Source organism: Celerinatantimonas marina (assembly GCF_046054165.1).
Taxonomy (GTDB): Bacteria; Pseudomonadota; Gammaproteobacteria; order Enterobacterales; family Celerinatantimonadaceae; genus Celerinatantimonas.
On the sequence record NZ_JBFNXK010000009.1, the window covers coordinates 1 to 57,671 of the forward strand.

Consider the following 57,671-nt stretch of genomic DNA (forward strand, 5'->3'; position numbering starts at 1 on the left):
TGCACATCTCCGGGTTGAATCGGATACTCGGCTGCCACTGACTTTAAAAATGCCTGAAAGTCATCCCGCTCAAACAGGTCGTGGGGAACGGTATAACGCTGCTTCATAATACTATTAAACTTGATGACTAATGGCCGACTGCCATTACCAATACTCCAATTAAGGCCCGCTCCCATCCAAATATCTTCGCCTTTTATCAAATTATCGAACCCCATATCTTTAGCCCCCCCCTGCTCGGGAGGCAAACCGAAGCGTGGCCGGGTTTTTAACAACCAATCAGCCGCCTCTAGAGGAAGCGATAATTCAGGTAAACAGACCCCGTCAGGCTCCCATACAAACCAAGTCATATGAGTCGCATTGCGAAACACTTTTAACGCTAACGGCATCGGCTTTCCTCTGGGGGTAAAATAAGTATATTCCGCATCAAAAATTTCATGCTGATCGTCAGGGATCACTCCATTACAATCAAAGTTGATCACTTGCTCCGGCGTTATCCGATATTTTTTAACCATTATATTTAGCCATGAAAGCCCTGAGTCTATCCCGCTGCTTCGGCCGCTTTATCCCGAGCTATCCGCGCTTCGTTCTCCGCACTGATGATCACCATAACCTTCTCCCAGACCTGATACGGAACCCCGACGGCTTGGGGTTTCTGACCATCGCTATAACGATGCCGCGAGTGATTCTCTAACCACACCATCGGATTATTGGGGTCATATGAGGGAACCAGACGGTAGTTCATCCTTTCATAATCCGCTTTAAATCGTCGGTTAAATTCAGCCTGCTTCGGAACTTCCGGCAACACGTCATCCCAAAAGTTGGCCACGCCATAAAGCGCTCCCTCCTGAAATTCCAGCTGCTGGCGCTCCTGGGTCATTAAATCCAGGGTCTGGATAAAAAACTCATAATCCGCACGGCGATAGAGCGCCACATACCGCCATGGCTCTTCGGCTGAAAACGACCAAAGTCCCAAACGCACTACGTCCTCCGGCAGCGCATAAGGGTCCAGCAATCCCGCCTGCCACAGCGGCGGATTGACATAGTTATAATCAGCATCACCAGGGAAGCTCTGTACATCCCCCGGTTGGATGGGGTACTCAGCCGCAATCGATTTTAAAAATACCTGAAAGTCATCCCGCTCAAACAGATCATGGGGAACGGTATACCCCTGCTTCATAATACTATTAAACTTGATGACTAATGGCCGACTGCCATTATCAATACTCCAGTTCAGACCTGCCCCCATTAAGACCCTTTCTCCTTTAACTAAATTGGCGAACCCCATTTTTTCCGTTCCCCCCTGCTGGAGTGGCAAACCGAAGCGTGGCCGGGTTTTTAACAACCAATCAGCCGCCTCTAGAGGAAGCGATAATTCAGGTAAACAGACCCCGTCAGGCTCCCATACAAACCAAGTCATATGAGTCGCATTGCGAAACACTTTTAACGCTAACGGCATCGGCTTCCCTCTGGGGGTAAAATAAGTATATTCCGCATCAAAAATTTCATGCTGATCGTCAGGGATCACTCCATTACAATCAAAGTCGATCACTTGCTCCGGCGTTATCCGATATTTTTTAGCCATTATATTTAGCCATGAAAGCCCTGAGTCTATCCCGCTGCCTCGGCCGCTTTATCCCGGGCTATCCGCGCTTCGTTCTCCGCACTGATGATCACCATCACCTTCACCCAGACCTGATATGGAACCCCGACGGCTTGGGGTTTCTGGCCATCGCTATAACGATGCCGCGAATGATTCTCTAACCACACCATCGGATTATTGGGGTCATATCCCGGGACAACCCGATAACGCATCGATTCATAATCGGCACAAAACTCTCTGTCTTGGGTCGGGCTCGATTCGAGTCGCTCAACGGTTCCACACCAAAAGTTGGTCACGCCATAGAGCGCTCCCTCCTGAAATTCCAGCTGCTGGCGCTCCTGGGTCATCAAATCCAGGGTCTGGATAAAAAACTCATAATCCGCACGGCGATAGAGTGCCACATACCGCCATGGCTCTTCCGCTGAAAACGACCAAAGCCCCAAACGCACTATGTCCTCCGGCAGCGCATAAGGGTCCAGCAATCCCGCCTGCCACAGCGGCGGATTGACATAGTCATAATCCACTTCATCGGCAGGAATTTGCACATCTCCGGGTTGAATCGGATACTCGGCTGCTACTGACTTTAAAAACGCCTGAAAGTCATCCCGCTCAAACAGATCATGGGGGATGTGAAAACCTTGTTTAACTTTACTATCAAATTTATGAACCAGAGGTCGGCTACCATTACCAATACTCCAATTAAGGCCCGCCCCCATCCAAATATCTTCTCCTTTTACAAAATTGGAAAATCCCATTCCTATCGCCCCCCCTTGCTCTGGTGGCAGGCCAAAGCGAGGTCGGGTTTTGAGCAACCAATCAGCTGTTTCTAAGGGCAAGGTTAATTCAGGAAAAGATGGTTCATCGGATTCAAGATCAAACCAGGTCATATGGGTCGCGTTGCGGTACACTTTTAACGTTGACGGGATCGGCTCCCCTCTTGGGGTATAAATAATGTAATTAGCATAAAAAATTTCATGTTGATCGGCAGGGATCACTCCATTACAATCAAAGTTGATCACTTGCTCCGGCGTGATTAAATATTTTTTAGCCATGAAAGCCCTGAGTCTATCCCGCTGCTTCGGCCGCTTTATCCCGAGCTATCCGCGCTTCGTTCTCCGCACTGATGATCACCATCACCTTCTCCCAGACCTGATACGGAACCCCGACGGCTTGAGGTTTCTGGCCATCGCTATAACGATGCCGCGAGTGATTCTCTAACCACACCATCGGATTATTGGGGTCATATCCCGGGACAACCCGATAACGCATCGATTCATAATCCGCACAAAACTCTCTGTCTTGGGTCGGGCTCGATTCGAGTCGCTCAACGGTTCCACACCAAAAGTTGGTCACGCCATAGAGCGCTCCCTCCTGAAATTCCAGTTGCTGACGCTCCTGGGTCATCAAATCCAGGGTCTGGATAAAAAACTCATAATCCGCACGGCGATAGAGTGCCACATACCGCCATGGCTCTTCCGCTGAAAACGACCAAAGCCCCAAACGCACTACGTTCTCCGGCAGAGCATAAGGATCCAGCAATCCCGCCTGCCACAGCGGCGGATTGACATAGTTATAATCAGCATCACCAGGGAAGCTCTGTACATCCCCCGGTTGGATCGGATACTCGGCTGCCACTGACTTTAAAAATGCCTGAAAGTCATCCCGCTCAAACAGATCATGGGGAAGAGTGTAGCTTTGTGGGAAAAAATCATCGAAATCTTTATCGATAGGTCGACTACCATTACAAATACTCCAATTAAGACCCGCCCCTATCGAAATTCTTTCCCCTTTAACCAAACTCGCTACTCCCATTCCTTTGGGTCCACCCTGCTCGGGTGGCAGACCAAAGCGCGGGCGCGTTTTTAATAACCAATCAGCTGTTTCTAAAGGCAAGGTTAGATCAGGAAAAGATGGTTCATCAAATTCAAGATCAAACCAGGTCATATGAGTCACATTACGATACACTTTCAAAGTTGCAGGTAGCGGTTTACCTCTTGGGGTATAGACGATATATTCCGCATAAAAGATTTCATGCTGGTCGGTTGGAATCTCGCCATGACAATCAAAATAAATATCCTGCTCCGGCGTAATCCGATATTTTTTACTCACTTAATGTACCTTTTTCTTAATTAAATTATCTGCACCATCCACCATCTTCTCGATCGTTTTCGGGTTTTTATCCACCATAAAGATCTCTGGGGCTCCATATTGACGATGGATCACACTATCGGTTGCTGATATTTCACTCTTATAACCGATATATCGGGTGAGCCCATTACCTTCCCATACATCGAACACCCCATATTCTTTTTCAACAAGGAAACGAGCAATAAAAGTTGATTGATCAAATATCGAATCAGGATACAGATTTTTAGCATATACCTTTAAAAACTTAGCCTTATCCCAAGCAATCTCTGGTAAATTTGCCCGTCCTTGACGATATTCTTTTATATATTCCTTAGAAAAAGCCTTTCTGATCATCGCCTCAGAAATCTCATAATCCTGAAATTTATCAAGAGGGTTATCTAATATAAACTTGGTCATATTTTCATTCGTAGGGCTGAAGAGAAAGCGGGTTTTGGGAAGCTTGGGCTGCCTGAAAATAAACAGATAATGGTTTCCATCCGGATGAAAGTACCCATCAGAAATACCTAAACTACGACGAAGCAAATCGGCTCTGGAATCATCATTTTTCACGTACTCAAATTTAGTGGTCCAGCAGGTCATCGGTTTTTCTGGCAGAATCCGCCCCAAACCATTTTCAGCAGCAAATGCATCGGCAGTGCTCGGTTTATAGAAATCAGTCACCAGCCGCACCATCCACTCACCTTCTTTGGCCGACAGGCCCTGATTAACCAACGCCGTTAACTGCTCATCATCCAGTAACACCGCTGAGCTACCGTAATTTTTGATGTTTTCAGCGGCATCAGCAAGCACTTGCTCAATATCCGACTCTCCCATTGCTGTCGTGATCTTGGGCAATACTTTAAATGGTGGTGCCAGTTCCACCACTGGTTTAGGCTTTTTACTTAACAACTTGGCTGTTCCGCCTTCCACCACCTTCACTTCGGAGGCTTCGCGGGAGAATTCCGCATCCAGATACGCTATTTTTTTGGCAGCCATTGACACTTGATCTACCAACGGCGCTAGTTCATCCCCCAACACTTCAGGTTGTTCGGTCAATATTGCCAAAATGATCCCAGGGAGCATCCCCCCAATAAAGTAGGCCCCCTGATGGTCGCTATAGAGCGGATAATGATCAAAAATATCTTTCACCTGAGCCGCAAAATCAGTCAAAACCGGCCAAGCCTGCTTGTCATGCCAGAGCCATTTTAGAACCTCGATCCCTTGCGAAAGGCCATTTTCCACTGACCGCGCAATCTCCAGATTTTCATCAATGGGATGCAATAGCAATCTGCGTGGATAATCACCCAATGTGGCGACTTGTTTTGTTAAATCCCAGACACTGGCCACAAATCCCCCCAAGCCTTTGAGCATTCCATCGGCTCTAATTTCGGCTCCAACCAACGGCTTTTTAAACCACGGAGCATCATCATATTGACCCTGAAGCGCCGCAGCATCTTTGCGCATTGTAGTAAGCAGCGCTTGAGTGGCTGTTTTTAAAATATCCAGATTATGCTGATATTGTTGTGACAGGTCTTCCGAATGATGGGCATAAGCTTTCATTCCTGACGAGATCTGAGACTGTGCTTGATAGAGTGTCCCTCTGCTGTAATCAAAAGGGCCACATTCCTCAGCACTTTGCGCTGAGGTTCCCAGATAGCATTGAATACTTTGTTCGGCCGGACGATTTAAAAAGTCCCGATATTCGACCCACGTTAATAAGGGCGTTTCTTGTGGAGGCGTTCGAGGCTTTTTCTCAGAAGGCTTCTCTGGCATCGCGGGGCTGGGAGGCAGTGAATCGCTGGACCGGGCGGTTCCTCGAAATGCCCCGAATTGCGGGGGTCTATCCGATGATGCGGATAAAAAATGCGTTGCCGGGTTCATTGGATTACTCGTAACGACAGCGATAGAGTAATTATCGATTTTTTCTTCCAGCCATCGGATTAACTCCTGTTTTGCCGTGGTTCCCGATCGCTCGACGAGCAATTCACGCAGTCCGGAAACACTCTCTATGCGCTCAGTTTGTAACGCTTCACGGATCACGGCTTTGGCAAAAAACGGGGATTCAACATGCTCAAGTTCATCCTGGCTGGTTACACCATCTAGACGAACTATTTTTTTGGCATCGAAAATAGACACAGTTAATAATGCTTTTATCAAAATGAAGGCGTATCCTACCATCCACTTGGATGGAGCGCATCATTTTTAAGCCATAAGAACTAATTCTTAAGTACGATAGTCAGACCATCCACTTTATAAACCCAGTCATCACAAAATTCTTTCCTTTTCCAGAGAAGTTCAAATAAATCAGGAGTGACAACAGCTTTACTGATAGGATAAATCAAAATTCAGAGAGAGATTTCGGCCCCTCGGACCCTTCTGAATTTCATAAGAACCACATGAATACTGCCTTTATAAGGTGGGGTAGCAGCCTGTTTATTTACCGTAGCCATTAAAGCCGGGACGATCAATCTGCTGGGCTTCTGGCTCGGTCAGACGATTCCTACGTTCTGGGTACCATTGGCATTTGGCGTCGTTGCCGCTTGTATGTCTTTGTTGGCCAGTATGTTAGGCGTGGTCACTCCGGTACTATTCCCTCTGGTTCCAGCGATTGCCCAACATCTGATGATAAATCTCATGGTGTTGTTTATCTGCATTGTGACCGGGACTCAGGCGACTTCCATTTCACCGTTTTTTTCAGGAGGGAGCCTGTTATTGGGCGCTTGTCCGGATGAACAGAAACGGCATTGTTTATTTTCGCAGTTGTTGCTGCGAGCTGCACCGCCCGATTTTATCGCTGCACTGGTATTTAATTTACTCTTTGCACTGATTTACTAATCATGCCTCACAACAGACCGCTGTTTATTTAAAATGCCGCAGTCTATTCATCGTGTTGAAATGTCATCTGAACGAGTAATACTTCACCTTTTCCAACAGGATCTGAGCCTGATTTATCCATTCCTAGACGATATTTATCACATTCAAAATATATCCTGCCCAAAATCTATACTGGATATTTCTGTTTTTCACTGTCGATATATCACCTTTATAATAAAGGAATGAGAGCAAAATTAGCTGATCAATAACCAGACCTGTTGATAACCTTTAGCTGTTCACTTAACAATCGACCATCTTTAAAAAGCTCAGGGATGCCAAATTATCAATCTGGATGATATCCATACACTGGCACGACAATCGATTGATTTTATGGCTCAATAATTCATTTAGCCCCATGAAATCGAGCTATAGCTCCTCTGTCCGATCTTTATTCCGGTGTTGTCTTTTGAGGCTTAACAAGCCTATTTTGCGCAAGTTCCAGATGATAAAACGAAGGGTCATAAGGCAGTTTCCCCTGTGTTAACAATGCCAGCCGCAGTGCCTGTTTTTCAGGGATCACCTCACCCCACTGCGATACAGACGCCGGATGGATCCCCAATACTTTCGCGACCTGAGAAGGCGTTTTGAAAAATTCAATGACCTGTGTTTTTTTCACTGACACACTCCTTTGTCATTTAGCTTTTCTTAAACTCATTATTTAGAGAAACTTTAGAAAAGTCAATTTAAGATAGCTTAAATGAAAACCTTATATGATCGACTCAAGCATTGCCGCAGCAATGCCAAACTTACACAACAGCAGCTCGCCAAAGCTGTTGGTGTCAGTCATGTAACGATTTCCCAATGGGAACGGGGCGATACCACGCCTAAAGGCAGTAACCTCTACAAACTAGCCAAGGTACTGGATTGTTCTGCCGAGTGGCTACTTTATGGACAAGAAGCACCGGTTAATCTCCTTCCGGCAACAGAAGTATCCACGCCTTTCCCATCGTTTGAGTGCCCACTGGTAAGTTGGCAACAAATTGGCAATATCCATCAAGTTCAAGAAGAACTCCCTTCCCGACCGAAGTTTAGTTGTCCGGTTCCTTGCAGTACATCAACCTTTGTCCTTCAAGTTCAGGGCGTTAGTATGGAACCAGAATTTCAGAGTGATGATCTTATTTTTATTGATCCCAAAATCACGCCACAGCATGGTTCTTTTGTGATTGTTCGATTGGCCGGACAACACGATGTGATTTTCAGGCAGTTAGTCGTTGAAAATGATCGCCACTATCTAAAACCCCAAAATCCAAGCTGGCCGGATCCCATTCGTCCCCTATCGAGTGCCGATACAGTGCTCGGAACGCTGATTTTTGCCGGGCGTCCTTATCCGCCGATTAATTTCACTAAAAAGTCTTTTATCAGTTGATTTTTTATTTAGCTTCTCTTAAATTAAACATTGTAAGAAAACAAAAACAGCGATCAGCCATTTCAACTTGGCGTACGCCGTGAAATAGAGTGATTGGATGGAGATAGCCTAGAACGGGTATCGCATTGGCGACAACGATTGATGCAGATTTAATAACTAAACGCGCCTTCAGATCATTGACCTGATGAAAAGAGTGTCAATCCGTAAAGAGAAACGCAAACGAAGTTCGATAACAAGATAGGTAGATCGATCATAAACAAGGTAGATTGATAACAAAGTAAATCGATAGCGAACCCGGGAAAGCCCCCTTTCAGATCGCTACCGAGATCATCACCGTTGTCGCCACTCATATCCATCCACTCGGCTCACGTACCACCAAGCGATCACGGTCTGATAATAAAAGAATTTTTATAAAATAATAACTAAACTAAAGCGAACAGCTAGACTAGATTCAGAGCCAAAGAGCATAACCCAAGTCTATTCGAGCGCCCTCTTAAACAATAGAAGAGATAAAAAAGAGAGAGGGGTAGCAAAGGGTTAAGGTCAAAAAAGAGGGTCAACATGGGGGCACTTCCCCCAGACAAAGCAAGTACAAGCCATGCTCTATGTATGCCACAGACCGACTCGTATCGATAGGTCAGTCTGGATACTCAGGTATTCAGTCATTCATAATAAATCATTCGTGCACCCGCTATTGCGAGGATCAGCGAAGGAGTTTCGTATATGGAAAACCGGTTAAAACATCGAACAAGGTTACTTCCGCCAGCCCGCAAAAAAGGACTGCTACAATCTGCCTATCAGATTGCCCAACAAGAAGGATTAACCGCAGTCAATCATCATTCAATCGCCAAAAAAGCCAATATTTGTACAGCGACCGTCTTTCGTTATTTCAAGACCAGACCCGAACTCAATAAGGCCGTTCTGGAATATATTATGGTCCATCAAAAGCCGTCTTTACTGCGCTTAGAGGCCGAACTGGCTTGGCTTCGTCAGACTCAGCCTCCGGAAACGCTCCATCAGCTAGAGCGACAAATTCCCTGGGATATCTATTCGCTGCGCCGCTATATCCAGCCCAATCAGCACGTTGGAACCGTGCAGACAGAAATTGCCTGAATTCCATGCAGTTCATTCAGCCCATCGGTAAGAAAGGAATAAAATTTCAGCCTAATTGATACGGTCAAGTCTAAATCGAGTTACAACAAAGTATTAAAGTCTCATACCGGTTGTAACTCACTTTTGGACAGAAATGAGCTAAGAATTGAATAGTAACTAGCTCATTTCAGATGAAAATATATATGGGAAACATCTAAAACGGTGGTCTATTTTACTCAACCACTCCAAATCTAACTAAAAGGTGTCTAGGAAATCAGTGGCGATTCCAAAAAACGGAAGCTGTTCCCAACAGATGAATCGGCAAGAAAGGTCATCTTCTTAGCGATCCAGGAAGCGTCCAAGAGGTGGATAATGCCCATCAGAAACTGGCGACAGGCCCTGAACCGCTTTATGATTATGTTCGAAGACAGACTGAGTGATTATATGTAACCCCGACAATTACACAGAATTATTTATAGTCTCGACTTTGGATACGGCAGTGTAGTGATTATGACCATTGTAGTGCACATATACCGGCTTTGGATCATTGGATTCCGAGTCTATTTTTGCGCTGGTTTCTAGTAAAAATTGACCCTGAACTATGATGCGGATCGGACGGTCTATAACCAACGGCATAATGTAATCAACTATAAAATCCATTTCCGGATAGTCCCATTTTTTATCTTCCAAGACTTTGGCGCTTAAGGTTTCGACGTCTTGTATATTCAAAGCCTGGTAGGCTCTGTAGTCAACGGCCGACTTAACAGAAATATTGTTGTCAGGTGCCAACTCGTCTTTTAGTTTCTTTGAGCAAGCACAGCGCAAAGCCTGAATCGTTTCTTGGTTCGATTTAGCATCGATGTTTATTTCGTTAAAGCCGATCCCCGCTACGCTCAATTCAAGATCATCAGACTGGTGTTTAATCGAACGCAGAATACTGTCGAAAAAGCAATTGCCCGAGCTATCGCTGTTGTTGTCTAGTTCGTAAGTTACATTGAGTTCGGTCGTGTCATCGTAAAGAAGTGGCAGCAGTTCATAGACTTCGCTCTCTTTAAACTGATAGCCAAACTGTTTGGTCAAAGCCTCACAAGCACTGACTGCTTTGGTGATGCGCTCTATTGGATTCGTCGTAGTCTGGCGGATGTTCTCGTATTCTTCACGCAGTTTTTGCATCGGTGAGTTGCCGCCTTTGCCGATGAGGTCGAGGATCGACAATTGCGTCATCATTTTAAGTGCCGTAGCCACGTCTCCCTTGTTTTCAAGGTAATGCCAGACCAGCAACTGAGCTGCAACCAGCTGGCTTTTTTCGCGGCCGATATGCAACTGTTTTTTGCAGTTGTCGGCTAGCGTACCGTGAGCAACTTTAATATCCAGAGTTTCACCTAGGTAGGCTAGGTGATCGAGCGGTTTAAGCAGAGAGCTGATTGTATTGTTATCCAATTTCAAATTGTGTAACAAACCACAGCTGGTCAACATGGTCTTGGGGTCTAATGCGGTATCGCTGTCGATGAACTTTTCTTCTTTTGCATTGGCGTCCGGTAGAGTTAATGTGTCCCAGTCCGGGATCTTGAGCATCCAATTTTTCATTCCGAGCAAACTTTTGAGCAGCCAATCTCTTCTTTTACTCATTGCTTGGACAAGCCTGTCGGTTAAGCTGAATTTGCTCAGATTTGCCGGAGCCCACCAACGGGTACCATCATGTTCATTGAACTTTACTTTGAATAAATCGAAGTGTAGATTGATGGTTTGTTCGAAATTATTCTGTTGTTTAAGTAGCGATACGTAACCTATCAGCAGCGGATCCTCAAAAAGTTTCCAATCGTTAAATTGGTCTACTGACGAAAGAATGTGATCGCCATTACACTTCACCTTTGAGGGAATGGAGGCCAGTGTATAATCCCAACCGATATTATGATAATAGAAATAAGCTGAACTGAGCAAACTGTCAATTATACCGATAAGAACCTCGTCATACTTGGGTTTAGTTGGTTTAATTAAAGACAAATCGCTCATTTTCAGCTTCTGTTTTTCTACTCCCACCGAGCTGGATTGACTTTGATGTTTTGGGGTAAGCGGAGACTGTCCCTTTAACTTGCCGGCCGCTATCGTACTCTTCTCGCAAGGTTGTTTCATAGAGTTAGGATCCTGGAATTGCTGCGCATTGGGCTTTTGCTGCAAAGGGTTTATCTGTAGTGCGACGTGCGTGTTTAAATCAGAATGTGTAATGCTTCCTTTGATTGGTAGTGCATTAACATCTCCTTCGCTAGCGATTGCATCACTTGTCTCCGAGAGGGGGGCGGTCGGTTTGGGGTTCGGCGAGCGGTATAGCAAAGGAGTATTGTAGGTACCGAAACGGATCTCCAGCATGGAGATGTACATCGCCAACGGAAACAGCAATCTGGCGGCAAAATCTTTGCTTTGACTACGCCAGCTGTATACTACTTTCAATGCCTGTAATGTCGATATGGCGTATCTTCCTGTAGCATTGCCGGCTGCTCCCCAGCTTTCTGTTTTGTCCGATAGTTGCAGGTTGTCGAGAATGCCTCCTTGTATTAGGGAGCCAAGTTGGCCGCCGATTTCCTTACCATATGCGTAACAATACGCTTTGTACGTGAGCAGTTGGTTGACCGTGTCACAATAACTTGAATCAACCACAGTTTCGTAGTTTTGTAAGTTCATTAGGTTTTTTAAGATTAAAGGGATTATGGTCATCGACTTGATGTCGATTTCTACCTGTTGTAATTCCGGTTGTTCAAGTATTTTATTAATAGCATCGACATGAGGTTTATAGATAGGCGAATCAAAATACTTCAAGACATTGGGTAATAAATTACCCAGTAAGTTCCTGAGGCGATTCCTATCCGCTTTTTGTAAAGATTGTGTTCCCCCAACATTTTTCATCAAATACTTACACTCTTTATTAAAAGATTCCATGGCTATGCAAGCTTCGTCTTTTCGTCTTTTCTCGTCTGGGATCATTAATTCAAGGTAGAGCTGTCTGGCGTTTGGTTTTAGGGTGTTAAGCATTTTGTGGTAGGCGGTATCGCTCAATTTACCTGGCAACAGATTATTATAGCTGTTTTTAGATATCTTTTTCGCAAGCTCGAAGTTGTAAGGTTGTGGAGCTAGTTTGCCGTCCTTGCAGAAGATCAAATCACGATACACGCCGAGCTTGTACTGCAAGTGTCCTTCATATTCGCTTTTCCATTGTGTATTTTGGATTGTTTTTCCCAAAGCCGATAAATAAAAATTGTGTGTGCCCGCTTTATATAACCGTTCCAGGATCTTCAAATTCTCATCCGTCGATTTGACAGCCTGTATTTGTACCATTTTGGCTTGGATGAAGGGTTTGATAGTAACCCCGGCAGTAGTGCTCACGTCAGTATCTATTTCCCTGTAAACTTTGTATACGTTTCTTATTACTAACTCCAGGGCGTCGACAAAGGATTCTTCGTCGAAAGAACTGTCCTTCGCTTTTCCGTCATCACCTAAAGGCGTGACCATTATCTGCAGCGAATCGCTGGCAACATACTCATAGCTAGTCGTTTGGTCTCCCAATTTGTTTAGTCGAGTCACTGAGGTGATTAGTTGTTTCTCGTTGTCAGAGCATTCACTTTCCGACTTTGCTTTGGCGGCTATGTATTGATTTTTGAACTCCGACGGATTGGAGATGTTGCCAACGTCCAGAGAGTCAATAAAACGGCCGATTACTTGATTTTGGATAGACATTGTGCTTGTTTCGTATATTGAAGACTCCAATTGGCTATCCAGGGCATAATTGCTGCTGTCGGTACCATTGCTGAATGTCTGAGTGGTGTTATTAGAAAGAACTTTATCGCCGTTTTTGAGCTCCGTGAGACCGAAACTGAAGTCACCCGAGTCGGTTACACCCAGAGTATATTTAGCCGTCAAAGGCAGTTTTGAATTAATGCTGAGCGTGGCCTGTTGAGGTTTTTGATAGTCGGGCGCGAAATTGCCGTCTACCCGATAGGTCAGACCGTCGGTTCCCATAACGGTCGCGGGTGCGTTAAGGCTGTTTTGAAAAAAATGATAGGCCAGTTTTTCGACAATATTGTCACTTTTTCCCCATTTATTCACTCTATTTTCTACAGTTGAAGACCAATTGACCAACTGCGAAGGACCGAAACTGCGCAGAAAATTAAATGCTTCATCCGGGTTATCTACCATAAAACCGTTGATAAAGCTTCTGAAGAAAGGACCGCTGGCATAAGGCGCGGGCAGCAACATGGCCATAGCTGAAACCATACGAAACGCGCCTTTGATGCGCTTGTCTTTTACTACTGCCTCTCGGGATGCATAGTCGACATGAGATGAAGCCCATTGTAATCTACAATCCAGTTTTTCTAAGCTGCGTGCAATTTTTTGAATCGGAGCCATTATTGATTTGCCTCTTGCCTTATCAAGGATAGTGGCAATCATAGCAACTATGGCAATTTGAAACTTGGTTAAAACTACTGAGGTATGAGGGTAAAGACTTGCTTCCTGCTATCCATTACTTTTTGTATCTCAAAACTAGCAAATCCCCCGAAATACAATTCGACCTGTAGCTAATTATGGGGCAGAAACGTGCTAGTAGTATCAGTTCAAACTAGAACGACAATGGACATTTTCGATTTAAAAATGGCAGCGTACCAATGGAACACTGTCATTCCAGTATGAGACTTTATACATCTCCCACACCACCGAACAGGTTAAAACTAAGGCTGAAGTGAACGTTGCTGTCAATTCTGTCGGGCCCCTGAGTCGATAGACGGCAAACTACGCTTCATTCCGATTCAATGCACTGGGCTATTTGCTATTTGCCATCGGGCTCCCTGTAAATGATCGAGATTGGCTGACTTCACTGGCATAACGGCCATCACCAAGGGACTCATATCACGTCAAGTCGATTGGATTTCAGCGGTTCACATTTATTTATAAAAGTGTAAATAATTGCTGTTCGCTGCCATTTAAGTCTTTTCAAGACAGATAATCGCTAATGACCGAGAGTGACAGCTCTCACAGATCTTCACCAAGAGGGCCCATTCTAGGAAAAATTCCTAGTTGAACTAGGTCATGCTCTCAAGCCAAATTCCAGCTCGCTCCATACACTCTCCCGGTAACAAGCACATGCTGATGCGCTGTTTTGATATCGACGAAACGATGAGGGCCATTATGATAAAATTACTGCAACAAGTCCGTAGACCCACGCTGGATCTGCCTCCCGCCACCCGTAGAAAAATGTGGGTTATGCCATTTATACGTTCCTACCTGGTGGTTTTTGTTTCCTACCTGGTGATGTATCTGATCCGCAAAAACTTCAATATTGCACAAAACGATCTGATTCATGACTATGGCATGAGCCTGACGCAACTGGGGACCATTGGCCTGTGTTTTTCCATTACCTATGGCATTGGTAAAACGGCAATTAACTATTGGTGTGATGGCAAGAATTCAAAAAACATTTTACCGATGAGCCTACTCCTTTCCGGTTTGTGTATTCTGGGATTTGGGCTGGTAATGGGCCCCAGTGTCGGTGCCTTTTACATGATGGCGGGGCTGTATGCGCTCAGCGGACTTTTCCAGTCCACCGGGGGATCGAATTCCTATTCAACCATTACTAAATGGACCAGTAAGAAAAACCGTGGGACATTTTTAGGTTTATGGAATATCTCACACAACGTGGGTGGTGCAGGCGCGGCCGGTGTAGCCCTCTTTGGAGCTAACTATTTATTTGATGGCAATGTCATCGGCATGTTTATTTTCCCGGCTTCGATTGCCATTATCGTTGCGCTTATCGGCTTTTTTATGGGAAATGACAGCCCTGAGTCCTATGGACTCGGAACCGCTGAAGAGATTTTCGAAGAGGCGATCTCGGAGGAAGACCAAGCCGTCAGTGACGCCAAACTCTCGAAAATGGATATTTTCAAGAAATACGTTTTATTCAATAAAATTATTTGGTTATTGTGTTTTGCCAACGTATTTTTGTACGTCGTCCGGATCGGAATTGACCAATGGTCGACCGTATATGGCTATGAAGTTCTCGGCTTCGATAAAGAAACCGCAATCTCGGGTTTTACCATGTTTGAAACCGGCGCACTGATTGGCACCTGTTTGTGGGGATTTTTATCTGATTTAGCCAATGGTCGACGGGGAATGGTCGCTTGTATTGCGCTGATCGGGATTGTGATGACTCTCGGTTTTTACCAACATGCCCATAGTATTTTTGCCTATAAAGCCTCATTATTCGCGTTAGGTTTCTTAGTGTTTGGCCCACAGTTGCTGATTGGCGTTGCGGCGGTTGGTTTTGTTCCTAAACAGGGAATTGCCGTAGCGGATGGGATCAAAGGGACATTTGCCTATTTAATCGGGGATAGCTTTGCCAAGTTAGGCTTAGGGATGATTGCCGATGGCACGCCGATTTTTGGCCAAACCGGGTGGTCCGGGACGTTTACAGCGCTCAATACAGCAGCGATTGTTTGTTGCGCCATTATGGCTTGTGTCGCCATTGCCGAAGAGACTAAAATCCGCCGTCTCAAACGGACCGCTAAACTCGCAGATTTAGCATCATCATAAGTGGTATGAGGTTATAAGCCATCTGCAATTAAGGCCATTTCTCACAATGGCCTTGTCGGTAGATTTATATAATAAAGGGGCATGACATGAGCCGCCATAAAACCAACCGAAGATATGACCACAGATAGGACGCATATGATTAAAGTATCGTTGATCGATGATCACATTATTGTTCGTTCGGGATTCGCTCAGTTGATCAATCTGGAGCCGGACATCGAAGTGATCGAGGAATATTCTTCTGCGGCTGAAGCCCGCCGAGGACTCCCCGGCTCACAGACCCAAGTGTGTATCATTGATATTTCCATGCCTGATGAAAGTGGCTTATCGCTCTTAAAAAATATCCCGGCCGGCATTCTTTGTATCATGCTCAGTGTTCACGACTCTCCGGCGATGGTCGAAAAAGCATTGGAATATGGGGCTCGAGGTTATTTGAGCAAGCGTTGCAGCCCCGATGAGCTGATTCAGGCGATTCGAACCTGTATGCAGGGTGGATGCTATTTAACCCCTGATGTGGCCCAAAAACTCAGCTCGCCTACAGCCTCCGACAACCCGATCCAACAATTAACCAAACGTGAAAAACAGGTCGCTGAGCTACTTGCTCAAGGGCTTAGTGTCAAAGTCATTGCAGCCGAGTTAGGGCTCAGCCATAAAACGGTGCATGTCCATCGTGCCAATGCGATGAGCAAATTGAACGTGAGCAATACGGTCGAGTTAGCCAAATATTTTAATGAAGACTCGTTTGTGTGATCGATTCTATCCATATGCGTCATTACTGGATGATCACCCTCTGCTCGATATTTATTTTTGCCTGTAGTTGGTTCTGCTTGTGGGCTATCGCCTATTATTTTCTCCATGATCCGGTGATGGCAATGTTGCTCTTTCCGTTCGCTCTGCGACTGGGGATCATCATCCATAGCCCTAAAGCCTATTGGCTGCCCCTGTATTTGATTGAATGGAGCATCATCGCTTATCTCGGCCTGATACTTCCTATCGCTCACTGGCCGCTGATCCTGTTACTCAGTTTGCTCAGCCTCCCGATAAGCTACCTTTTTCTGCCATTTTATCATGGCAAGCAGTGGCAAAAATTAGGCGGAAGTGGCTTGTTAATTCTCGCCATTGCCACACTCAATATGATTCTGCTTGCGGGTGAAGCCCTCCCCTTGGGCCAGTACTGGCTGGCCAGCGCGACCGGAGGCATGATGCTCGTTCCGAGTTGTTATTTAATCTGGAGCTATATTTTTGAGCGGGCCTGGGTCGCGATCAGTATTGCCTTGATCCATCATAAAATTTCTTTTCGTTCCCGCCATATCATGTGGTACGGCCTATTGTTCATTCTGAATATTCTCATTCAAGTCGGATTGCCGGCCGAGTTCCGCCGCTTTGCCCCATTTTGTCTGGCGATCCCCATTATTTTGCTGGCATTTCGTTATGGTTGGCAGGGCGCTCTGTTGGGGACGCTGTTAAATAGTATCGCGTTGATTGCCATCAGTAGCGGCTATGCCCAACAAAGCAGCGAGATCAATCTGGAAACGACGGACCTTCTTCTCTCGCTGATGGCCCAAACATTAACCGGTATTTGTCTGGGCTTGGGGGTGCAACGCCAACGAGAGCTCAATCAGGATCTCCGTGCAGAATTAACGCGTAACCACAATTTAGCGCGTCAATTGATTAAAACTGAAGAATCCGTTCGTCGCAGCATTGCCCGCGAGTTACATGATGAAATCGGCCAGAATATTACTGCGATTCGCACCCAGTCGAACATTATTCAACGTGTGCAAAAATCGGGGCCAGCTTATACCTGTGCCAACATGATCGAATCACTCTCACTGAATGTTTACGACACCACGAAATATCTTCTGGCGCAACTTCGCCCTAAAACGTTGGATGATTTAGGATTAAAAGAAGCTATTCTGCAACTGATTCGAGATATGGAATTTGCCCGGCTGGGAATTCAGGTCAATGTTTACTGGCATTGTGCTCCCCAAACTCGACCATTTTCACAGTTGAATGATGTCACCCAAGTCACACTCTATCGCATTACTCAAGAAGCCCTGAACAATGCCTTAAAGTATGCCAAGGCACATCAGATCATCATCCATATTCATCTCGACCCGCACCAGATCCAGATTTCCATTCAAGATGATGGCAAAGGCTTTGTTCCATGTTCCAATCAAAACGAGGGCTTTGGTCTACAAGGTATGCGGGAAAGAGTGCAGGCGCTGGGAGGGCAACTCACGCTACGAAGTGATCCCATCGAGCAACATCCCAACCACCACGGCACTCAGTTATGTGTGCAATTGCCCATCATTTAACCCGAGGTTGTCATGTTTGGTTTTCTCCGATCAGGACCTGAATATAATGCTCACTCCCCGCAACACGAAATTGCGCAGCGTTATCGGTATTGGCGATTTCATATCATGGTCAATATGTACATTGGCTATGTGGCTTTTTACCTGACCCGTAAAAGCTTTAACTATGCCGCTCCGGATATGATCGCCGATCTCGGGTTAGATAAAAGTGATATTGGGTTGATGAGCACCGCCTATTACATCACTTATGGGCTCTCCAAGTTTTTTTCCGGGATTTTATCCGATCAATCAAACCCTCGTTATTTCATGGGGATCGGTTTAATCATGACTGGCATCATCAATATTTTCTTCGGATTAGCGCAATCGTTGCCAATTTTTATCGCGCTTTGGGTGGGAAATGCGTTCTTTCAGGGATGGGGATGGCCGGCCTGTTCCAAGTTATTAACGACCTGGTATGCGCGATCGGAACGAGGGCTTTTTTGGGCGATCTGGAATACCACCCATAATGTTGGTGCGGTCGTTATCTATTTAATGGTTATCATCGTGGCCACTCACGATCACTGGCGCAACGGGTTTATTGTGCCGGGAATCATAGCCATTGTGGTGGGGCTTATTCTCACCTATCGATTACGAGATAAACCCACCACACTAGGATTACCAACCATTGGTCAATGGCGACAGGACCCTATTCAACTTGAACAAGAGAACTATAAACCCAATCTCTCTTTTCGAGACATTCTGCTGCATTATGTCTTGGAGAACAAATACCTCTGGCTACTTGGCTCCAGTTACATTCTGGTTTATATCGTCATGGTCGCCATCAATGACTGGGGAAATCTTTATCTAATCGAGCAAAAAGGCTACGACCTCACCACCGCTAATGCCACATTGACCCTATTTGAATTAGGCGGGTTTATCGGCTGTCTGGTCGCCGGTTGGGGATCTGATGTGGTTTTTAAAGGAAACCGAGGACCCATGAATCTCATCTATTCCATCGGGATTTTTATGTCGGTCACGGCGTTATGGGTAATGCCCCTAAATGATGTGATTTTCCAGGCAACGTTGTTTTTCTGTCTCGGCTTTTTTGTCTGCGGACCTCAAATGTTAATCGGCATGGCAGCCGTCGAATGCTCCCACAAAAATGCAGCCGGAGCCGCGACTGGGTTCGTCGGATTATTCGCCTATATCGGTGCCTCGATTGCAGGCTACCCGTTAGCGCTGGTGTTGGATAAATTCCACTGGAATGCTTTTTTTGCGATTATCTCATTATGCGCTGCTGGCATCGGTTTACTGCTTTTGCCATTTCTGCAGGCTCAATTTCCAGCCCATGATGAGTCATAGCATCCCCCCTGTTAGGGGCCCAAGAACGGGCCCGAACCAGCAAACGCAGCTGGCTTAGATTCGTGTTGAGCCACCACGGCAAGCTCTTCGTTAAACCCACGATGGAGTGCTTGTGTTAGATCACTTTAAACACTTTAAAGCTATCCATGAGTTTCTGACTGTTCGCCATCAGCTCTGCACTTGTTTCTGAAATCCGTTGGGCCTGGACCACACGTTGCTCACTGTTATCGGCAATACTATGCAGATGCTGGTTAATTTCACTGGTCGCCTCGGTCTGCTGACTGCTGGCATGGGAAATATGCTGGTTAATTTCCAGAATGGCCAGCACCTGATGGCGAATTTCATCTAAGGTCTCATGGGCGATATCGGCCTGTTTATGGGTGATTTCCGATTGTTTTTGTGTTTCCTGCATCGACTGTGACAATGCTTTAGAACGTTCCTGAAGATGAGAGATAATACTTTCAATTTCGTCGGTACTGCTCTGAGTTCGAGTAGCTAAGGTCCGAACCTCATCCGCAACCACCGCAAATCCGCGTCCCTGCTCACCGGCCCGGGCTGCTTCAATCGCAGCATTCAATGCCAGCAAGTTGGTTTGTTCAGCCACGCCTCGAATCACTTCCAGCACCGCCCCGACTTCTTCGGTTTCTTTGGCTAATTGCAAGGTGTTCTCTTCGGTGGTCGATAAGGCCTGGATCAGTGAATTCATATACTCAGATGTTTCACGGATCACCTGCCCTCCTTGCTCACTTTTCTCATGCGCAATCTGCGCCGCATGTTCGGCATTTTCCGCCGCTTGTGCCACTTCCTGATTCGAAGACAGAAGTTCGGTCACGGCTGAAGCCACACTATCAACCGAACCTTTTTGTTCCATCGCTTTGGTGGTTGCCATTTTAGAAACTTGGCTTAAACCACTCGCCGACTCAGACACACTATGCGAAATCGGTGCGATCGACTGTAATGCCTCACTAATGCGATGGGCGAACCGGTTAAACGCTCGGGCAATCTGAGTGAATTCATCATTGCCTTCTTCAGGTAACCGCTGTGTCAGATCACTATCCCCCTCAGAGATATCTCTCAGCGCCAGCAACGTTTCCCGGCACGGTTTGGTAATACTGCGCCCAATCACGATCGAACACAGCATCAATAAGATCACGGCACCAATCTCAAAGGTCAGCATGCTGGTGATGCGTTTATTAATAATGGCGTGTACGTCATCCACATAAACCCCGGTACCGATAATCCATCCCCAAGGTTGAAACAGTTGGACGTAAGAAACTTTTTCCACAGGTTGGTCTAACCCAGGTTTAGGCCACATATAGTTGACAAACCCACCGCCACTTTGGCGGGTCACTTGGATCATGTCCATAAATAACAGTTTCCCGTTCGGATCTTTAACTTGAGACAGATCCTGTCCATCCAGCTTCGGCTTCATCGGATGCATAATCATTTTGGGGCTCTGATCATTGATCCAAAAATAATCATTTGAGCCATAACGCAGGGTTTTGATGGCGGCAATCGCTTTTTGCTGAGCACTCTCTCGCGACTCACCCCCCTGTTGTTCCATCTGATAAAAATGTTCCAAAATGGTGTAGCTTGTTTCAACCAGCTGTTGTGTCTTAACCCTTTTTGCTTCCATTAAATCATTCTGATAATCATGAATAATTAAAATAAAAGGGATCAGCAACAAGGCAATTGTTGCAACTAACAACAAGAACAAACGTGTGCGAATCGAACTCAACCGAAAAAAAGATGAGAGCATGGTTGTCTACCTCAAAGCAATCATGACCAACGAATATTCTTTAGTTATAGCAGAGCCCGCCAAAACTGCCGGATCATGCCCTTTTTTTGAGACATAAATAGTCATCCACATCATGAGGATAGGCATACCATCAAAAAACGGCAGCCCAATGAGCCGTCATGACACGCGTAGAAGAGATAGGCTCATGGAAATAACAGAATAACCATGGCTGACCCCGAGTATTGCGCTCAGAGATATCACCGCCATAGTTCATCCAGAAGGATTCATCCGCGCCATCGCTGACGCGGACGGGTATACAAAACCTAAAAAGCCACCGCCTGTCCATCTTTGCGCGATTCACTCGCAGCAATGTAATGTCCATCCGGATGACGATAAATCGCCTGCGCTCCGCCGTAATCGTAGCTATCAAAAGGATCACTGATTTCAATCTGGTGCCCCATGGCCCGTAAGGCGGCAATAACATTGCGATCCATCGTCGGCTCGACTGTCACGTGACGCCCTTTAACGACTTTCCAGCGAGGCGCGTCAATGGCGGCCTGCGGATTTTGCCGATGCACCATAATGCGTAGCGCCATCTGCAAATGCCCCTGAGCTTGCATCGGGCCGCCCATCACCCCAAACGACAGTAACGGCTGGCCCTGAGCATCTAATGCAAAAGCCGGAATAATGGTATGCAGTGGTCGTTTATTCGGTCCGACCTGATTGACGTGCCCGGGTTCTAAAACAAAACCACAGCCTCGGTTTTGCAGGCTGATCCCGGTACCGGGAACCACCACGCCAGAACCAAATCCCATATAGTTGGATTGAATAAACGACACCATCATCCCTTGCTCATCAGCGCAGCTGATATAAACGGTTCCCCCCGGCTGCGGCTCTCCGTACGTAAAATCACCTGCCTTGTTGGGATCGATCAGCGCCGCACGCGCTTTCAAATATTCATCATCCAGCAAGGCTTCCGGTTTCACCCGCATATGTTCCAGATCGCTTACGTGCTGATCTAAATCTGCCAGCGCCAGCTTCATGGCTTCGATGCAAAGATGATGGCTGATCGCCGAATCCACAGCATATTGCTCGATGTGCAACTGTTTTAAAATTCCCAGCGCAATCAGCGTGGCAATTCCCTGACCATTGGGGGGTAATTCATGAACACTGCCCCCAACAAATGGCACCGAAAGAGTCTCTAACCACTGGGGCTGATGGTTGGCTAAATCCTCCAGAGTTAATGCGCCACCGCGCTCATGACTGCAAGCAACCATCTGCTGCGCCAGTTCGCCCCGATAGAAAGCGTTCCCTGCGGTTTCAGCGATCAATCGCAATGTTCGCGCCTGCTCAGGATGTTTAAACAGCTCTCCCGCTTTCGGGGCATGCCCATCTATGGTAAACGCTTCTTTAAATCCCGGTTGATGGCCGTGTTTTTGCACGCCCTTAGCCCATAGCCGCGCAATTAACGGGGTGACCACAAACCCTTGTTCCGCATACCGAATAGCAGGTTCGGCCACCGTGGACAAAGGCAGTTTCCCATATTTTTGATGTAGGGCTATCCAACCAGAAACGGCACCGGGAACCGTTACGGAGTCCCAGCCGGTTTCCGGCATCTGCGTATACTCTTTAAAATACTCCGGTGTCCAGGCGGCTGGTGAACGGCCACTGGCATTAAGCGCAGAGAGTTGATGGCCATCCCAGATAATCGCAAACGCATCACTGCCAATCCCATTACCGGTGGGCTCAACGACCGTCAACGTCATGGCGGCTGCGACCGCAGCGTCGGCGGCAGTTCCACCCAGCGCCAGCATTTTTAACCCGGCTTGTGCGGCCAAAGGCTGAGATGTGGCAACGGCATTTTTACCCATAATAGGCGCTCTAAATGAAGCGTAACCGCACGCATAATTTAATTGATTTTGCATATTATTATTTTCCTTAGCCACTATAGCGCTTGGTTGTCGTAATCATCAGCGCTGAAGTGATAGCCTTTTAGTTCGAAGAGCGCGGATCTAACGCATCGCGCAACCCATCGCCTAATAAATTAAATCCCTGAACCGTTAAAAAGATGGCGATGCCGGGGAAAATCGACATCCAGGACGCTTGCTCTAAAAAGCTTTTAGCCGTATTGAGCATGGCGCCCCAAGAGGGCGATGGGGGTTGCTGTCCCAATCCCAAAAACGATAAGCTGGCTTCGGTAATAATGGCTGAAGCGATGGCCAGCGTGGCTTGTACCACAATCGGCGACAACACGTTCGGAAGTACATAGCGGATCATAATCCAGCGATCCGGCAACCCAATGGCTCGAGCGCCCTGAATATATTCTTCATTTCGAATATTTAATACCTGTGCTCGAGTAATGCGGGCAAAGATCGGCATCACCGACACACCAATCGCAATCATGGCATTCGTCAGGCTCGGCCCTAAAAAGGCCCCAAGCGCAATCGCCAATACTAAAAAGGGACACGACAACAACGCTTCAATCACGCGACTGATGATGCCATCCCAAATGCCTCGCCAGTAGCCAGCCATCAATCCCAGTGGGACCCCGATAGCCATTGCAATCAAAACCGACACGCAGCCAGCCAGTAACGATGCCCGAGCGCCCCAGATCAACCTTGATAAAATGTCACGCCCCAACTCATCGGTACCCAGCCAATGCGCGGCATCCGGAGCATGGCGCACGGCCATGAAATCGGCTTTCACGGGGCTGTAAGGAGCCAGATATGGCGCTAATATAGCGAGCATCAAAAACACCAGCACAATCACAGCCCCGACCATCGCACTACGATTGGCGACAAATTTTTTGACGCCTCGACTTTGCCACCAGTGCCACGCATCCGGGTCCAAAACAGATTTTGCCACAGTTGCCATTAGCCATTCCTCAATCGGGGGTTAATCAACACGTATAAAACATCCGCCAGCATGTTGAGCAGTAAAAATCCGCTGGCGACGACCAGAACAACCCCTTGCACCACGGCATAATCCCGGTTAAAAACGGCATCGACGATCATCTTGCCAAACCCGGGGATGGTAAAAACTTGCTCGGTCAATACCGCCCCGCCCAGCAATTCCCCAAACAATAAGGCTGTCAGCGTCACAATGGGGATCAGCGCATTGCGAAACGCATGCTTGAGGATCACCTGATGCGGCAGTAGCCCTTTGGCCTGCGCGGTACGGATATAGTCGGATTGTAAAACCGATAACATCGAGGCCCGGGTATGGCGCATCAACGTCGCTGACAAGCCGGTTCCCAATACAATGGCGGGCAAGATCAGTGAGCGAATGTTGGCCAGCGGTTCCTGCCCAAATGGGACAAAGCCCGAGGCCGGCAGCCATTTGAGCTTCACGGAAAATAGCAAGATCAACAACACTCCCAACCAAAAATTGGGGATCGATATTCCCGAAAGCGCCACAAAATTAGCGCTGTAATCCAGCCAGGTCCCTTTTTTAACCGCCGCTACAATGCCCATCGAAATCCCGATGAGCAGTGCAATAAGCATCGACAACAGCGCGAGTTCCACCGTAACGGGCAACTTTTGCTGGATCATAGCTAAGACCGGTTGATCGGTGCGCAGTGAGATCCCTAAATCCCCATGAACGGCCCGTTCCAACCATCGAATATACTGGGTTGGAATCGGGTCATTGAGGTGATATTTTTCACGCAATGCGCTAATCACCGCTGGATCGCGCTCTTCCCCGGCCATCGCTAAAACCGGATCGCCCGGGAGCATTTTTTGCAGCGAAAACACCATCATCGAGACCAACAACAAGGTCGGGATCGCCAACAAAATACGCTTACCCATGATCTCTAGCATCCGTATTCTCCTTGCCTACCCATCTTAGTGAGCGAACGAAACACCTGCGAGCCGGATCAAACCATCCGGATACACCGTAAAGTGCTGCACTTTTTTATTTAAACCAAAGATGCGTGGTTCAAAATAGAGATACTGGATCGGCATATCAGCTTGCATCTGCTCGACCACATGTTGATACAGTGCTTTGCGGGTTGCCATGTCACTATGCTGACGGGCCTGTACCAACCATTTATCCACTGAAGCATTGGTATATTTCCCATCATTGAGGTTGCCGCTCGAAGCCACAAAGCCATAAATATCGCCATCCGGATCCGGACGCCCGGACCAACCGGACAACGAAACTTCAAACTGCCCGTTTTGCTGGCGATTCAGTAAAGTGGCAAATTCCGTCATCTGCAAATGCACATTAAATCCTGCTTCAGCGACCATCGCTTGGATGATTTGTCCCACTTGTTTGGCCACCGGGGTATTCTCAACCATCAAGTTCACATCGATGGGTGAAGTAACCCCTGCTTCACTCAGCCATTGTTTGGCTTTAGCGATATCACGTCCGGCCACAGGAATATCCACATGGAAAGGACTCACAGGAGAAAAGGGTTGGTTAGCCGGAGTATACTGACCTTCGAAAACCACCTGATTGATTGCATGCCGATCAATGGCGGCGGCAAAGGCCCGACGGACCAAAGCACTTTTAGCTAGTGGGCTGGTCGGATTATGATTGTTGATATTAAAATTGAGCGCTTGATACCCTAGCCCAATATTTTTAGCAATAAATACCGAGGCATCTGCGTTCACGGTTTTGATATCACTGGCGGCAACCGCCGTAATCACATCCAGATCCCCGGCGCGCAAATTCGATAACCGCACCGAAGCATCCGGGATGGGTAAAAAGACCACCTGATCAAAATGATAGGCTGGCTTGTTCCAATAGTTTTCAAAACGTTTCAACACAATTTTGTCTTGAGCCACACGGCTGACAAATTGGTAGGGGCCGGAACAAACCGGATGACTGGCCACATGCCCTTTCTCCGTAGCTTGCGGCGCGAGCATAGTCCCGGCGCGATCCGCTAATTTTGAAAGCAACGAAGCATCCGGGGTTTTCAGTTTAAACACCACGGTATATGGGCCGGTTTGTTTCACCGCGGCTACCGCCTGCAACTCACTCTTACGCAGCGATCCCACCATGGTCATCGAGCGTTTCAGATTGTAGACCACCGAACTGGCGTCAAATTTTTCCCCATCATGGAAGGTGACATCATGGCGCAGATGCAAAGTCAACGTGGTATTGTGATCACTCCAGCTCCAATCCGTTGCCAGTTGCGGCACGATCTTTAGGTTTTGATCCACATCGACTAACCGATCACACATGGCTTCAAATACAAACCGACCGTAATAAGTTCGTGCCGTATCTGGATCGAGCATATCCGGGTCGCTAGCTAAACCAATCCGTAATGTATCTGCGGCATGAGCACTGGATGCGCCCACCGCCGCTAACAGGAGGGCAATAGAGCCTAATCCTTTGATTAAATTTTTCATTTTACATTTCCTTGACTGTAGATGTCTGATGGATTGCCGCTTCAAATAGCGCTCTTCTTTGACGAAATGCAGCAGAAGCCTGATAGGTCTCTGTCGCAATAAGTTGGGTCGGCATCGTCTGCCAATGCAGACAACTGACTTGATGCCCTTCATTCACGGTTTCTAACTTAGGTTCCCGAAGCTGACACGACTCCTGAGCATAAGGACAACGCGTATGAAACCGGCAGCCCTGTGGGGGCTGCATCGGATTGGGAAGATCGCCGGATAAACTTGAGTGCCGGCGTTTGTTCCCGGGAGTTAGCGAAGGAGCACTGTCCAGCAACGCTTGGGTATAAGGATGCTTGGGCTGATTAAAAATCGCATCCGCCGGCCCGACTTCAACAATCTGACCGAGATACATCACCGCCACACGGTCACTCATATGCCGAATAATCGATAATCCGTGCGCAACAATAATCAGAGTCAACCCCAGCTGTTTTTTCAGGTCGACGAGCAAATTCACAACCTGCGCCTGGACCGAAACATCCAGAGCGGACACTGGCTCATCGCCTAAAATGACTTTCGGCCGGCTGGCCAACGCCCGGGCAATCCCTATTCGCTGCCGCTGGCCCCCTGAAAATTCATGGGGATAGCGATTGATCATGGTTTCAGGTAGACCGACCATCGCCAACAATTCCCGCACCCGTTCCAATCGCTCCAGCTTAGAGAGCGATTCATGTAACCAGATCGGCTCGCCCACAATCTCTGCCACCGTCATCCGGGGATTTAACGAGGCAAACGGATCCTGAAAGATAATCTGCAATTGCTGACGTAGGGCTTGCTTGCGCTTTTTAGACATACGACTCACCGGCTGACCGTCGTAATAGACTTCCCCCTCGGAAATATCCAACAGATCCAGTAACAACCGTCCCAAGGTCGATTTACCTGAACCGGATTCACCGACAATAGCCAATGTTTCACCGGGATACACTTGAAGAGACACCCGATCGACAGCCAGCAGCGAGGTTCGGGGAGTGAACAGTTTTTTAGGTCCGGCAAAGCGTTTACTTATCGCCATACTTTCCAAAATCGGAGATGGGGTCGTCATCATCCAACCTCCTTCACATAAAGTTCGATCGGTGCTTTAAAACAGGCCGCGCGATGCTGCGACGTCCATGCTTTTAAGGGGGGTTTATCGATATGGCAGCGCACATCAGCGAATGGACAACGCGTCGCAAACCGGCATCCGGAGGGCATCGCCTCTGGCGCTGGAACCAGCCCGGGGATCGTTGACAGTTTTTGTCCGGGTTTGGCCATAACCGGCATCGCTCCCATCAAGCCGATGGTATATGGATGTTGAGGATCATTAAAAATCGCCTGCACCGAGCCCTGCTCGACAATTTGTCCGGCGTACATCACGATCACGTCATCAGCGGCTTCTGCGACTACACCCAGATCGTGAGTGATGAGTAAAATAGCGCTCCCAAGATCATTCTGCAGCTCATTAAGCAGCGATAAAATCTGCGCCTGAATGGTCACGTCGAGCGCTGTGGTCGGCTCGTCTGCAACCAATAATTTGGGGCGATTAATCAATGCCATGGCAATCATGACCCGCTGGCGCATTCCTCCGGAAAGCTGGTGGGGATAGGCCTTTAAGCGTTTTTCAGCGGCCGGGATTTGAACCTTTTGCAAAATAGCCAAAGCCGTTTGTCGAGCCTGAGCTTTAGAGACCTGATGGTGACGAAGCACGGCTTCTTCAAGCTGATCGCCAATGGTAAATGCCGGGTTTAACGAGGTCATCGGCTCCTGAAAAATCATGGCCATATCACGTCCCCGAATATCCGCTTTTTGTCGATCACTCAGCGCGCCAAGATCAACTCCGGCGAACTCAATCCGCCCTGAAAGTTGCCGCGCCTGACGGGGTGCAAGCCCCAGTAAAGTCAACGAGGTCACACTCTTGCCACACCCGGATTCCCCCACCAGCGCCAGTGTTTTCCCCGGGGCGATGGTAAAACTCACGTGATCCAATACCGTCACGGGAGACTTTTCAAATTGCACCGATAGATCGTCAATGGTCAACACGGGAATTACACCAGCATTCGACTCAGCGTCCATAAGCTATTCGTCCTCTTCTTCTGTGACCAGCTGCATAAAATTAGATTGCAGATCAAGAAGATGCTGACGCATCGCCTGAGCGGCTTCTTTAGGAGAACGCCGGGCAATGGCATCCACAATCGCCAGATGATCATTATCGTAATGATTCATCTTGAGTCGGTTCCGCGCCCGGTCTCGCATGTCGCGCCAGATAGGATCCCGACGAATGGCATCAATCGCGTCAAATAATCCCGTCAATAACCGGTTACCGGAGGCCTCGGCAATCGCACGGTGAAATGCACTGTCCCATAACTCATTCTGATCCGCATCCTCTGCCGGGATTGTTTTCATCTTTTCGGATAAACGCCGCATCAGCGCTATCTGTTCTTCACTGGCCCGAATCGCTGCTAATCGGGCTAAATTGGGCTCAAACAGTAAGCGAGTTTCCATCACTTCCAGCAAATTAGATTGTTTGGGAAGAGCGACCAAATCCAGCGGATGTTGCGGAGCACCGGGCCCCACAAAAGTACCTTTGCCTTGCTTGCGCCAGATCCGGCCTTCTTCTTCGAGTACATCCAGCGCTCGTCGAATCGCCCGCCGCCCGACATGAAAGCGCTCTGCCAATTCCCGCTCCGTCGGCAAAGGCGTATGCACATCACCGTTAAATTCTCTTAACATTTGCCGCAATTGATCGAGGGCTGAATTCGATGAATCGCTCTCTGAAATGCACGAAGTTAATGGATCTTTAGAAATTGGTTCACTACTCATAACAATTTATTCGCTAATTAACGGGCTTAAATGCAATAGATATGATTTTTCATGAAGCAATAACCGAACCAATATAAATTGGTTCATCCCGCTGTGAACGGAGATAGCTTTAATTACAACCAGTTAACAACAAAAAAGGGAATGTGAAAGAAAATAACGCTGAGGGAATACCGTAGCAAAATAGAAAAACGCTTCATTAATAAGCATCATAATGAAGCGTTGGCCCCGTAACAGGGCATGTGGTGGGCTACAAACAGTTATTGCGGACCGGCATTGGACTGAACATAATTGGGAACACTGGCCGCAGCCGTTGGGGTATAACTATAACTGACTGCATTACCAAAACTCGACCCCGTCGCGGAATTGCCAGTCGTATTATTATAAATATTATTACGTTCATAAAAACGATAGCTATAGCCACTGGAATCTTGCGAAATGGTATTGCTGTTGTTGGTGTAATAAAAATAGTTGTCTTCTGACACGACGACACTACCGCTGTTGATCTGGATCGCTTCATACTGGGCGACCGGATAACTGTGACCATCACTCCCGGTACGGCTTCCGGTTACCGCTGGATGATTGTCAAAGTAGTTGCTATATACATGGACCCAGCCCCGAAAGAGCGGACGCCCCCGCATATATGGCCCAAACCAGTTATGGTGAACGGTAACATGCAAGCGACCGGTTCCAATATAAGAATCGGATGAATTGGCCCCAATCACCATCGCCAGTCGTTCACCTGCCAGATCGGTATACGATCCAACCCAGTTCCAAACCGGATCAGGGCTCATATAGGTCCAGTCATGTGTAAAATAAAAGTGGTTATAGGAAATAGTGACATAATCCGAGGACAACGCCACACTCATCAAATCATCACTGGTATCATAAAAAGTACAATGCGTGATCAGGGCATTACTAATCCGTCGTAATGAAACGCCTTCATAGTTAATCCCGACATTATTCGATGAGCCATGAACCTGAGTAGGTAGATTTTGCAAATCCCGAATATTGCCATGAAAGGTAATATTCGACACTTTGATATTTTCGATATTGGTACCGGATGAAAGCTGTTCACCATCAAACTTCAGCTGAATATTTTCCAGCACAGCTTGCCCACCTGGGGCCCCTTCAATCGTGGTGTTATTCCAGTTGGTATTGGCAAAAGTAAGTGTGGTTAACTGAGCCCCCCCATAAATTGTTCCTCGTATAATAATATGATGTGAACCGGCATTAAATGCGGCCCGTAACTGAGACAAACTAGAAACGGTGGTAGCGGAATAATTATCGCCTCCGCTGGTATTAGAAAAACCTCCGGTATCAGCAGCATAAGCTACCGATCCCCAAAGCAGCGCCCCGAGCGATAACACGGACGCCTTTTGCAATAATCCCTGAGTGAACATGAATGTTCTCCTTAATCATTTAAAATCGAAACACATATTTTTTAAAATAAAAAAATGTTTCATATTCATCATGATGATATAACAGTCAACATAATCATCAATAAATGATTAACTCATCAATTGTGTATTTTCTATTTCATTCGCCTCGATCACATATTTGACTATTTTATAATCAAAATTTGCATATTTACCGCAGCCCCTCGTATCGCCATGGAGAGCGCCTTGATATCTGCTCACCCGAAGGATCCAACACGCTGATTTCGGCTGATTGAGAACACAATCATAGGACAGCCATTCCCCCCATCATCACGCCAGAATCATCCTCCCAAACTATCCCCGCGTTTATCCGGTGGGACTTATTATTTTGTCGGTGACTTATTATTTTGCCTATTATTTTTTAGGCTATTATGTATCTTACATCTATACTAGGAGCGGTTGATCTTAAGTGATTATTTTTGCAGCCCTCTGGGGTTCGGGTTCATTTAAATCCATTTTGAATAAAATTTAACCAAAAAGATCGGCAGCCCCTCGAAACCTCGCGGTAATATCGTGTTTATTATTTATTTACAAGGAATGTTTTATGTACAAAAGTTTTGTAAAGACAGCTATCGCTTTGGGAGTTTTATTTACTGTAAATGTAGCAATGGCAGATTATCCGCCCAAAGGGAAAACCTGTCCTCCGGGGACACATTGGACTAAAGACCATATGAGTGGACCATGGTATTGCGGCGTGCCTAGAAAATCGACACCCACAAAAACTCAATCTGAATAATTTTTATAGTTGATGAATTGGTTCATATAAATTGAGAAAAGAATCATTGACAACGATCATCAAGAGCCAATTCGCATTTTCTCTAGATGTGAAATAACCGCGGTTACAAACGCGGTTATTATGACATTCACTCACTTTATATCTTTTTATCCGTCCCGCTCGCAAATGATCCAAAGCGTCAGCAAAAGGTCAATAACTGTTGCATTCAATACGGCCATCGTCCTTGCCGATCATCCCAGCGAATATAACCGTCCTACCCGATGTTAAGCATCGCCCGGAAAAACGATTCCCACTTCTTTACGGGCCTGTTCCAGCGTATTTGAAACGGTGAGCGCCATATCTAACAGTTGATAACACGTTTTTAGGTCACCGGCGTCATAGAGCGATTTGAACTGTTCAAATTCATACACCATATGATTAACGTCTTGGCTATCCTGCTGTGTTTCAACCTTGCCCTGAATGTTCAATTCGATGCTGTTACAAACATTCGGAGGGCTGATAATCCGCGCATATCCTTGGGTACCTTGAACCGTCACATAGCCTGGGCTTTCTGAATCTTTTGCACCACTACAAACGGCGATAAAGTCCGCATATTGTAAGAACAAAGTTCCTGAAGTGTCGATGCCATTAAAACCTTGATTACAGTAATAGTGGATATCCACTGGTTCACCAAATAAAGCGATAACCAAATACACATTATATAAATTGATATCATATAACGCGCCTCCGGACATGGCTGGGTCAAATACCGGATGAACATTCCCCTGCACATAGGCGTCATATCGGCTGGAATATTGGGAATAATTACATTGGATGAGTTTGATATCCCCCAACTGCGCGAGTGCACTTTGAAAACGTTTAAAACAAGGTGTGTGAATCGATGTAATGGCTTCAAACAGAAATAGCTGGTTTTGTTTGGCTAATTCAGCCAATTGACTCGTTTCGGTGTAGGTTGATGTAAATGGTTTTTCACAAATGACGTGTTTGCCCGCCTGAAGCGCTGCTTGGGCATACTGAAAATGCAGATTGTTCGGAATACCCAGATACACAAAATCAATAGTTTCATCAGCAAGCAGCGCCGCATAATCAGTATACAATTTCTGAATATGGTGCTGGTGTTGTAACTGTTCACCTTTTTGACGGCTTTGGGGCCTGACGCACAGTGCAGCAATTTCAATATCTTCTAACTGGTTTAATGCATCAATGCAGGATAAGACAATTTTCCCTGAACCTACCAGAGCAACTTTCATCGATATACTCCTCTCTCAATCTAGCGTTTCGCTGTCGGTGTTAGGATGACGCACGTCAGCCACGTCCCTTATGTTAAATGATTTGCATGGATAATAACGACTCTAATTCAAGTAAAGTGAGACCCAGAGTTTAATTGCAACACCATTGAGCGATGTCATCGTCCGATGCAGCGCTGGCTCCTCGATAACACGCATCAACGCAACATAACACGCAAAAAATAAAGAGAGTGCTCCCTTGATAGGCCCTGAAGAGACCGTTTCAGTATTTGTTCTCTATCCATGCAATCGTTCAAAAGCAGCATACGCTGAAGTAATCGCATTATTGTATTTGCCCGTTGGTGCGCTTTGACTGTCACTTGGGGCCTGATGGGGTTTAAAAAAATCCGATCCCAGATTCACACCGAGTAAAAATATTTCAGGCGCTGTCGTTGCTTGTTGAAACGCAAATACAGGCCCACCGGAATCACCAGGTAAGGACGTATTTTGTGTATCCGATTGAAACAGCAAAACATCTTGATACTCTTTCACCATTTCGCCATCTTCACAAACAATGGCCCGATAGTGATCTGTACCCTCTGGCTCTATAACACGATATTTGAGGTTATCAAGCGTTGCGGTGTAATCATCACCGGTATCGGTGCTTGGCTTACCATAACCGAACTGGAAGAACTGATAATCTCTCAATCCGCTCACACGTTTTGTACTGGTTGCATACTTTTTCAGTTCACTGATGAAATTCATCTGATTTTGCAGTAATGATTGAAGATGTGTCCTATCTCTTGGACCAAGCAGACTAGCGCGAGGCACCTCATTTTCTGCATAACTAAAACGGAGCAAACATAAATCAGTTGTCCAGTCGCCAGTGTTGATTAAATTCGCAGCAACCATGTTTGCAACCCCATTTTTTGCTTTGGGTTCAGAAAAGGTCTGATTTTTCGTGATGCCTTTCATCTTCAAACTTTGTAGTTGCTTTTCTGCTTCATTTTGAGCTTGTGTATCATCCAATGCTCTATAGTGTATTTTTACATTCGTTTTAAAATAATTAAGAAGCGTTTGGGAGTGCTTCAATATATCGCTATTCTGCCAATTTATGGGGTAGCCGGGAAAATCTGCGGAGCCTTTAGCAGCCAGTAATACATTATGAGCAGCCGTTAATACCATTGCCTGCCGAGAGGCAACATCACCATATAAAATAATGCCCGATCCCGAAAATCCACCGTGTTTAAGTAGCACTGTAGAGAGCTTCATTTTATCCAACATCCCATTAGCTAGATTCTTAGTAATGTTGGATGTGAGTAATTCTTGTTTTGAAATCATATCGTTCCTACCATCGGCAATCGAAAATAGGAATACTATGGAATGAAATGGTATTCATTAATCGGGGAAAACGATGCTTTAAATAGTTCTATACGGTATTAACCCGTTTTTTTAGATGGTTCCACCAAGGAATAATAAACAGCAGCCCATAGACTTTTTCTATCTTTAATTTTCGATGAGCATCTTATTTATGGCTGATGTAGAGTATCAATTAGGGGCCCCCATTGCGTTGGAGCAAATGTTACCCGCAGCCGCTGGCGTCGCGACGGCTATCCCAGCAGCGTTTACCAACACCGCGGGCGTTTATTTAATTTTGAACCAGAACAATCTTGTTGAAAACCGCTACATGGGTATCACCCATAGTTTTCAAGACCGATTTAGAGGGAGACAAGGGGCTTGTTACGAACTGGGATTTGCCCAAAACGTACTCCACGATATCTACGCCTTTGTTGGAAGCATGCGCTATAGAGACTCTGCGGCAGCCGGTGCTCTACCTCCCGCCTGGAACAATGCACCGGGCTACGTCGCCGGTCATCTGACCATTCATTTAGATGGTCAAAACTATGACCTGGAACATATGTTTATTAAGGCAGCCCAATACTCTTGGCCATTGGGGACCATTACTAATACTCAAAAAGTCGGCCCCCTAAATAACACAGGCGCATATCCAATCAATATAACCCTAAGTTGGATGGGAGCTTTCCCGGGAAATATTCAAGTGACTATCCCTGTAGGTGGGTCTTTAAACTAAAAGAAATCATTTGTGCAAAGTAAACCAGCCCCAAAACGAAACCTCAGCTTGAAATCATCCTTCCGGGCTATCTCGCAGCATTCAGTAGCTAGCCCATGATTTAGCGCTTCACTTCACCCGAATATATTCTTTGGTTACGGCATTTGTGGCCAAATCAGCACAACGCTTTCCCCAATACTCAACAAATGCATCGGCCTTATCTGGATGGTTTTGGTAATATTTAACAACGTGAGCTTCATTTTTCATTTTTTCACGCAAGGCTTGAAGCATTAATGATTGCGCAAACTTTACATCGATCCCTTCTCGTATCGCATCGGCCTGTAATTGATCTGGTATTTTCTTAACTTTATCCCAATCCACAATCATCCCCGCATGCTCACAACTCTTTACGCTTACGGCCAACTCTGTCAGCAAGTTGACTCGCTCTGTATAGTCTGGAGAATCCACTTCATCTGAAAAGGCTTGTATTGATAAAACCAGCATTATTAAGGCGATGAGTTTTTCCATTTGATCCTTCAATTGGTTTTTGAAACGTCCGAATGCCCGATAAACGAGCCCGCCACACGATACAAAATTGTGGTACTGATGTATGACGGCAGAGTCACTGTTTAATGATTGATAACAGGCCTTATTTTACATATTGAGTGGTCATATTCTTAACTCGGAATAGGTAAATGATGTGCTTTTAGGAAACTCAATTTATCCCAATACCCTCTTTGAAAAATAATTTTATCTTGTTCAAATTGAAAAAAACCACATCCACGCAAGCCTAAAGGATCTTTCCATTCCAATATGGCCCAATGACCATCTTGGAAAATGTTTTCCACGATACACTCCATTTGAGTAGCCGAGAATTCATGCGCAAACATCTGCTTAATCGCCTGTTGACCGACTACGGGTTCATTAGCAACTTGGTGATTTACAGCGTTTTCACTATAAAATTGGGCTATTTCCTCAGCATTACCTCGGTTAAAAGCATCAACCCATTTTTGAATAATTTCTTTCGGTTCCATAGCAGTAGCACTCACTTTAAATTGAGATCCAATGCCGATTGTTGGAATGTTATCAACTCAAAAAGATACTCGCATGAATCAGACCGTCTGCGCAGTACCTCTCAATATGGTTAGGTTCATTCAAAAATGCAATTTTTCAAAAAATACCCACCGGTAACAGATAAAAAGCAAAATCATAGAACAGCCATCAATTTTTCAAGCTAATCAGAAAGGTAGGCTATTATCTTTTCGCCATAGATGCTTTGGATGCAACTGAAGTCAGTCCTCCCAATTGCCATATAAATCGTTGAATACTGCAACCATAACTGATTTTTCTAATGCATTGAGGGCAACATTGGGTCTGATAAAATCAGAAAACGGGGTTAAAAATAGCCAAAGGATCAGAGCAAAACGTTGCTATAAAAAAACCATTGACCGAATGATCAATGGTTTTTATCACAAGCTTATTTTTATCGAAGCCACTACTGTGCTTTAAGATGTTGTGCCAATACGGTCTGTAAGTGAGTGGCAACCGATGCACCGACTTGCGCTTTTAATACTGCGATCACTTGCTCGATGTCATGCTGAGTTAATCCAACATTCATCGATATGCGCAAATGTGCTTTTAGCTGGGGAGTAACGCCGCTCATATGAGCTAACATCCCTAACGTTGCAATTTCACGCTCTTTAAAGCTAACGTTATCACGTGCAAAAATATCACCGAACAGATGTGCTTTAAGAAACTCATCGATAGCGGGTGAAAACTCCATCAGTTTGCCGGTGACCGGATGTCCGGCCACCTGAGTTTGGATCTCGGTACCCAGCTCTTTGATCGATTTATCTTTGGGTAAAGGTGAAGCGACTGGCCCTAATTTATCGTTAATCCCTTGGCTGCGCCGTGCCTCTAATACCTGTGAAAAAGCCGCCAACGCATTTAAACTGCGGGGAAACCCGGCATAAGCATAGACCTGCACTAAAATTTCTTTAATCGGATTAATGGTCAATCCTTCATCCAGCCCTTTGGTCAGTGCCTGTTTGAGATGAGGAATATCACCGACAGCCGCAAATGCCGCAATCGGAGCATACTGAAACGAAGTCGCTTTAATGGGCTCAGATGGGCTGGCAGCCAAACTCACACTTTGCCATAACAGCAGACCTATCCCTATAAACAAACTCATGATGTGCTTTTTCATCATTAATTTTCCTTGATACGATAAATGGGTTACTTTTTATCCAAGTGACCTCACATCCTTTTGAATTTACGACACCCATTACCTCATGCGATATGGTATTCGCTGTTGTAATATTCTATCGCCCACTTAGCTTCTACAAACTTCTGATGATTATCCTACTACACTGATTCAAATCACTTTTGCGGTAATAATGGCAATCGCCACCATGCTTTAAGTTGTGGATTCACCGTCCCTAAATCAACCGTCTGACCAATCATCGGGGTCCACAAAGTATATGGCTTCCCTTCACTGGCCTGAGCCAAACGCTCCATCGGCTCATTCCATGGGTGATGAGACAACTTAAATTTACTGTTATGCTCCGGCATCACATACTTCGCCCGCAGATCCACCCCCGCCTGAGCCGTCTGTTCCGGAAACATATGGATATGAGCCCAGCTACGATTATATTGACCATTTTCAAGAATCGCCAAATCAAAAGGCCCAAACTCCTGACCAATGGCTTTAAAATGAGGCCCGTAGCCACTATCCCCACTGATATAAATTCGATGCTCCGCTGAGATCAGCGCAAATGATCCCCACAAGGTCTGATTTTTATTGAACATTCGCCCGGAAAAATGTTGGGCTGGAAGCAAGTAGATGTTCAACCCATTCGCACCATTCAGTTGTGAATACCAATCTTGCTCATGAATGATCGTCGAATCATATCCCCATTGCCGAAAATAGGAACCGATCCCCAAAGGCACAACAATGGTTTTGACTTTTGATTGCAAGGCATGGATGGTCGGATAATCCAGATGATCCCAGTGATCGTGGGTAATCAACAGATAGTCGATCTCTGGCATATCGGCTGCCGTATAAATATTACTTCCCGAAAATGCCACATTGGTATGTGGAACCGGTGATGCATTATGACTAAACACCGGATCAATCAAAAAGGTATGACCGTCCATCTGGATAAATAGTGAGGAATGCCCCATCCAAACAACCACATTTTGTTGTGGATCCAAGTGGAGTAAATCGGTCTTTTCAGAAGGTAACATGCCTTCGGGAATCGCGCTGGGATCCTTTTTAAACAAAAAATCATAAAAAGCTTTAAATTGACCATTCTTCTGCGTCATGACCGGAGCCGGATTGGGGTTTGAAAAACGGCCGTCGGCATAACGGGAATGAGCCGATTCTTGAACAAGCCAGCGCTGCGGATCTTTCGGAGAATCAAACTGAGGCTGATTCAAATAGACCCGGGTTCCCCCAACCGCAACAATTAAAATAAATGCAATGAACACAAATAGATACATCGTAATAACCCAATAAACGAGTGACCAACAACAGAAAGAATGACCTGTTCAACGTCAGGTTGACAGCTCACGATTATCTTAATAATGAGAGGATTCATCTCTGTTCATCATCTAATCATTTCTTACTCTATCACAGCTATGCCTAAATCGCTGTGCCTAAATCTTTGTTTTCCCCGCGACTTTAGCATAAAGCGCCGCTCACTATTATCCGATGATAAATCATCGTTATTTCATTCATAAATCTTTTTCACAGTTATAAACCGTTGCGATCATATTTATTTTTTAATTGATTTTTGTTTTATTCAATTTATTCTAATAAAGAATCACATTCTAATCTCATAAATATACTCATATTTATAACAGCGATGAATAGCATTTGTCTTCTTGGTTTATTATTGATGAATTTCATGCATATCTTTATTCATTAATAATTCGTTTAAATATCCATGTAGTCGTGTATGTTATTCACATTATTTGGCATTCATTATTTAGTTTCAGCCCCAATCATCTTTATTTAAAGATGCCGCTGCCATCTAACTTATTTTATTATTGATGCATCCATTTTTTAAATTTATTTAATTTATCATCACATATCAATTATTGCGTTCGGATTGCTATTCATAACGCCCATCCTCTCGATGGCATGGATAGCAGATCTCAATCCATTAAGGGAGAAAATTCTCATGAAAAGACGAGTTCTCGGGAACAGTGGCCTGGAAGTGTCAGCATTAGGATTAGGCTGTATGCGAATGAGTTTTGCAGACAAACCGGCCGATCGTCATGAAATGTTGAAATTACTCGGACAAGCCGTTGAACGGGATATCACATTCTTTGATACCGCCGAAGTGTATGGCCCTTTTACGAATGAAGCGTTGGTGGGTGAAGCCCTGTCTGCTTATAAAAATCAATTAGTCATCGCAACCAAATTTGGATTTAAACACGGTCCGCATGGCCCAACCCCAGCGGATGGCTTTAACAGTCGCCCGGAACAAATCAAACGAGTTGCAGAAGCATCCTTAAAACGACTGAACATTGAAGCCATTGACTTGTTTTATCAACATCGTGTTGATCCGAATGTGCCTATTGAAGATGTAGCCGGAACCGTTCAGGATCTGATCAAAGAAGGGAAAGTCAAACATTTTGGCCTTTCTGAAGCCAATGCGGAAACAATCCGTAAGGCACATGCGGTTCAACCGGTCACCGCGTTACAAAGTGAGTATTCAATCTGGTTTACCGATATCGAAGCCGAAATTCTGCCAACCTGTGAAGAACTAGGTATCGGAGTCGTACCTTATAGCCCGCTGGGTCGAGGCTTCCTCACCGGTAAAATCGATGAAACCACCACCTATGATAAAAGTGATTTGCGCAGCCATAACCCTCGTTTTACCCCTGAAGCCATTCGCGCCAATCAGGTTGTAGTCGATCTGCTCAAACGGATCGGCGATGAAAAAAATGCAACCCCCGCACAGATTGCTCTGGCTTGGCTCTTAGCCCAGAAACCTTGGATCGTTCCTATTCCAGGTTGCCGGAGCTTGGCTCGTTTAGATGAAAATATGGCCGCAGCCGATATTGAGCTCACGGCTGCAGATCTGGAAGACATTAAAAATGCCATGTCACATATTACGGTGATGGGTTCTCGGTATTAATCGCTCATCTCAATCAGGGTATCAGCCTTTACCTTTAATCCCCAACAGCAATGGGACCTTGCTCCCGTTGCTGTTCACTCGCATATCGACTGCTCCACCAACATACACTAGAAGAATCATTTTTTAGACACTCCATTCCCAAAGGCGCCCAAAGACGCCATTCCCCCATAGCCCAACACCGGCATCGTCTCATTGCTTGCGATCGACGGTCACCGGCGATAAAAAATCTTTATATTATTATTTCAATCAATAAATGTGATAATTCCCCTTTCCATAAAGAAAAATAAGAAATAATCAAGCATCTACGTCACAAACTGAATACATGTGCATTGTTGAGAAATCACTTAATTAGTAAGCTTGATTTCGCATAGGATTGTAACCACCCTGGTGGGCAAGACCTGACTCTAACATTCATGATTTTCATGAATCGTAAGGGTTGGGTCTTTTTTATGATCTGCACAAAAATCAGGATTGTGACCGAATAGGGCAAAACCTGAAGCAACATGACTCCGGTGATGTTGCTTCAGGTTTTTTTATTTTTACCGACCCCAAAACATCGCTCAGGAATGACGACTCATGAATAAATTACTCTCTACATCGATTTTCATGGCCTTAAGTGGCTTGAGTTTACCCGGATTGGCAGCCTCTCCTCATGATGATGGCAACTGGATTGAAAGTTATCTCAACCCGAATTATGGCAGTACCCTTCCACAATTTACGGATTTATCCAAAGGCTCACGTTGGTATTACAGCTTACGGCTACAATTGACCTCCGCCGTTGGCGAATCCATTCATGATAATGCCAGTAAAGCAGAAGCAAGTTTACGATTACGGGGTAAAACCATGTTCACCGATGACTTGGGATTCATGGGAGATTTTTGGTTAAAAGCCCGAGAAAGTTATAACAAAGAAAATGGAACCACCATCGACCATTACGATGATCTGGATGAAGATGCCGCTTGGGAAAACTTAATTATTGGGATTGAATCCAATAAATATGGGGCACTGGCTTATGCTAAACATACGGCCAACTGGGCGGTATTCACCACAGATATTGGCATGCGAGGCCAATCGAATATTCAAGGCGATGCAGGAGGTAAAAACAGTGGTAAATTTATTTACAAAAACTTCTTTGCAAATGATCTGTTTGTACATGCCAGCTGGGACCGAAACTCCCATATTATGGGCTTAGATATCGGTTATCAAACGGCAAATATTTATCCTTTTGTTCCCGATTCATATGGAATTTATGCCTCGGTCCATAATGGTCAACCCTCACTGAATAACGGCTTTAATAAAACCATTATCGGTAACGTTGATCTATCCAAAGATATCAAGTCAGATACCGACTTTCATCGTCACAGTGAACATTTACTCACCTACTCTCTTTCAGGTTATAAACAATTCGGGGGCAGTGGTCGTCTGGGGGCTGTGTTAGCCTATTCGGATCGAGCCAATCATGAAACCAGACAAGACGTCCGTGATCGAGGGTATACCACCGGGGGCTTAGGTTTCTCGGCTTCAGCGACTTATCAGTACTTTCCTAAAAATGTACACGGTTGGGGACCTGCGATGTCGATATCACACGATGATTTCAGTGACCAATTCACGCCACAAATTTACTACTGGTTCAAACCTCAGGTCCGAACTTGGATTGGCTATGTCTTCACGTCTCACGGTGAAGAAAGCACCCAGCTTGAATTCCAGATGGATTATTAAATAAGTGTTCCTAATACAAGGTCACAGAGGCCATTTCTGGGATAGAGCACAATAATAGGCCATTATTGAATCCTTTAAATTAATTCTTCTCCAATATCTCACACGTTATGGATCTACAACATCTGAGCCAGTCAAGGCTCAGATGCTACAAACGAATCACCCAAGGTGAACTAACGCCATTGGTACGGCGGAGCCACTGTCACCTCCTGAGCGGATGCCACACCATTCCAGTTATCATCCACCAGCCCATAGAAGGTATTGGCCGATTTATGTGCAGAATAATATTCCAAATCACCGAGTAAGTGAGCACTCCCATCGACGGTTGCGTTATTCACAAACCATCCCAGCGGATAGAAGGTAGCTTCAACGTGTGCATTGCTCCCCACATTGAACGAGGCCGGTCCGTGATACAAATCGCCTGCGACACCAATCAAACTCATTCCTCCGACTGTTCCACCATTGACGGTTCCACTGATAATCGTGGCATGATCTTCAATACGAGCATTGCCAGAGACGGATCCCCCCAACACTTTCGCATACGGCCCGACATATACACTACTTGGGGTTGAGGAGGTCGCACACCCACCGCCATTTGTGTGACGCACGGTACCACTTGGGCAAGCATCCAAATTGCCATCGCGGAATCCTTCCGGCCAGGCACCGCTGATCTCAACCATGTACGGATAACGATAGATCGATGGATAAGCTCGACCATCGGCCGGAGTATCCCAGGTGATTTTCTGGAATTGGGTCGGTGCCGCCAGCACCACCAGATACAACTCTTCACCATTATGATAGGCAAAATTCAGACTGCCATCAGAGCCACTTTGTAACGCGCTATAACGAGTCTGAGTCAGGTCATGACTGGTTGCAACCACCCCCCAACGCCAACCGGAATGAGCTTCAGATTGGATCACGCCTCGGAAAGTGATCGCTACGTTGCCACTACTTTGAGTCGGATACAGACGGACAATGTTGTATCCCCAACGCTGTGGTGCCCAGTGATACGGCGAAACAAAGCGATGGTTCTGCTGCCATTGTGAGTTCAGTGATTCTAATTGAGTTAACCGCAACCGGCGTTGAGTATGATTTCCCGGATCTTCATTGATGCGGCCATACGTCTGACGATAAAGCGGCCCCTCATCGGTCCCGTTCGGATCGACGTAATCCCAAGTGACGTTATGCATCGCCCAGAGGCCAAAGACATCATTGAGTTGAGAAATAGACCAACCTTGATTATTCATCAACTTATGCCACGGATCCCCGAGTCCTTGTCCCGGACTTTGAGCCGTCCACATCTGATTGACGACATCCATGCCATAGTTATCTTTAAGATATTCAAAGAACTGCCAGTTACAATATCGATCTCGGGTACTGCCATAATATAAGTGCGGCGCATTCGCGAGCATCACTGAACAGTGCAGATTATCCGGGAACACCTGATGCGCCATAAAATTAGCATGACTTTCATAAATCCAGCAGCCGGTCCCTCCACAATCAGGAAACGCTGGGGTGAGCGACTGGATCCCATGCGTAAATTCATGAGCGAGCCCCCATTGGTCCAAAGCAGCTCCCGGACCGACCCACATCCCCATAAATTGATGGCCATTTCGACTCCATCCCCCACCGTATAAGGGGAAATCATTGTCAAAATGGATCGCCGCTTTCCATTTCTGGGAACTATTGCAGTATGGTTCCTGAAAATTCACTTGGGACCCAAAATACACATTCCAGATCGATTCTAAGGTACTCGCCGCCTGTTGGGCTTGTGACATACTAATATTGGTGCCATCTTTCCAATAAATTGCAAAATGGTCACTTTCTAAACGTAGTGGCGCACCATTTTCTCCCGTCGCCCCGGGAGCCTGCCATTGCCCATAAACACATACGGCATGGGTATAAGCTGACGATAACAGCAGCGATAGCGTGATGAGTCCATATTTAATCGTGGACTTTAAACAGTTAAACATTATTAAAACTCCTTTTAATTCATTTGATTATTCTCAATTGAGACCGAGGAGCTCATACGAACGGAAGGTTTGATCAGACGATTTAACCGACAAATAGGCTGATCACTAGCGTGAGCAGTTGTACTTTAATTTATAATATAGTCAATAAATTTATACAGACGATCGAACTTTAAAAAATTAGAGGGGAAAATCCAAAAAGGGCCACTCAGTCTACCGTGAAAAATAAGAAGTGTTGGTACGGCTCACCAACAGACCAGCACCGATCTTGGAAAGGAATAAAACCGATTCATTTTTAGAAACTCATACTATGAATTAATTTGTTAATAACATGTTAATTTATTGTTTGTTTTATGTATCTTATTTCCACATATAGAGCAAGTAATTCAAAAGTAGATCAAATATTTCACTTTCTGAACTTCGTCCGGTCTAGGATCAGTTATGCTTCTAATATACAGTTGAATCATTGATACGCAGTTAGGAGAGATTATGGACGCTGCTATTTCCCATCTCAGGCTCGGGAAATTATCTGTCGTACCAAGCCCCAGTTTATGGTCTCTTCTGTCACACCCTATTTACATCCAACCTCATGCCTCATGGGGTCAACATCCGTTCAGGCTCTTTGACCGATCCTCTTAATCTATCCGCAGGATCACTCCACTCGAACCCCGAATAAGGCGATGCCTCATTTTACGATAAAAATGGAATAATACGATGAAAGAACAACTATTTTCTGAAGGTCTTACCTTGATGGGTCTTGGAATGGGATTTGTCTTTATCTTTTTATTTTTCCTAGTCTTTGTCACCCGACTGATGTCTAGCCTCGTCATGCGTTATGAAGCGCGCCACCCTAGCCCATCGCCCAAGCCGCATGCTGTAAGTTCAACGTCGTCATCCCCCCATCCCGAACCTGAATCGCAAGAGCTTGTTGCCGTTTTAACAGCGGCGGTTCATCAATATCGAAATACCCATGCGCAACATCATTCAAGAGGTTGATTTAATATGAGTACAAACCCAAAAAGCATCGGTATCACCGATGTGGTATTAAGAGATGCTCACCAGTCCCTATTTGCAACCCGGATGCGCCTTGATGATATGCTCCCGATTGCGGCTGACTTAGATGACATTGGTTTTTGGTCCCTGGAATGCTGGGGAGGAGCAACGTTTGACAGCTGCATCCGTTTTCTAGGCGAAAATCCTTGGGAACGGTTAAGAGAACTGAAAAAAGCGATGCCCAAAACACCGTTGCAGATGTTATTACGCGGCCAAAACTTATTAGGCTATCGTCATTATGCCGATGATGTCGTCGATGCCTTTGTTGAAACGGCCGTCTCAAACGGGATGGATATCTTCCGGGTATTCGATGCCCTCAATGATGTCCGAAATATGCGTCAGGCCATTCAGTCCGTAAAAAAAATGGGAGCCCATGCTCAGGGGACACTCTCCTATACCACCAGCCCGGTACATAACCTACAAACCTGGATCGATACCGCCCAACAACTCGCTGAAGCTGGCGTAAATTCGATTGCCATTAAAGATATGGCCGGGATCTTAACGCCTTCCAAAGCCTATGAACTCGTCAGTACTCTGAAAAAACAAGTCGATGTGCCGCTGCAACTTCATTGCCACTCGACCGCTGGTTTAGCGGATATGACCATGCTCAAAGCCATCGAAGCGGGGATTGACCGCGTAGATACCGCGATTTCATCCATGAGCGGGACCTACGGCCACCCAGCCACTGAATCGATTGTCGCAGCGCTCAAAGAAACGCCTTACGATACCGGTTTAGATATTATGAAGCTGGAAAAAATTGCGGCCTACTTTAGAGATGTGCGGAAAAAATATGCTGTATTCGAAGGCCAGCTACATGGAAGTGATTCTCGGATCTTAGTCGCGCAGGTCCCGGGAGGAATGCTCACCAACATGGAAAACCAGCTAAAACAACAAAATGCACTGGATAAACTAGATGCCGTGCTCGAAGAGATCCCCCGTGTCCGTAAAGATTTAGGCTATCCGCCGCTGGTCACGCCCACCTCTCAAATTGTCGGCACTCAGGCCGTTTTCAATATCATGATGGGGGAACGTTATAAAAATATCACGAAAGAAACCGCTGCTGTATTACGTGGTGAATATGGGAAAACCCCGCTTCCGGTCGATCCAGATTTACAAGCCAGAGTCACGACCGAACATCCAGCCATTACGGATCGTCCGGCAGATTTTCTCGCTCCGGAAATGGACCGATTGACAACAGAAGTTCAGGAACAAGCCAAAGAAAAAGGCATTATTCTTTCTTCCTCTGTGATTGAGGATGTATTAATTGTCGCCCTATTTAATCAGGTAGGTTGGAAATATCTGACCAACCGACATAATCCCGAAGCCTTCGAACCCAAACCAGAAGCCGCCGCAGTTGCACCTGAAAAAGAAGCGCCGCAAGAAGCACCGGTTCAACCCAATGGTCATGAAATTTATACCGTAACCGTCAACAATCATCAGTATGTCGTTGAAGTTGAAGAAGGAGGGGATATCACGCAATACCAGAAAGTAGAACCCAATCCCGTCGCTTCACAACCGCAAGCACCGGTAGAACAAGCCCCGATGGGTGATGTTCAGGGGGCCATGATGTCAGCACCACTTGCCGGCAATATTTGGAAAATTGAAACCCAAATTGGCCAACATGTGGAATCTGGCGATGTCCTTCTCATTCTTGAAGCGATGAAGATGGAAACGGAAATTCGAGCTGATCGGAGCGGAACCATTCAACGGATAGATATTCATGAAGGCGATGCCGTCGAAGCGGGTTCCCCATTGTTATTGATCGCTTAACGGAGAATGATATGGACAGTGTCATAGGTTTAATCCGTAACTTCGGGATCTTACATCTCAGTTTGGGGCAAGCGATGATGATTGTGATTGGCCTGGTATTGCTCTATTTGGCCATCGTCAAACGTTTCGAACCCTTGCTGTTAGTTCCCATCGGCTTCGGTGGAATTTTATCGAATCTTCCAGAGGCTGGGTTAGCTCTCTCCGCGATTGAAAATGCGCTGCATGCAGCCGATCCACAAGTTCTGCAACAATTTGCCGCCATTTTACATCTGGATCAGTTTTCAGCCAGTGCCATCAGGCAGGCGCTGATCTCGGCATCCCCTCAGCAAATGGCGGCATTAGAACTGGTTGCCGAGCAATTCCGCTACAGCAACGGGATGCTCTATCAGTTCTATGAACTGGCAATTGCTTCAGGATCCGGCCCTTTAATTATCTTTATGGGGGTTGGAGCACTCACTGACTTTGGTCCTCTGCTGGCCAATCCTAAGACCTTGCTGCTAGGAGCGGCAGCTCAATTTGGCATCTTTACTACGGTACTGGGGGCACTGGCGCTGAACAGTCTGGGGATTATTCAGTTCAATCTGGCGCAAGCGGCTTCCATTGGGATCATTGGTGGTGCCGATGGTCCAACGGCTATTTATGTCTCTAGTATGCTCTCGCCAGAATTACTGGGTGCAATTGCAGTAGCAGCATACTCATACATGGCACTGGTCCCGCTGATCCAACCTCCAATTATGAGAGCCCTCACCACGCGCGCCGAACGAGAAATCAAAATGCAGCAACTGCGAAAAGTCTCCAAACTGGAAAAAATCTGTTTTCCGCTGATGCTGTTGATTTTAGTAGCCATGCTGTTACCTTCAGCAACCCCACTGATCGGGATGTTTTGCTTTGGCAATCTGATGCGCGAATGTGGCGTGGTGGAACGCTTATCCAATACCACCCAAAATGCGCTGATTAACATTGTCACCATCTTTTTAGGATTAGCCGTGGGCTCAAAACTAATTGCAGAGCGGTTTCTGCAACCCCAAACCATTGGGATCCTGATTTTAGGTGTGATTGCATTCTGCGTCGGCACAGCCGCCGGCGTGTTAATGGCGAAACTGCTCAACCGTTTTTCCAAACAAAAAATGAATCCACTGATCGGCTCGGCTGGGGTTTCTGCAGTCCCGATGGCCGCGAGGGTTTCCAACAAAGTAGGGCTGGAAGCCAATCCTCAAAACTTTCTGCTGATGCATGCCATGGGGCCCAATGTCGCGGGTGTGATTGGCTCGGCTGTGGCCGCAGGGGTGATGATCAAGTACGTTCTGGGTTAGCACGTTCAGAGCGCGGGGACCAACCTCGCTATCCCCCATCGAGAAGAGTCTGGATCGTCCTCACGGCCCAGGCTCTTTCACGCTACTGGGTATCATTCGCCTCAATTTATTCATATAATGGGATAATACAATAGATATTTTGTCTATTTTTTAAGAAATCAGCCCATCGAGCTCAATATTAAGATGAACTTAATCGATTATTCTTGAGTCCAATGGTTATTTAGTTACTTCTTAATCTCTTAAAAAATATGAAATTATTAGTCATTGAAGATTCCGAACCTTTACGTCGTAGTATTGTCGTCGGATTAAGCCACCTGGGATTTACGTTAGATGATACCGGGGATGGTGCCGAAGGGCTCAGCATGGCTTTAAACGGACAATACGATGTCATCATCCTCGATTTGATGCTTCCGCATATGGATGGTATGGAAATTTTGAAGACCCTCCGGGCTCAATCGAATCAAACCCGCGTCATCATTTTATCGGCCAAAAATCATACGCAGGATCGCGTCGATGGTTTGCTGCGCGGCGCTGATGATTATCTGACCAAACCGTTTTCGTTTCAGGAATTACACGCCAGACTCTTAACAATTATGCGTCGAGGGGAGCTCAATTCTATCGATAATAGCATTCGCATTGGCGACTTTTGTATTAATCTGGAACACAAAACCTTTCTGTTTCAGGATCAGGTGCTGGAACTAACACCCAATGAATTTAAAATCGTTGAATACATTTTTAAATCTCAGGGTCGAGTGGTCAGTACCGAAATGATCAGTGAAGCCGTGGTCGGTAATTTTGATCATTTATCTAAAAATGCGATTGAAGCTCATTTATCTTCAATTCGCCGTAAAGTGCGCGCAGTCGATGGTAACTTACCCATTAAACATAAACGAGGATTCGGCTATATGGTGAGTCAGTAATGCTGCATTTTCGACATCAGGCCTCGATTCAACGGAATCTCATCAATTCAGTATCCATGGTATTCGGTTTGATCCTCTTAGCCGTATTTATTTCGGTAGATCAAAGTTTGGATGACTGGGTAGAACAACAGTTTGATCAAACCATGATTAACCGGGCTAATTATTTGAAAGGACAGATTAAAGTAGTCGACCACTCGGTTGTTTTTAACTTTAATCAGCAATTTTTGCCTCAATTTTCATCTAAAAAAGATGCCTATTTTTACCAACTATGGCAAAACGGAAAAACCATTGCCCGCTCCCCGTCACTCGAACAATACCCAGCTCAGAATCTGATCCTATATGACATTCCCTTAAGAAGTACCCGAGTGATCACGGTTCTTTTGCCTAATGGGGAAACCGGACGCGCTTCACTCTCTTATTTTATCCCAAGCCACATTGATCAACCCGATGAACAACCTGCTCCGGTCTATTTAACCGTATATCAAGCCACCGTTGGCTTAGATCGGTTAAAAATTATGGTCGATATTCTACTGATCAGCGCTTTTATTCTGGCCACTCTGATCATGCGCTATATTACCGTTTCGCTCATTAAACGCGGCCTATCCCCTCTGCAACAGTTAAACCAAGAGATTAAAGAGATTGCTGAGACCTCAGATACCAGTCAACTCTCCAGACAACTCAGTGAGCCCAAACGCAAAGTAGAAGAAATCGAACCGATTCGTAAAGAGCTCAACGCATTTATTCACAGTAACCGGCAACTCATCGAGAATGAAAAACGGATCACCGGTGATATTGCTCACGAACTCAAAACGCCCATCGCAGAACTTATTGCTCTGACTGAGATCTATATTCAGTACCCACAAGATGAACGGATTAGCAAAACCTACCAGCACGATATGCTCTCCATCGCCAATCGTATGAAAGGGATTGTTGAGAATTTGCTATTACTGCAACGAACGTCATCCCTCTCCATGAACAAACAGTTGGAATCCCTGTCTCTGGAATCGGTACTGGAACAGATCACCCGCGATTTATCATTTAAATATCCGGATATTGGCGATCGATTATCAATTGATTTAGACGGTCAGGATGAAATTGTTGCCGATCGATTCAGCATCGAAACGTTGCTGGTCAATCTGTTGGATAATGCGCTATTTTATAGCCCTGAACAGACCCTCATCACCATTCGCTGGAATGCCGATCATCAGCGACAACTGGAAGTCCGCAATCAAACAGCAACACCTTTAAGCCCACAAGATCTGGAACATATTGTACAGCCGCTGTTTCAGCTGGATACCTCCCGAACCCGCAGTGATCGCCATGGACTGGGTCTCTCCATTGTCAGTAACATTTGTCGGCAAAACGGTTATCAGTTTGATCTGAAGCATTCAACTGATCAAGAATTTGTCGCACGCGTTTATATTCCGCAAGGTCCTGAACTCCCTTCATCAGACTCGTTGCTATAAGCCGAGTTTTGTGAACTTTTTAACTTCACTTGAGAAACGTGAATCGCGCTACAAATGAGTATTAAAGTATCATACTGGTTGCTTTGTTCATTACTGCTGAAACACGTTTCTGGACAGAAACCATTTAGCATTTTTTACTGACAAAGCATTTTCATATTAGTAAAAGCCTGTGAAATAGTGATGTTTGTACACAAATGGAGTATAGTTTGTTAGAAAAGGCAAACGATGTGACTATACCAGCGAAAATGATACGGGGAGCCTAATGGCTCCCCGTATCATTGCGTCGTAACTATATAACCTAGTCCGCATACAATCGTGATCTTCAAGAATCCACGAGATAATTTATAGATACTATTCTCCAGATAACTGCTTCCAAACTTTCCGATAGTCATCACCTGACATTACTGCACCATTAGGTCTAAGTCTTGACCAATCATCAGAACTCAGAGTCCTGACATAGCTAGTAGCAACCGATGAAGACAACGCTATATTTGAGTCTCTGTACTGTTGCTTAAAATCAGCCCCTAAATTTTCAGCAATACTACGGGGAACGGAATTCATTCTCATCAGGACACCTTCATCTGTTCTGACACCATGATAAAGCATTGCTGGAAGGTTGTTCAGAACTCTAAGATCAGCCTCTGACAAACTATCGAAATCAATACCAGCTGTTGGCAGCTTACTTAATGCTGATAGACCCCAAGCACCATTATTCGCAAGGTCCCGATAAACAGCTTTACAAGCTTTAGACAAATTATTTGTTAGATCACCTTCATTAAAAAATCGAGCTGCAATCTCTTGAAGAGAAGCCCCGTCAACCCAAGCTTGAGTTATATCAGCTAATCGTTGATGACCAATACCATCACCACCGATTTCAGTTAAACTTTTTTGGAGTTGTGGTACTCGCATCATTATTCCCATCAAATCAGGTAACGCAGATCGCCTTCCTTCATTTCCAAACAAGCTACTTGGTTGCCAATCTTCGATTGTTAATTTGTTTTCAAGATTATTGAGTTCTAACAACGCAGTTCGAACCCCCTCCGGAGAAAAACCAGTTGAGTCCGCCAAAGCGGCATTTTCAGGATGCTCAGCAATTTGTCTAACATAACCTCGGGTAGCTTCAAGTAGAGCATCTGCTCGCTGCTGAGAATTCGCATCTGATTTAGCTCGCAGTGAGCTAAATCCATAGGTATTCCTCAAAAGTTGTTCCGCTTCAGCAATAACCTCGTCAAGATTACGTTTCTCATTCCATAAGTGTGCTATATAACTACGAAAATCGGCCCATTGCTCTTGGTGAATTACCGCTGAGAGATCATTTAAATCTCCAAGAGAATCAATTTCTTCAAGCATACTTACTAGACGCGAAAGGAGATCACCAGTAGCATCACGAACAAACTGTCTTATTTCATGAGGATTAGTTCCTGCTGCTATTCCAACCACACCAACGCTATCGTGGTCAATTCTTCCAGCTCGCCCAGCAAGATTCCAAAACTCACGAGACGACATTTTAACGCCATAAGGATACTTAGGACTTGCAAGAAAAACTGATGAAACTGGGAAATTTAATCCTTGAGCAATCGTTGTCGTTGCACACATGACTCTGACATGACCTTCTTCGGTTAGCCATTCAATAAGTGCTAGAGCTTCCGCAGGCAAACCAGCATGATGCACTACAACTCCTTTTTCTAGCATTCCTATAAGCTCAAAATCCGGACTAATTTCTGTACTTAGGAATCGTTGAACCAAAGCAATTTCCTCTGGAATCCTATCTAGAGGCTCAAGATCATTTGCTATTAATCTAGCAATACTCCACACATCAGGAATCTTTTGCGCAACAGCAATACTTGTTCCTCGTTTAGAAAAGACTTTGGCCATAGCAGCGGCCTGCTTTGATAAAGACTGGGCAGAGCTATAATTCAAACTTCGAATAGGTCTAATACCATCCACATAGTGTTGTCCACGAAGATGAATTGTCCTTTGAGTGGTTGTTAAAGTCTCAAATGTTAACTTCCAATTACCATTTCCTTCTGCGCGTTCCCTATTAAACAAACCAACAATTCTTTCGTTTGGTTGCCAAGCTGAAGTACTAAGACTAATACTCTTTCCTCTACCGGAACCAAGCCACTGTGCAAGTTCATTAGCATTTGGCACAAAAGGCATTAGCAACAAGAAGTTTGCTTTTGAAGCTTCTTGCTTAATGGTTGCCAACAGAAGCTCAATACGAAGGCCACGCTCTCTATCTTCTATGTTGTGTGCCTCATCCATTACTAATAGTGCTAATGGACGCTGAACCTTCCTATTGCGCATAACCAGTTGCAACTTCTCTGGCGTTGCAACTAATACCTGAAAAGCATCATCTTCACTTAAAAGTGCATTTTCAAAAGCATCTACTTCAATCGCTCCTGTAAGTTGTTCAACCTTGATGCCAATTGGCCCAAAGTCAGAACGCAATCTCCTAGTGATCTGCGAAACAAGTGCCCGTGTAGGTGCAACATATGCAATCCATCCTCCATCATCAGCAAACTGATTTAGTGCCTGAAGCATTCTAAATTGAGCTAATTGGGTTTTACCTCCAGATGTAGGCATATCTATCACAACAGCCCGACTTGCAGGATCAAGCAGATTTTGCTCTTGCAATGCAGCTCTCTGAGGTGGTAATAACTCAAACATACTTTTATGACGAATAACATGGTCAACAAACCTAGTCACTCTAGAGTTCACACTATGAGCAACCCACCAAAGAGAACCTTCGACCATTTTATGACTAGATACATGTAGCCAACGCAACAACATTTCTAACTTTGTATCAGAAGATATTTGTGCGGCTTTTAGAGCTGCTTCGAAATGCAGATCTAACTCTGATTCAATTGCTAATGGTTCTCCCTGAAGCATATATGTTGCAAGTCGTTCAGTTGCTTTAGCCCAATGATATAGGGAGATCAAACGAACCGCCTCACTTTGTTTGGTTGTACCTTGGGAGCTTTCTAAGAAAGCTCTTTCATGACTAGATTGATCATTACGAAGACCTACAATAATTTCCGAAATTTGATCTAAATCGTCCCAAGAGCGTTTTCGAAGCAAGCGAATCCATGCATCAAACAAACGATAAACTACTCGCTTGTTCCATTCAACATCAACAACAGATGGACTCTGAACTTCTTGCTCATGCTTTTCAAACCAACGTCTCAGATCTGTCCATCGGTCACCTGCATATGCCAACCCAGCCATGTGAAGGACATGAAATATACGCTGATCAGTATCTTCCGGAATAGGAAGTGCTCTCATTAAACTAAAAGCTTTATTGGCACCAGCTATCGCTATATTTTTGATATTTTTCTCTACAGACGAAGGACTAAGCAGCATAGGTAGTCCTTCAATAGCCGCCAGCTCATATGCAGAGGCGACTTCCTCAATAGATACATAATCAATATTTACAGGTTCACTAGTAAACAAACTACCCAAAGCACTATTTACCAGACTATCTTTTGCTGCATCAAACGCCGCTTTACGAGTTTCGCCATTGATAGACTGTACTGCCCAGTGAGTATCTACTGACTGCAACTGTTCAAATGATAAGGTCATACATTGTCCTCACCATTCATTGCTGATTGTGCTAGTGTCGGCAAATTTAAGATATTACCAGTAGGAATATGTATCGCATGCAGCTCTATATTCGTTGCTACGGGACAGTTGTTGGCAAGAGCACTGGCTTTTCCACGAAGATCTGTCTCTTGAGGCGTAGTATCACGAATAAGTACACCATACACAGCTATATCCGTACCACTTGACTGAAAATAACGTTTAGCTGCACTTTGAAATTTGCATTGCCAAGGTTTACCTATGGCATGCCGTCCTAAATATTTCACTAGATCTATCTTTACTCTCTTATCATCACGTAAACCAAACAATTGGTTTCCTAGACTAGTCATAACACTTGGCGGTGAGCTTTGAGAATAAGATGTCTTAACTTCGCCAAAACTAAAACGATAAGGTAGCTCTTGATCATTAACTCGTTGAAGTCCTGTTAAGTCGCATCCCGCAGGGCTTGCATTAGAATTTTTTAGATCTCTGGATGTTGGCCATGGATATTCACATCCTCCGCGTTCTGAGACAAAAGCTTCTGCAATTGCTTCTCCAACCAACCAGTCTTCAAACTCATAATCTTCAGCAAGTACTTGCGCTAATTCGGCATGTTCAAAATCTGTAGTAATAAGACCAGCAAGTAATCCTTGGAGTTCTTCTTGACCAGTCGTATCCCGCAAAATAGTTTTCACTGGACCAGAAAGAATCAGGTCTAGTTGATGAGCTGTATAGGAAATGCCATAAGCAACAACTGGAGGTGTACTGACATCATATTCTAGAGTATAAGCAGGCATAGCCATCACTAGATATCCTGCTTACAAGAACAAGAGAAAACTATTTTATTCAAAGTATTACCCTTACATTATCTACGTACTGTTAAGTAACCCATGATAAACTCAATATATGTTACCATTTCATATTGATCAAAACTGAATCCAGCAGTAGCACACGACACCTTTACACCAAAAACTATTTAAAAATAGGCGTATCTACTTACCAGCGCTGATTAAATACATCACCTATCATATTTTCTAAGTTAAATTTTACGAGATTAATAACATAAACCCAAGTTCAAAAAGTCATGCAAGGTATCAGATAGAGCGCCAAATCAAAGAAATAATTACATATAAATCTGGTAAGGCCTGAAATTTATCGATACAGTAGGATTACAAAAAGTAAGTTTTTACACCACTTTAACCGCCATATTGATAGATTTAACTAAAACACAATGGGGCAAAACCGTCTTAGAAACGGCAGCGTACCGATGCGATCGCTGCCATTTTAGGATGATACTTTAACACTCAGTATGAGACTTTGTTACTCTCCCACGATGCTCAGCCCCTCGAGTGAGGGGTGATTTACCTTAAGCGGGATCAGTTATGCCTGAATATAATTCAGGATCCCTTCTGCCGCATGACGGCCATCCGCTAAGGCCGTTACCACTAAATCAGCCCCGCGCACCGCATCACCACCGGCAAAAATTTTCGGATTAGAAGTCTGATAACTGTATCGGCTATCCACTCGGGCATCAATGTTATGCCAACGCCCCAGTTGAACCCCCTGTTCCACCAGCCAAGGCATTTCATGGTTTAAGAAACCAAAGGCAACAATCACCGCATCGGCAGGCATTACAAACTCCGAACCTTCAATCGGTTCTGGTCGACGCCGACCATCAGCACCCGGTTCACCTAACTGCGTCCGTAACATCCGGATCCCACTGACAGCCCCGGTTTCATCCAGCTCAATATTGATAGGTTGTACATAAAATTCAAATTCAACCCCTTCCTCTTTCGCATTCTTAACTTCTTTGCGAGAGCCCGGCATATTGGCTTCATCCCGGCGATAAGCACAAGTAACTCGGGTGGCTCCCTGACGAATCGCGGTACGCACACAATCCATCGCGGTATCACCACCGCCCAGAACCACCACCTGTTGACCCGATAAATTAATATAAGGCTCTTTCGGATCTTCCGGCAGGTTCATCAGAGAACGCGTATTGGCCATCAAATAAGGCAGCGCTTCAAATACCCCCGGAGCATCTTCATTCGCCAGACCGGCCGCCATTGGTTTATATGTTCCAACCCCGACAAATACCGCATCATATTCTGACAACAAATCAGATAACTGAACGTCTGTTCCGACGTCACACCCCAGACGGAATTCGATCCCCATCTCGGTGAAAATCTCCCGGCGCCGAGCCAGAACCGATTTATCCAACTTGAAGGATGGGATCCCAAATGTCAGCAAGCCACCGATTTCAGCATGGCGATCAAACACCACCGGTTTCACACCATGTCGGATCAAGACATCGGCACAAGCTAATCCAGCTGGACCGGCACCAATAATGGCGACCCGTCGATCCGTCATCATGACCCCACTCAGATCAGGTTTCCAACCTTTAGCAAAAGCCTGCTCTGAAATAAAACGTTCAATATTTCCAATGGTCACGGAACCTGATTTTTCTTTTAAGGTACATCCGCTTTCACATAACCGATCTTGAGGACAAATCCGCCCGGTAATTTCAGGCATACAGTTGGTCTGGTGTGATAATTCAACCGCCTCATCAATCCGCCCTTCCTGAACTAAACGGATCCATTGTGGAATATGGTTGTGCAGTGGACATTTCCACTCACAAATACTGTGCTCACCACAGGTTAAACAACGCCCACTCTGGCTATCGGCTCGTTTTTCATCGAAGGTGATATACAGTTCATCAAAACCTTTTTTACGAAGCTCCAGATCAATCTTATCCGGATCCTGACGGGATGAAGAGTGTTCCAGTAAAGTCACTTTATTAATTCGATGTGCGCTTGGCGCCGCAGTATCAACAACCGGTTCACTCTGGGTATGCCAAGGCAACGCCGACTGCAAGGCATTATTGCGACGTTTTTCAGCAGCGCTATCCGACAGCATCTGCTCGGTCATCAGTGACAAGGCCTGATTAGGGCAGTTTTCAACACAAGCCGGGCCACCCTCACGATCCACGCATAAATCACATTTGAGCGCCATCGCCTTCACCTGATGCTCAGCAATCGGCCGAGTCACCACTTCAATTGCCCCGAAGGGACAGTTGACCTCACATGCTTTACACCCGATACATCGCTGCTGATCAATATGGATCCCATCATCCAGCCGTTGGATGGCACCATTTGGACACCCCTGTAAACAAGGAGCATCCTCACAATGGTGACATGTAATCGCCGTATTAATTTGCTCAGATTTAATCACATGAATACGAGGAAAAAACTGATCCGCAGTTAATACATGTTGACCATCGTTATGTGCCATGACACAGGCAACTTCACAGGCATGACACCCCAAACATTGCTTTGGATTTACAATTATAAATTGATTCATATTGAGTCTTTTTTCTAAGCCGAGACAAGCTCCCAACAGATCATCGAAATCATATCAACACAAGAGGCACAGTGCCGATACAATAGATCGAGATGAGTTTTGTCTTAATAATGAAGAATTATCTTATTTATTGTTATTTATTAGGTAGTTGCAATCGCTTTGAAATGATATATACAACATACCTTTCATGAATTACGCCATCAACATGACATAGAAAAGAGGGGTTGTCGCTTATCTTATGTGACATTTTAAAGTTCGGTTGATCTGAATCAAGATGCACCGAAAAAACAAATTTGGGGGGAAACACTATAAATACCAATTATTTATAGCATAATACACTATTACTAATCCTCTTGATGCCTCGATCGACTTCTCTGTCCCGGGTTCACAGGGATTCACCAGTCAGAATACGCTCGCTCATGCGCCACGCCAAACGCAGAGGCTCAAAGCTCCGAAGCCTTCATAATCGCCAATTTATGAATAAAATCACTTGCTTCTATATCGCAATTTTATCATTTTAAGAATATTGCCTGCTGTGATAACTTGGCGCTCATTCAACAGAATAATCGGGATGGATAACTCATCAATGATGCTGCGTAAAAATTTCGCCGACTTATTATCCTTTCAAGTCGTCGCTCGTGAAAAGAATTTTACTCGAGCTGCCGCTCAACTCCGGCTCTCTCAGTCAGC

General features: G+C 45.5%; 43 protein-coding genes and 1 pseudogene (1 of these 44 running past the window's edge). 18 read left to right on the forward strand and 26 right to left on the reverse strand.

Going from position 1 to position 57,671, the window contains the following annotated elements; translation table 11 throughout:
• From ABUE20_RS11215 to ABUE20_RS11235, 5 genes are all read right to left on the reverse strand, one after another.
• Positions 1 to 512 (reverse strand): hypothetical protein (locus ABUE20_RS11215; RefSeq protein WP_408620018.1); only part of this gene is annotated, 512 nt, incomplete at its 3' end.
• Positions 513 to 538: 26 nt separating this feature from the next.
• The gene (locus ABUE20_RS11220) at positions 539 to 1,582 is read right to left on the reverse strand and encodes a hypothetical protein (RefSeq protein ID WP_408620019.1); all 1,044 of its coding nucleotides are present in this window, start codon (positions 1,580 to 1,582) and stop codon (positions 539 to 541) included.
• Positions 1,583 to 1,608: 26 nt separating this feature from the next.
• Positions 1,609 to 2,652: a hypothetical protein gene (locus tag ABUE20_RS11225; protein ID WP_408620020.1), complete on the reverse strand. Its 1,044-nt coding sequence runs from the start codon at positions 2,650 to 2,652 to the stop codon at positions 1,609 to 1,611.
• A 13-nt stretch (positions 2,653 to 2,665) separates the two neighbouring features.
• Positions 2,666 to 3,709: a hypothetical protein gene (locus ABUE20_RS11230; protein WP_408620021.1), complete on the reverse strand. Its 1,044-nt coding sequence runs from the start codon at positions 3,707 to 3,709 to the stop codon at positions 2,666 to 2,668.
• The gene (locus tag ABUE20_RS11235) at positions 3,710 to 5,884 is read right to left on the reverse strand and encodes a hypothetical protein (protein ID WP_408620022.1); all 2,175 of its coding nucleotides are present in this window, start codon (positions 5,882 to 5,884) and stop codon (positions 3,710 to 3,712) included.
• 360 nt (positions 5,885 to 6,244) lie between these two features.
• Between ABUE20_RS11235 and ABUE20_RS11240 the strand changes: the two genes are divergently transcribed.
• On the forward strand, positions 6,245 to 6,562 hold the full coding sequence (locus ABUE20_RS11240) for a hypothetical protein (protein ID WP_408620024.1): 318 nt from the start codon (positions 6,245 to 6,247) through the stop codon (positions 6,560 to 6,562).
• A 427-nt stretch (positions 6,563 to 6,989) separates the two neighbouring features.
• On the opposite strand, the gene ABUE20_RS11245 is transcribed toward ABUE20_RS11240, so the two are convergent.
• On the reverse strand, positions 6,990 to 7,217 hold the full coding sequence (locus ABUE20_RS11245) for a Cro/CI family transcriptional regulator (protein WP_408620025.1): 228 nt from the start codon (positions 7,215 to 7,217) through the stop codon (positions 6,990 to 6,992).
• An 81-nt stretch (positions 7,218 to 7,298) separates the two neighbouring features.
• On the opposite strand from ABUE20_RS11245, the gene ABUE20_RS11250 reads away from it, so the two are divergent.
• The 3 genes and pseudogenes from ABUE20_RS11250 to ABUE20_RS11260 form a co-directional block, all read left to right on the forward strand.
• Positions 7,299 to 7,967 carry a S24 family peptidase gene (locus ABUE20_RS11250; RefSeq protein ID WP_408620026.1) on the forward strand — a complete coding sequence of 223 codons (669 nt, stop codon included), beginning with the start codon at positions 7,299 to 7,301 and terminating at the stop codon, positions 7,965 to 7,967.
• Positions 7,968 to 8,690: 723 nt separating this feature from the next.
• Positions 8,691 to 9,080, forward strand: a complete 390-nt coding sequence (locus tag ABUE20_RS11255) for a TetR/AcrR family transcriptional regulator (RefSeq protein WP_408620027.1) — start codon at positions 8,691 to 8,693, stop codon at positions 9,078 to 9,080.
• Positions 9,081 to 9,347: 267 nt separating this feature from the next.
• Positions 9,348 to 9,509 (forward strand): annotated as a pseudogene (locus tag ABUE20_RS11260) (IS256 family transposase); the annotation flags it as partial.
• Positions 9,510 to 9,518: 9 nt separating this feature from the next.
• Here ABUE20_RS11260 and ABUE20_RS11265 read toward each other — a convergent pair.
• Positions 9,519 to 13,457: an OTU domain-containing protein gene (locus ABUE20_RS11265; RefSeq protein ID WP_408620028.1), complete on the reverse strand. Its 3,939-nt coding sequence runs from the start codon at positions 13,455 to 13,457 to the stop codon at positions 9,519 to 9,521.
• 777 nt (positions 13,458 to 14,234) lie between these two features.
• On the opposite strand from ABUE20_RS11265, the gene uhpT reads away from it, so the two are divergent.
• The 4 genes from uhpT (at position 14,235) to uhpC (ending at position 19,285) form a co-directional block, all read left to right on the forward strand.
• Positions 14,235 to 15,635, forward strand: coding sequence for a hexose-6-phosphate:phosphate antiporter UhpT (uhpT, locus tag ABUE20_RS11270; RefSeq protein WP_408620030.1), 1,401 nt, complete (start codon positions 14,235 to 14,237; stop codon positions 15,633 to 15,635).
• Positions 15,636 to 15,770: 135 nt separating this feature from the next.
• Positions 15,771 to 16,382, forward strand: coding sequence for a response regulator transcription factor UhpA (uhpA, locus tag ABUE20_RS11275; RefSeq protein ID WP_408620031.1), 612 nt, complete (start codon positions 15,771 to 15,773; stop codon positions 16,380 to 16,382).
• A complete protein-coding gene (gene uhpB / locus ABUE20_RS11280) occupies positions 16,379 to 17,947 on the forward strand; it encodes a signal transduction histidine-protein kinase/phosphatase UhpB (RefSeq protein ID WP_408620032.1) in 1,569 nt (522 codons plus the stop codon). Before uhpA ends, uhpB begins: the two co-directional genes overlap by 4 nt.
• A 12-nt stretch (positions 17,948 to 17,959) precedes the next feature.
• Positions 17,960 to 19,285 carry an MFS transporter family glucose-6-phosphate receptor UhpC gene (uhpC, locus tag ABUE20_RS11285; protein ID WP_408620033.1) on the forward strand — a complete coding sequence of 442 codons (1,326 nt, stop codon included), beginning with the start codon at positions 17,960 to 17,962 and terminating at the stop codon, positions 19,283 to 19,285.
• A 115-nt stretch (positions 19,286 to 19,400) separates the two neighbouring features.
• On the opposite strand, the gene ABUE20_RS11290 is transcribed toward uhpC, so the two are convergent.
• From ABUE20_RS11290 to ABUE20_RS11330, 9 genes are all read right to left on the reverse strand, one after another.
• On the reverse strand, positions 19,401 to 21,044 hold the full coding sequence (locus ABUE20_RS11290) for a methyl-accepting chemotaxis protein (RefSeq protein WP_408620034.1): 1,644 nt from the start codon (positions 21,042 to 21,044) through the stop codon (positions 19,401 to 19,403).
• Positions 21,045 to 21,346: 302 nt separating this feature from the next.
• A complete protein-coding gene (locus tag ABUE20_RS11295; RefSeq protein ID WP_408620035.1) occupies positions 21,347 to 22,948 on the reverse strand; it encodes a gamma-glutamyltransferase family protein in 1,602 nt (533 codons plus the stop codon).
• Between the two features lie 67 nt (positions 22,949 to 23,015).
• On the reverse strand, positions 23,016 to 23,897 hold the full coding sequence (locus ABUE20_RS11300) for an ABC transporter permease (protein WP_408620036.1): 882 nt from the start codon (positions 23,895 to 23,897) through the stop codon (positions 23,016 to 23,018).
• Positions 23,897 to 24,841, reverse strand: coding sequence for an ABC transporter permease (locus tag ABUE20_RS11305; RefSeq protein WP_408620037.1), 945 nt, complete (start codon positions 24,839 to 24,841; stop codon positions 23,897 to 23,899). The genes ABUE20_RS11300 and ABUE20_RS11305 overlap by 1 nt, the downstream gene beginning before the upstream one ends.
• A 24-nt stretch (positions 24,842 to 24,865) precedes the next feature.
• The gene (locus ABUE20_RS11310; RefSeq protein ID WP_408620038.1) at positions 24,866 to 26,377 is read right to left on the reverse strand and encodes an ABC transporter substrate-binding protein; all 1,512 of its coding nucleotides are present in this window, start codon (positions 26,375 to 26,377) and stop codon (positions 24,866 to 24,868) included.
• Between the two features lies 1 nt (position 26,378).
• Complete coding sequence (locus tag ABUE20_RS11315) at positions 26,379 to 27,464, reverse strand: ABC transporter ATP-binding protein (protein WP_408620129.1); 1,086 nt, start codon at positions 27,462 to 27,464, stop codon at positions 26,379 to 26,381.
• Positions 27,464 to 28,471, reverse strand: coding sequence for an ABC transporter ATP-binding protein (locus tag ABUE20_RS11320; protein WP_408620039.1), 1,008 nt, complete (start codon positions 28,469 to 28,471; stop codon positions 27,464 to 27,466). The genes ABUE20_RS11315 and ABUE20_RS11320 overlap by 1 nt, the downstream gene beginning before the upstream one ends.
• Before the next feature lie 3 nt (positions 28,472 to 28,474).
• Positions 28,475 to 29,218 (reverse strand): FadR/GntR family transcriptional regulator, encoded by a 744-nt coding sequence (locus ABUE20_RS11325; protein WP_408620040.1) that lies wholly within the window; start codon positions 29,216 to 29,218, stop codon positions 28,475 to 28,477.
• Between the two features lie 257 nt (positions 29,219 to 29,475).
• Positions 29,476 to 30,618, reverse strand: a complete 1,143-nt coding sequence (locus tag ABUE20_RS11330; protein ID WP_408620041.1) for a pectate lyase family protein — start codon at positions 30,616 to 30,618, stop codon at positions 29,476 to 29,478.
• Between the two features lie 580 nt (positions 30,619 to 31,198).
• Here ABUE20_RS11330 and ABUE20_RS11335 point away from each other — a divergent pair.
• Positions 31,199 to 31,390 (forward strand): hypothetical protein, encoded by a 192-nt coding sequence (locus ABUE20_RS11335; protein WP_408620042.1) that lies wholly within the window; start codon positions 31,199 to 31,201, stop codon positions 31,388 to 31,390.
• A 263-nt stretch (positions 31,391 to 31,653) separates the two neighbouring features.
• Here the strand turns inward: ABUE20_RS11335 and ABUE20_RS11340 are convergent, their stop codons facing one another.
• Positions 31,654 to 32,640, reverse strand: coding sequence for a Gfo/Idh/MocA family protein (locus tag ABUE20_RS11340; RefSeq protein ID WP_408620043.1), 987 nt, complete (start codon positions 32,638 to 32,640; stop codon positions 31,654 to 31,656).
• 273 nt (positions 32,641 to 32,913) lie between these two features.
• The gene (locus tag ABUE20_RS11345; protein ID WP_408620044.1) at positions 32,914 to 33,957 is read right to left on the reverse strand and encodes a hypothetical protein; all 1,044 of its coding nucleotides are present in this window, start codon (positions 33,955 to 33,957) and stop codon (positions 32,914 to 32,916) included.
• 190 nt (positions 33,958 to 34,147) lie between these two features.
• On the opposite strand from ABUE20_RS11345, the gene ABUE20_RS11350 reads away from it, so the two are divergent.
• Positions 34,148 to 34,708, forward strand: a complete 561-nt coding sequence (locus ABUE20_RS11350; RefSeq protein WP_408620045.1) for a hypothetical protein — start codon at positions 34,148 to 34,150, stop codon at positions 34,706 to 34,708.
• Between the two features lie 108 nt (positions 34,709 to 34,816).
• Here ABUE20_RS11350 and ABUE20_RS11355 read toward each other — a convergent pair whose 3' ends face one another.
• The 4 genes from ABUE20_RS11355 to ABUE20_RS11370 form a co-directional block, all read right to left on the reverse strand.
• Positions 34,817 to 35,215: a hypothetical protein gene (locus ABUE20_RS11355; RefSeq protein WP_408620046.1), complete on the reverse strand. Its 399-nt coding sequence runs from the start codon at positions 35,213 to 35,215 to the stop codon at positions 34,817 to 34,819.
• 149 nt (positions 35,216 to 35,364) lie between these two features.
• Complete coding sequence (locus ABUE20_RS11360; protein WP_408620047.1) at positions 35,365 to 35,721, reverse strand: nuclear transport factor 2 family protein; 357 nt, start codon at positions 35,719 to 35,721, stop codon at positions 35,365 to 35,367.
• Between the two features lie 461 nt (positions 35,722 to 36,182).
• Positions 36,183 to 36,896, reverse strand: coding sequence for a carboxymuconolactone decarboxylase family protein (locus ABUE20_RS11365; protein WP_408620048.1), 714 nt, complete (start codon positions 36,894 to 36,896; stop codon positions 36,183 to 36,185).
• Positions 36,897 to 37,066: 170 nt separating this feature from the next.
• On the reverse strand, positions 37,067 to 38,188 hold the full coding sequence (locus ABUE20_RS11370; protein ID WP_408620049.1) for an MBL fold metallo-hydrolase: 1,122 nt from the start codon (positions 38,186 to 38,188) through the stop codon (positions 37,067 to 37,069).
• A gap of 683 nt (positions 38,189 to 38,871) precedes the next feature.
• Here ABUE20_RS11370 and ABUE20_RS11375 point away from each other — a divergent pair.
• Both ABUE20_RS11375 and ABUE20_RS11380 read left to right on the forward strand, forming a co-directional pair.
• On the forward strand, positions 38,872 to 39,834 hold the full coding sequence (locus ABUE20_RS11375; protein ID WP_408620050.1) for an aldo/keto reductase: 963 nt from the start codon (positions 38,872 to 38,874) through the stop codon (positions 39,832 to 39,834).
• Between the two features lie 576 nt (positions 39,835 to 40,410).
• A complete protein-coding gene (locus tag ABUE20_RS11380; RefSeq protein WP_408620051.1) occupies positions 40,411 to 41,553 on the forward strand; it encodes a hypothetical protein in 1,143 nt (380 codons plus the stop codon).
• Positions 41,554 to 41,723: 170 nt separating this feature from the next.
• Here ABUE20_RS11380 and ABUE20_RS11385 read toward each other — a convergent pair whose 3' ends face one another.
• Positions 41,724 to 43,523, reverse strand: coding sequence for a DUF6055 domain-containing protein (locus tag ABUE20_RS11385; RefSeq protein ID WP_408620052.1), 1,800 nt, complete (start codon positions 43,521 to 43,523; stop codon positions 41,724 to 41,726).
• 711 nt (positions 43,524 to 44,234) lie between these two features.
• Between ABUE20_RS11385 and ABUE20_RS11390 the strand changes: the two genes are divergently transcribed.
• The 5 genes from ABUE20_RS11390 (at position 44,235) to ABUE20_RS11410 (ending at position 50,042) form a co-directional block, all read left to right on the forward strand.
• Complete coding sequence (locus ABUE20_RS11390; RefSeq protein WP_408620053.1) at positions 44,235 to 44,516, forward strand: OadG family protein; 282 nt, start codon at positions 44,235 to 44,237, stop codon at positions 44,514 to 44,516.
• A 6-nt stretch (positions 44,517 to 44,522) separates the two neighbouring features.
• Positions 44,523 to 46,343 (forward strand): sodium-extruding oxaloacetate decarboxylase subunit alpha, encoded by a 1,821-nt coding sequence (gene oadA / locus ABUE20_RS11395; protein WP_408620054.1) that lies wholly within the window; start codon positions 44,523 to 44,525, stop codon positions 46,341 to 46,343.
• An 11-nt stretch (positions 46,344 to 46,354) separates the two neighbouring features.
• Entirely contained in the window at positions 46,355 to 47,656 is a 1,302-nt protein-coding gene (locus tag ABUE20_RS11400) for a sodium ion-translocating decarboxylase subunit beta (RefSeq protein WP_408620055.1), read from the forward strand.
• A gap of 248 nt (positions 47,657 to 47,904) precedes the next feature.
• Positions 47,905 to 48,576: a response regulator transcription factor gene (locus ABUE20_RS11405; RefSeq protein WP_408620056.1), complete on the forward strand. Its 672-nt coding sequence runs from the start codon at positions 47,905 to 47,907 to the stop codon at positions 48,574 to 48,576.
• Positions 48,576 to 50,042, forward strand: coding sequence for a sensor histidine kinase (locus tag ABUE20_RS11410; protein ID WP_408620057.1), 1,467 nt, complete (start codon positions 48,576 to 48,578; stop codon positions 50,040 to 50,042). The genes ABUE20_RS11405 and ABUE20_RS11410 overlap by 1 nt, the downstream gene beginning before the upstream one ends.
• 351 nt (positions 50,043 to 50,393) lie before the next feature.
• Here the strand turns inward: ABUE20_RS11410 and ABUE20_RS11415 are convergent, their stop codons facing one another.
• From ABUE20_RS11415 to aegA, 3 genes are all read right to left on the reverse strand, one after another.
• Entirely contained in the window at positions 50,394 to 53,624 is a 3,231-nt protein-coding gene (locus ABUE20_RS11415) for a DEAD/DEAH box helicase (protein ID WP_408620058.1), read from the reverse strand.
• Entirely contained in the window at positions 53,621 to 54,424 is an 804-nt protein-coding gene (locus ABUE20_RS11420) for a hypothetical protein (protein ID WP_408620059.1), read from the reverse strand. The genes ABUE20_RS11415 and ABUE20_RS11420 overlap by 4 nt, the downstream gene beginning before the upstream one ends.
• Positions 54,425 to 55,001: 577 nt before the next feature.
• Positions 55,002 to 56,981, reverse strand: a complete 1,980-nt coding sequence (gene aegA, locus ABUE20_RS11425) for a formate-dependent uric acid utilization protein AegA (protein ID WP_408620060.1) — start codon at positions 56,979 to 56,981, stop codon at positions 55,002 to 55,004.
• 589 nt (positions 56,982 to 57,570) lie between these two features.
• On the opposite strand from aegA, the gene ABUE20_RS11430 reads away from it, so the two are divergent.
• On the forward strand, positions 57,571 to 57,671 hold the start of the coding sequence (locus ABUE20_RS11430; RefSeq protein WP_408620130.1) for a LysR family transcriptional regulator. Its footprint extends 793 nt past the window's final position; 101 of the gene's 894 nt are visible here — the first part of the coding sequence; the start codon lies at positions 57,571 to 57,573; the stop codon falls past the right edge of the window.

Excerpts from the sequence above, each read along its gene's own strand:
- ABUE20_RS11220 (WP_408620019.1), bottom strand. The coding sequence starts at position 1,582 with ATGGCTAAAAAATATCGGATAACGCCGGAGCAAGTGATCGACTTTGAT.
- ABUE20_RS11225 (WP_408620020.1), bottom strand. The coding sequence starts at position 2,652 with ATGGCTAAAAAATATTTAATCACGCCGGAGCAAGTGATCAACTTTGAT.
- ABUE20_RS11250 (WP_408620026.1), top strand. The coding sequence starts at position 7,299 with ATGAAAACCTTATATGATCGACTCAAGCATTGCCGCAGCAATGCCAAA.
- ABUE20_RS11255 (WP_408620027.1), top strand. The coding sequence starts at position 8,691 with ATGGAAAACCGGTTAAAACATCGAACAAGGTTACTTCCGCCAGCCCGC.
- ABUE20_RS11265 (WP_408620028.1), bottom strand. The coding sequence starts at position 13,457 with ATGGCTCCGATTCAAAAAATTGCACGCAGCTTAGAAAAACTGGATTGT.
- uhpT (WP_408620030.1), top strand. The coding sequence starts at position 14,235 with ATGATAAAATTACTGCAACAAGTCCGTAGACCCACGCTGGATCTGCCT.
- uhpA (WP_408620031.1), top strand. The coding sequence starts at position 15,771 with ATGATTAAAGTATCGTTGATCGATGATCACATTATTGTTCGTTCGGGA.
- uhpC (WP_408620033.1), top strand. The coding sequence starts at position 17,960 with ATGTTTGGTTTTCTCCGATCAGGACCTGAATATAATGCTCACTCCCCG.
- ABUE20_RS11290 (WP_408620034.1), bottom strand. The coding sequence starts at position 21,044 with ATGCTCTCATCTTTTTTTCGGTTGAGTTCGATTCGCACACGTTTGTTC.
- ABUE20_RS11295 (WP_408620035.1), bottom strand. The coding sequence starts at position 22,948 with ATGCAAAATCAATTAAATTATGCGTGCGGTTACGCTTCATTTAGAGCG.
- ABUE20_RS11300 (WP_408620036.1), bottom strand. The coding sequence starts at position 23,897 with ATGGCAACTGTGGCAAAATCTGTTTTGGACCCGGATGCGTGGCACTGG.
- ABUE20_RS11305 (WP_408620037.1), bottom strand. The coding sequence starts at position 24,841 with ATGCTAGAGATCATGGGTAAGCGTATTTTGTTGGCGATCCCGACCTTG.
- ABUE20_RS11310 (WP_408620038.1), bottom strand. The coding sequence starts at position 26,377 with ATGAAAAATTTAATCAAAGGATTAGGCTCTATTGCCCTCCTGTTAGCG.
- ABUE20_RS11315 (WP_408620129.1), bottom strand. The coding sequence starts at position 27,464 with ATGACGACCCCATCTCCGATTTTGGAAAGTATGGCGATAAGTAAACGC.
- ABUE20_RS11320 (WP_408620039.1), bottom strand. The coding sequence starts at position 28,471 with ATGGACGCTGAGTCGAATGCTGGTGTAATTCCCGTGTTGACCATTGAC.
- ABUE20_RS11325 (WP_408620040.1), bottom strand. The coding sequence starts at position 29,218 with ATGAGTAGTGAACCAATTTCTAAAGATCCATTAACTTCGTGCATTTCA.
- ABUE20_RS11330 (WP_408620041.1), bottom strand. The coding sequence starts at position 30,618 with ATGTTCACTCAGGGATTATTGCAAAAGGCGTCCGTGTTATCGCTCGGG.
- ABUE20_RS11335 (WP_408620042.1), top strand. The coding sequence starts at position 31,199 with ATGTACAAAAGTTTTGTAAAGACAGCTATCGCTTTGGGAGTTTTATTT.
- ABUE20_RS11340 (WP_408620043.1), bottom strand. The coding sequence starts at position 32,640 with ATGAAAGTTGCTCTGGTAGGTTCAGGGAAAATTGTCTTATCCTGCATT.
- ABUE20_RS11345 (WP_408620044.1), bottom strand. The coding sequence starts at position 33,957 with ATGATTTCAAAACAAGAATTACTCACATCCAACATTACTAAGAATCTA.
- ABUE20_RS11350 (WP_408620045.1), top strand. The coding sequence starts at position 34,148 with ATGGCTGATGTAGAGTATCAATTAGGGGCCCCCATTGCGTTGGAGCAA.
- ABUE20_RS11355 (WP_408620046.1), bottom strand. The coding sequence starts at position 35,215 with ATGGAAAAACTCATCGCCTTAATAATGCTGGTTTTATCAATACAAGCC.
- ABUE20_RS11360 (WP_408620047.1), bottom strand. The coding sequence starts at position 35,721 with ATGGAACCGAAAGAAATTATTCAAAAATGGGTTGATGCTTTTAACCGA.
- ABUE20_RS11365 (WP_408620048.1), bottom strand. The coding sequence starts at position 36,896 with ATGATGAAAAAGCACATCATGAGTTTGTTTATAGGGATAGGTCTGCTG.
- ABUE20_RS11370 (WP_408620049.1), bottom strand. The coding sequence starts at position 38,188 with ATGTATCTATTTGTGTTCATTGCATTTATTTTAATTGTTGCGGTTGGG.
- ABUE20_RS11375 (WP_408620050.1), top strand. The coding sequence starts at position 38,872 with ATGAAAAGACGAGTTCTCGGGAACAGTGGCCTGGAAGTGTCAGCATTA.
- ABUE20_RS11380 (WP_408620051.1), top strand. The coding sequence starts at position 40,411 with ATGAATAAATTACTCTCTACATCGATTTTCATGGCCTTAAGTGGCTTG.
- ABUE20_RS11385 (WP_408620052.1), bottom strand. The coding sequence starts at position 43,523 with ATGTTTAACTGTTTAAAGTCCACGATTAAATATGGACTCATCACGCTA.
- ABUE20_RS11390 (WP_408620053.1), top strand. The coding sequence starts at position 44,235 with ATGAAAGAACAACTATTTTCTGAAGGTCTTACCTTGATGGGTCTTGGA.
- oadA (WP_408620054.1), top strand. The coding sequence starts at position 44,523 with ATGAGTACAAACCCAAAAAGCATCGGTATCACCGATGTGGTATTAAGA.
- ABUE20_RS11400 (WP_408620055.1), top strand. The coding sequence starts at position 46,355 with ATGGACAGTGTCATAGGTTTAATCCGTAACTTCGGGATCTTACATCTC.
- ABUE20_RS11405 (WP_408620056.1), top strand. The coding sequence starts at position 47,905 with ATGAAATTATTAGTCATTGAAGATTCCGAACCTTTACGTCGTAGTATT.
- ABUE20_RS11410 (WP_408620057.1), top strand. The coding sequence starts at position 48,576 with ATGCTGCATTTTCGACATCAGGCCTCGATTCAACGGAATCTCATCAAT.
- ABUE20_RS11415 (WP_408620058.1), bottom strand. The coding sequence starts at position 53,624 with ATGACCTTATCATTTGAACAGTTGCAGTCAGTAGATACTCACTGGGCA.
- ABUE20_RS11420 (WP_408620059.1), bottom strand. The coding sequence starts at position 54,424 with ATGGCTATGCCTGCTTATACTCTAGAATATGATGTCAGTACACCTCCA.
- aegA (WP_408620060.1), bottom strand. The coding sequence starts at position 56,981 with ATGAATCAATTTATAATTGTAAATCCAAAGCAATGTTTGGGGTGTCAT.